The following is a 57,511-nucleotide window of genomic DNA, read 5'->3' as shown; positions in this document are numbered from 1 at the left end:
GGTGCTGATCAATGTGCCGGACGTGGACAAGTCGCGGGTGAAGACGTCGGCGGAGCTGGCCGCGGCGGTCACCGAGGCGGAGCGGGAGCTGGGCGACACCGGCCGGGTGCTGCTGCGCCCGTCGGGCACCGAGCCGCTGGTCCGGGTCATGGTCGAGGCCGCCGACATCGAGCAGGCCCGCTCCGTGGCCGGCCGCCTGGCCGACGCGGTGAAGTCGGCCCTGGGCTAGGGGTTTCCAAGCGAAACTCCCTACCCCGTCCGTGCCGTGCGTTCGCGTTGCCTCGCCCAGAGCCGTTTCTGGGCGAGCAGGGTGAGCGTGCCGGCCAGGACGATGCCCAGCAGGTTGAGCAGGAGCTGGTCGGCCGAGCCGACGGTCTGGGCGGTGTCGCCGTAGGCGAGGGCGACGGCCGCGTTGGCGGCGGCCGGGACCGTGGTGACGGAGATGGCCACGCCCACCAGCGCGCCCGACTTGGCGGAGGTCAGGGAGAGGGTGCCGGCGATGCCGGCGAGGACGGCCACGATGAAGGAGAAGGCGTCCGGGGCGTACACGAACGCCGTGTCGGGGCGCTCGCCGTTCAGCTGCCACCGGTGGAACAGGCCGAGGGCGTCCATGAGGACGGTGAAGCCGGCCGTCACCGCCATCGCGGCCGCGAAGCCCGCCAGCAGGGCGGTCAGCGAGCGCAGCGCGAGCCGGGGACGGCGCTGCACCAGGGCCGTGGACAGGCCGGCCAGCGGGCCGAACTCGGGGCCGACCGCCATCGCGCCGACGATCAGCACGGCGTTGTCGAGGACCACACCGCAGGCCGCGATCATCGTGGCGAGCGTGATGAAGGCCAGGTAGGTCACCGACAGCGTCGACTCCTCGTGGGTGGCGTCGGCCAGGCCCTCCCACAGCACCGCGTCCGCGCCCTCGCCCGGGGCCTCCTCCTCGGCCTTGTCGGCGCGGCGGGAGAGGGAGAGGTCGATGGTCTCCACCGCGATGGAGCCGGTCTCCTCGAGTCCGAGGCGGCGCAGCGAGGTGAGGAGTCCGTCGCCCGCCTCCCGGGCCACGTCGCACATCACGACGTCTCCGGCCGGGTCGCGGGCGGCGCCCGGCAGTACGACGAGATGGGTGGCGCCGACCGTCGTCTCGACCAGCCGCACCACCTCGTCGGTCCTGCCGGGCGGGGTGATCAGGCGCAGATGCAGCATGGCGCCCATCCAACCGGACGGGTCACAGCTTGCGCAGCCTCAGCCGCTGCACCTTGTGGTCCGGGCCCTTGCGCAGCACCAGGGTGGCGCGGCCGCGGGTGGGGGCGATGTTCTCCACCAGGTTGGGCTTGTTGATGGTCCGCCAGAGCGTGCGGGCGTAGTCGAGGGCCTCCTCCTCCGACACCTGGGTGTACTTGCGGAAGTACGAGTCGGGGTTCTGGAAGGCCGTCTGGCGCAGTTTCTTGAAGCGGCTGAGGTACCAGTGCTCGATGTCCTCGGCGCTCGCGTCGACGTACACGCTGAAGTCGAAGTAGTCGGCGAGGCCGACCCGGGTGCGGCCGTCCTTGCCGGGCAGGGCGGGCTGGAGGACGTTCAGGCCCTCGACGATCAGGATGTCGGGGCGGCGCACGGTGAGCTTCTCGCCGGGGACGATGTCGTAGATGAGGTGGGAGTAGACGGGCGCGGTGACCTCGTCCTTGCCCGCCTTGATGTCGGCGACGAAACGGGTGAGGGCGCGGCGGTCGTAGGACTCGGGGAAACCCTTGCGCGACATCAGGCCGCGGGCCTCCAGCTCCCGGGTGGGCAGCAGGAAGCCGTCGGTGGTGACGAGTTCCACGCGCGGGTGTTCCGGCCAGCGGGAGAGCAGGGCCTGCAGCAGCCGGGCCACGGTGGACTTGCCGACGGCCACCGAGCCGGCGACGCCTATGACGAACGGGGTGCCGGACTGGGAGCCCTTCTCCCCGAGGAACGTGTTCAGGGCCCCTCTGAGCCCGTCCGTGGCGCCGACGTAGAGGTTGAGGAGCCGGGAGAGCGGGAGGTAGACGTCCCGCACCTCGTCCAGGTCGATCACGTCGCCCAGGCCGCGCAGCTTCTCCACCTCCTCGGCGGTGAGCGGCAGCGGCGTCTTGTCGCGCAGCGCGCTCCACTCGGCGCGGGTGAGGTCGACGTAGGGAGTCGCCTCCGGCCTGTGCCGGTGGGCGCTCCGGGGCATCGAGGAGACCGGTGAGATCACATCTCATTGTTAACGGAGTTTGAACGGCACGGCGGGTGGGCTCCGTCACCCCCGACGAGACAGGGCGGGCGGTACGGAGCGTGACGTCGGGCGAGGCCGGCCCCGTGCGGAGCGTGCCGTCCGGGGGTGGCCGGCCGGTGCCGGTGGCCGTTCGGGCACGGGGTGGGCTTCGTACGACGGTGGGAATTTCCGATTTCGGGCAGACGGCGGCCAGTTCGGGCCGTCCTCGCGCCGTAGGCTGCCGCCCATGTGCGGAATCGTTGGATACGTAGGGTCACAGTCGGCGCTCGAGGTCGTGATGGCCGGGCTGAAGCGGCTGGAGTACCGGGGTTATGACTCGGCGGGCGTCGCCGTACTGGCGGACGGCGGGCTGGCCGCGGCGAAGAAGGCCGGGAAACTGGTCAACCTGGACAAGGAACTGGTCGAACGGCCGCTGCCGGCCGGCTCGACGGGCATCGGCCACACCCGCTGGGCCACGCACGGCGCGCCGACCGACGCCAATGCCCATCCGCATCTCGACAACGCGGGCCGGGTCGCCGTCGTCCACAACGGCATCATCGAGAACTTCGCGGTGCTGCGGGCCGAACTCGCCGAGCGCGGCCACGAACTGGCGTCCGAGACGGACACCGAGGTCGTCGCGCATCTGCTGGCCGAGGAGTTCTCCTCCTGCGCGGACCTCGCGGAGGCCATGCGGCTGGTGTGCCGGCGGCTGGAGGGCGCGTTCACGCTGGTCGCGGTGCACGCCGACGAGCCGGACGTGGTCGTCGGAGCGCGCCGGAACTCGCCGCTGGTGGTCGGCGTCGGCGAGGGCGAGGCGTTCCTGGCCTCGGACGTCGCCGCGTTCATCGCCCACACGCGCTCCGCGATCGAGCTGGGCCAGGACCAGGTGGTGGAACTGCGCCGCGACGGCGTGACGGTGACCGGCTTCGACGGGCAGCCGGCCGAGGTCCGCTCCTACAACGTCGACTGGGACGCGGCCGCCGCCGAGAAGGGCGGCTACGACTACTTCATGCTCAAGGAGATCGCCGAGCAGCCCCGGGCGGTCGCCGACACCCTGCTGGGCCGTATCGACCCGTCGGGCTCGCTGACCCTGGACGAGGTCCGCATCTCGCCCTCGGAGCTGCGGGAGATCGACAAGGTCGTCATCGTCGCGTGCGGTACGGCCTTCCACGCCGGCCTGATCGCCAAGTACGCCATCGAGCACTGGACGCGCATCCCGTGCGAGGTGGAGCTGGCCAGCGAGTTCCGGTACCGGGACCCGATCCTGGACGGCCGCTCCCTGGTCATCGCCATCTCCCAGTCCGGCGAGACCATGGACACCCTGATGGCGCTCCGGCACGCCCGCGAGCAGGGCTCCAAGGTGCTGGCGATCTGCAACACCAACGGCTCCACGATCCCGCGCGAGTCGGACGCGGTGCTCTACACGCACGCCGGCCCGGAGGTCGCCGTCGCCTCGACCAAGGCGTTCCTGACCCAGCTGGTCGCCTGCTACCTGGTGGCGCTGTACCTGGGCCAGGTGCGCGGCACCAAGTGGGGCGACGAGATCCAGGCCGTGATCAGGGACCTGTCCCGGATCTCGGTCGAGGTGGAGCGGGTCCTGGAGACCATGGAGCCGGTGCGGGCGCTGGCCCGGACGCTGGCGTCGAAGAACACCGTGCTGTTCCTGGGCCGGCACGTGGGCTATCCGGTGGCGCTGGAAGGCGCGCTCAAGCTCAAGGAACTCGCCTACATGCACGCCGAGGGCTTCGCGGCGGGCGAGCTGAAGCACGGCCCGATCGCGCTGATCGAGGAGGACCTGCCGGTGGTGGTCGTGGTGCCGTCCCCGCGCGGCCGCTCGGTGCTGCACGACAAGATCGTCTCCAACATCCAGGAGATCCGCGCCCGCGGGGCGCGCACGATCGTGATCGCGGAGGAGGGCGACGACGCGGTGGTCCCCTACGCCGACCACCTGATCCGCATCCCGGCCACGCCGACGCTGCTGCAGCCGCTGGTGGCGACGGTGCCGCTGCAGGTCTTCGCGTGCGAGCTGGCCACTGCCAGGGGGAACGAGGTGGACCAGCCGCGGAACCTGGCGAAGTCGGTGACGGTGGAGTAGGCGGGGCGCCTTCAGTGCACCGAGAAGCCGCCGTCCACGAAGAGGGACTGGCCCGTGACGTAGGCGGAGGCGCGGCTCGCGAGGAAGACGGCCGCGCCCTCGAAGTCCTCGGCGAGGCCGTTGCGGCCGGTCATCGTGCGGGCGGCGAGGGCGGCCACCTTCCCGGGATCGGACGACAGCCGGGCGTTGAGCGGCGTCATCACGAAGCCCGGCACGAGGGTGTTGACGGTGACGCCGTACGGCGACCAGGCCTCGGCCTGGGAGCGGGCCAGCGACTCCAGCGCGCCCTTGGAGACGCCGTACGCACCGCTCTGCACGAAGGCGCGGTGGGCCTGCTGGGAGGAGATGTGGATGATCCGGCCGAAGCCGCGCCCGGCCATGCCGGGCCCGAACCGCTGCCCCAGCAGGAAGGGCGCCCGGAGGTTCACGGCCATGGTGGCGTCCCAGACGTCCTCGCCCAGCTCGCTCATCGGCGGACGCAGGTTGATCCCGGCGGAGTTGACGAGGATGTCGGGCTCGCCGAAGACACCGGCCGCCTCCTCGGCCGCCGCGTGCACGCTGTCGCGGGTGCCCAGGTCGGCCGCGACCCAGCCGGCCCGGCAGCCGTCGGCCGCCAACTCCTCGGCGGTCCGCTCCAGTTGTTCCTTGGTGCGGGCCACGACCACCACACTCGCGCCCGCCCGGGCGAGCGCCCCGGCGATGGCCCGGCCGATGCCGGAGGTGCCCCCGGTGACCACGGCGACACGGCCGTCGAGCGAGAACAGGTCGGAGAGGTAGGCCTGGGACGTCATGCGCGGAGCGTAGACGGCGTCCGCGCGGCCCGGCGGGGTATTCCAGCAGGCGGGACGCGGTCCTGACCGTAGGCTGCGGGTCATGAGCATCATCGGAGTGGGGATCGACGTCGCCGAGATCGACCGGTTCCGCGCGTCGCTGGAGCGGACCCCGGGGCTGGCCGAAAGGCTCTTCCTGGAGCGGGAGTTGCTGCTGCCCGGCGGTGGGCGGCGCGGGATCGCCTCGCTCGCGGCGCGGTTCGCCGCCAAGGAGGCGCTGGCGAAGGCGCTCGGCGCACCGCCCGGCCTGCACTGGACCGACGTCGAGGTGTACGTCGAGGACAGCGGGCAGCCCCGGCTGCGGGTGACCGGCACCGTGGCCGCCCGCGCCGCCGAGCTGGGCGTGCGGTCCTGGCATGTGTCCCTCAGCCATGACGCGGGCGTCGCCTCGGCCGTGGTGGTCGCCGAGGGCTGAATGGCCCCGGGTGTGGGAGAGGGCGGTTCCGGGGCAGACTCGGTGCCATGCGGAGTGCGTACGGCGTGGAGACGGTGCGGGCGGCCGAACGGGCCCTGATGGCGCGGCTGCCGGAGGGCGCGCTGATGCAGCGGGCGGCGGCCGGGCTGGCCGCGGCGTGCGCCGGGCTGCTCGGGCGGGTGTACGGCAGCCGGGTGGTGCTGCTGGTCGGCAGCGGCGACAACGGCGGCGACGCGCTGTACGCGGGGGCGCGGCTGGCCCGGCGCGGGGCGGGGGTCACGGCGGTGCTCCTCGTGCCCGAGCGGGCGCACGCCGGGGGACTCGCGGCGCTGCGCGCGGCCGGGGGATCGGCCGCCGGGACGGCCGGCGCCGAGGAGCTGATCGAGCGGGCCGATCTCGTGGTGGACGGGATCGTGGGGATCGGCGGCAAGGGCGGGCTGCGGCCCGACGCCGAGGCCCTCGCGGGGGTCGTCGAGCGGTCCCGGGCCGCCGTGGTGGCCGTGGACCTGCCCAGCGGGGTGGACGCCGACACCGGCGAGGTGCGCGGGGCCGCGCTGCGGGCCGACCTCACCGTCACCTTCGGCACCCACAAGCCGGGGCTGCTGATCGATCCGGGGCGGGAGTACGCCGGGGTGGTGCGGCTCGTCGGCATCGGTCTCGAGCTGCCCGCCGAGCCCGAGCTTCAGGCCCTGCAACACGCCGATGTGGCGCGGCTGTTGCCGGCGCCGGCCGCGGAGAGCGACAAGTACCGGCGCGGGGTCGTCGGGATCGCCGCCGGGTCCGCGCGCTATCCGGGCGCCGCCGTGCTCGCCGTCTCCGGGGCGCTGCGCGGCGGTGCGGGGGCCGTGCGGTACGTCGGGCCCGCCGGGGACGCGGTGATCGCCCGCTTCCCCGAGACGCTGGTGTCCGACCGGGGCCCGGCCAAGGCGGGGCGCGTCCAGGCCTGGGTGGTCGGACCGGGGGCCGGGGACGACGCGGCGACCGTGGCCGAGGTGCTCGCGGCGGACGTGCCCGTGCTGCTCGACGCGGATGGGCTGCGGCTGGCCGAGCGGGACACGGTGCGCGGCCGTACGGCGCCCACGCTCATGACCCCGCACGCCGGGGAGGCGGCCGCGCTGCTGGGCGTGCGCCGCGAGGAGGTCGAGGAGGCCCGGCTGGTCGCGGTGCGGGAGCTGGCGGCGGCGTACCGGGCGACGGTGCTGCTGAAGGGCTCCACCACGCTCGTCGCCGACGCCTGGGGCGGCCCCGTACGGGTGAACCCCACCGGGACGCCCTGGCTGGCCACGGCCGGCAGCGGTGACGTGCTGTCAGGACTCGGCGGCTCCCTGCTGGCGGCGGGCCTGCCGGCGCTGGACGCGGGCAGCACGGCGGCGTACCTCCACGGCCTGGCCGGCCGGTTCGCCTCGGACGGCGCGCCGGTGGGGGCGCACGACGTGGCGGACCGCATCCCGCAGGCGTGGCGGGACGTACGGCACTGACCCGGGCCGAACGGGGCAACAGCGCCGGAAGAGGGCACAGCGGTGTCCCCCCTGGGCGCCGTCTCCGCGCCCGTGAGGGCCGGCACGGCGTCGCACGGCCGGTGTCCGGGTCTGCGGCCGGAGCCCGCACGGCCCTGATGAGACACTGGGGCGCGATGAGTGAGACTGCGACTGTGCCGACCGCCCCGTTGCGTGCCCGCGCCGAGATCGACCTGGGCGCGCTGCGGGCCAATGTGCGCGCCCTGCGCGCCCGGACGCCCGGTGCGGCCCTGATGGCCGTCGTCAAGTCCGACGGCTACGGCCACGGCGCCGTGCCGTGCGCCCGCGCGGCCCTCGAGGCGGGCGCGACCTGGCTCGGCACGGCCACGCCCGAGGAGGCCCTCGCACTGCGCGCGGCAGGGCTGCAGGGCCGCATCCTGTGCTGGCTGTGGGTGCCGGGCGGCCCCTGGCGGCAGGCGATCGAGGCCGGCGTCGACGTGTCGGTCAGCGGGATGTGGGCGCTGCGGGAGGCCGTCGAGGCGGCCCGCGCGGCCGGTCGTACCGCGCGTGTGCAGCTCAAGGCCGACACCGGGCTGGGCCGCAACGGCTGCCAGCCGGGGGCGGACTGGGAGGAGCTGGTCGCCGAGTCCCTGCGCGCCGAGGCCGAGGGGCTGGTGAAGGTCACCGGGCTGTGGTCGCACTTCGCCTGCGCCGACGAGCCGGGGCATCCCTCCGTCGCCGCCCAGCTCGACGTCTTCCGCCGGATGCTGGCGTACGCCGAGGAGCAGGGCGTGCGCCCCGAGGTGCGGCACATCGCCAACTCGCCGGCCGCGCTCACCCTGCCCGAGAGCCACTTCGACCTGGTGCGCACCGGCATCGCGACGTACGGCATCTCGCCCAGCCCTCAGCTGGGCACTCCGGCCGACTTCGGACTGCGCCCGGTGATGACGCTGTCCGCCTCGCTGGCCCTGGTCAAGCACGTCCCCGGCGGACACGGCATCAGCTACGGCCACCACTACGTCACGCCCGGCGAGACCACCCTCGGCCTGGTCCCCGTCGGCTACGCGGACGGCATCCCCCGGCACGCCTCCGGCACCGGCCCGGTGCTGGTCGCCGGCAAGTGGCGCACGGTCGCCGGGCGGGTGGCCATGGACCAGTTCGTGGTGGACCTCGGCGGCGACGAGCCCCCGGTGGGCAGCGAGGCCGTGCTGTTCGGGCCCGGCGACCGCGGTGAACCCACCGCCGAGGACTGGGCGCAGGCCTGCGGCACGATCGCCTACGAAATCGTCACACGGATCGGCACGCGGGTTCCCCGCGTCTATGTGAACGGGCAAGAACTCGGGTAACCGAGTACTCGGGCAACCGTTCGCCGAGCGCGAGTCGTATCACGTGTAACACCGGTCATACCTGTTGCGGCGGCGTCAGCGGCACCATCGGTCGCACCGATGACCGAACTGGAGTACGTCGAAGAGGAGCGGTACGTGAGCGAGAGCAGCGCCGAGGCCGTGGCCGAAGTCGTCGCCTCGGCGGCCGCCGCCTCCGCCGCGGGGGCGGCCGGGAGCTGGCGCAGGGCGACCGGTCTCGCCGGCACCGCGATAGGCGTGCTCGCCGCGGGCGCCGCGGCCGGTGTCGCCCTGGAGCGGATGACGGTGGGCCGCGGCATGCGCAGGAAGGCCCGGCTGGCGCTGGACTCCGCGGGTCCCTACGGCACCCTGCGCGGCACCCCCGGCCATGCGACCGCCGACGACGGCACCGAGCTGTACTACGAGGTCGACGACGCCGGTCCCGATCAGGGGCCGAACGTCTCCCCCCGCCGGCGCCGCCTCTTCGGCCGCAAGGCCCCGGCGCCCGTGACCGTCGTCTTCTGCCACGGCTACTGCCTCAGCCAGGACTCCTGGCACTTCCAGCGCGCGGCCCTGCGCGGCGTCGTCCGCACGGTGCACTGGGACCAGCGCAGCCACGGCCGCTCCGGGCGGGGCGTGGCGCAGATCCGGGACCGGGTGCCGGTCAGCATCGACCAGCTCGGCCGCGATCTGAAGGCCGTCCTCGACGCCGCCGTGCCCGAGGGGCCGATCGTGCTGGTCGGCCACTCGATGGGCGGCATGACCATCATGGCGCTGGCCGACCAGTACCCCGAGCTGATCCGGGACCGGGTCGTCGCCACGGCCTTCGTCGGCACCTCCTCCGGGCGGCTCGGCGAGGTCAACTTCGGGCTGCCGCTGGCCGGAGTCAACGCGGTGCGCCGGATCCTGCCCGGGGTGCTGAAGGCGCTCGGGCAGCAGGCGGAGCTGGTGGAGAAGGGGCGCCGGGCCACCGCCGACCTGTTCGCCGGGGTCATCAAGCGCTACTCCTTCGCCGGGCGGGACGTCGACCCGGCCGTCGAGCGGTTCGCGGAGCGGATGATCGAGTCCACGCCGATCGACGTGGTCGCCGAGTTCTACCCGGCCTTCACCGACCACGACAAGACCGAGGCGCTCGCCTGCTTCCGGGACATACCGGTGCTGGTGCTGGCCGGCGTGCAGGACCTGGTCACGCCCAGCGAACACAGCGAGGCGATAGCCGACCTGCTCCCGGACGCGGAGCTGGTCCTCGTCCCGGACGCCGGGCACCTGGTGATGCTGGAGCACCCGGAAGTGGTCACCGACCGCCTCGCCGACCTGCTCACCCGCGCGGGTGCGGTGCCCGCAGGGGCTACGGTTGTGGGCTATGGAAGCACCAGCAGCACCGCAGAACCCCGCTGAGACCCGGCTGACGATCACTTCGCCCGAGCAGATGCGGGAGCTGGGCCGCAGGCTGGCCAAGCTGCTGCGCGCGGGCGACCTGGTGATGCTCAGCGGTGAGCTCGGCGCGGGCAAGACCACGCTGACCCGCGGGCTCGGCGAGGGGCTCGGCGTGCGCGGCGCGGTCACCTCGCCGACCTTCGTGATCGCCCGGGTGCACCCCTCCCTCGGCGACGGGCCGCCCCTGGTCCACGTGGACGCCTACCGGCTCGGCGGCGGCCTGGAGGAGATGGAGGACCTGGACCTCGACGTCAGCCTGCCCGACTCGGTGATCGTGGTGGAGTGGGGCGAGGGCAAGGTCGAGGAGCTGACCGAGGACCGGCTCCAGGTCGTCATCCACCGCGCGGTCGGAGCCACTGCGGACGAGGTACGGCACGTCACCCTCACGGGTGTGGGGGAGCGCTGGGCGGACGCGGGCCTGGAGGCGCTCACGGCCTGAGCGCCGGGATTCCGACAAGGCGTCGGCAAGGTGTTGCGCGGCACGCGGCGGGCGTGGTCACATGGTGGCGGCCAGTGGTGAGGTGTACCTGATCGCGCCCGGCTCCGCACCTCAGGAGGCGTCCATGCCCGAGCCCCGTACCCCTGAGGTGTCGATGCGCGACCTGCTGGCGGCGTGCGCGGCGGCGGACGCGGTGTCCCGGCCGCCGCGGCATCCGGACGAGGCGCGCACCGACGACGCGTCCCCGGCCGACGCGACGAACCCGCGACCGGACGACGACCCCGCACCGCACCCCCGTGCCGCCTAGGCCCTGTCGTCAAACTCCCTCCCCCAGCCTTCGGCCGGGGGACCCCGCAGGCCCGCGACGCCATGCACGCACTCTCGCCGTACCGGGCCTAGCGGATCACCACCACTCTCATCCCGGCCGTCGCGAAGGCCCACATCGCGTCCCCGTCCGCCCGCGTCTCCCGGATGCCCCCGGTCCGCACGGCGGAGCCGGCCGCCCTGCGCGAAGCGGTCGCCGCGCTGAACCCGATCACCACTCCGCCCACGCTGGTGAACCGCACGACATGCTCGACCGGCACCCCGTCCGTGCCGATGACCGCGCTGGAGCGGGACGTGACCCAGTACACGCCCGGCGGCGGATCGACCGTGCCGGGGGTGACCCGGAAGCTGCGCTGCACCAGATCCCCGCGCCGGACCAGCCAGACCCGGTCGTCGTCCAGCGAGTACACCACCCGGTCACCCGTACCGGTCCCGCCCGGCGCCGCACCAGGGCCGTGCCGCTCCCGGGCGGCGGCGCTCGCCGAGGCGGACGCGCCGGGTCCGGGCCTGCCCAGGCCCGGCGGCACATGCGTCTGGGCCTGGTAGGCGAGGAAACCGACCGCTCCCAGGGCCGCAGCGGTGAGGGCGGCCACGATCCCGGAGCTGGTCCCTGCCACGTGCGCCCACCTCTGCCCTGCGCTCTGCGCGTGCGATATGTCGTACTTCGTGCCGACCGTAGCAGTCGGTGACCGAACGACCGGGACGGCGATGCCCGGGGCGCGAGCGCCGTAGGCTGTTCGCGTGCTCTTGCTCGCTCTGGATACCGCAACACCCGCCGTCACCGTCGCGCTGCACGACGGCACGGACGTCGTCGCCTCGTCGAGCCAGGTGGACGCGCGCCGGCACGGAGAGCTGCTGCTGCCGGCCGTGGACCGCGTGCTCGCCGAGGCCGGGCTCCGGCTGGACGCCGTCACCGGCATCGTCGTCGGCATCGGCCCCGGCCCCTACACCGGGCTGCGCGTCGGCCTGATGACCGCCGACACCTTCGGCCTGGCGCTCGGCGTGCCCGTGCACGGCCTGTGCACGCTGGACGGCCTGGCCTACGCCGCCGACATCGAGAAGGGCCCCTTCGTGGTGGCCACCGACGCCCGGCGCAAGGAGGTCTACTGGGCGACGTACGCCGACTCCCGGACCCGGCTGACCGGCCCGGCCGTGGACCGGCCCGCGGACATCGCCGAGCGGGTCGCGGGCCTGCCCGCGGTCGGCGCGGGCGCGCTGCTCTACCCGGACACGTTCCCGAGCGCGCACGAGCCCGAGCACGTCTCCGCCGCCGCCCTCGCCTCGCTCGCCGCCGAGAGGCTGGCCGCCGGCGAGGAGCTGCCCGCACCCCGGCCGCTGTACCTGCGCCGGCCGGACGCCCAGGTCCCCAAGAACTACAAGGTGGTCACCCCGAAGTGACCGTACGACTGCGCGAGATGCGCTGGTGGGACATCGACCCGGTCCTCGAGCTGGAGAAGGACCTGTTCCCCGAGGACGCCTGGTCCCGGGGCATGTTCTGGTCCGAGCTGGCCCACGCCCGGGGCGCCGAGGCGACCCGGCGCTATGTCGTGGCCGAGACCGGCGGCCGGATCGTCGGCTACGCCGGGCTGGTCGCCGCCGGCGAGCAGGGCGACGTCCAGACCATCGCCGTGGCCCGCGACCACCAGGGCACCGGACTCGGCGCCCGGCTGCTGGCCGAGCTGCTGCGCGCGGCGACCGCGTTCGAGTGCCACGAGGTGATGCTCGAGTGCCGGGTGGACAACGTCCGCGCCCAGAAGCTGTACGAGCGCTTCGGCTTCGAACCGATCGGCTTCCGGCGCGGCTACTACCAGCCGGGCAATGTGGACGCCCTGGTCATGCGCCTGACCGACCCCGCCTCATCTGTACAAGGAACCGAGATCAATGGCTGACGAACCGCTCGTCCTCGGCATCGAGACCTCCTGCGACGAGACCGGCGTCGGCATCGTCCGCGGCACCACCCTGCTGGCGGACGCCGTCGCCTCCAGCGTCGACGAGCACGCCCGCTTCGGCGGTGTCGTCCCGGAGGTGGCCTCCCGCGCGCACCTGGAGGCGATGGTCCCCACCATCGACCGCGCGCTGCAGGAGGCCGGCGTCTCGGCGAGGGACCTCGACGGCATCGCGGTCACCGCGGGCCCCGGCCTCGCGGGCGCCCTGCTCGTCGGCGTCTCGGCGGCCAAGGCGTACGCCTACGCCCTGGGCAAGCCCCTGTACGGCGTCAACCACCTGGCCTCGCACATCTGCGTCGACCAGCTGGAGCACGGCCCGCTGCCGGAGCCGACGATGGCCCTGCTGGTCTCCGGCGGCCACTCCTCCCTGCTGCTGTCCGAGGACATCACCTCCGACGTACGGCCGATGGGCTCGACCATCGACGACGCGGCCGGCGAGGCCTTCGACAAGATCGCCCGCGTGCTGAACCTGGGCTTTCCGGGCGGGCCGGTCATCGACCGGTACGCGCGCGAGGGCGACCCGGAGGCGATCGCCTTCCCGCGCGGCCTGACCGGCCCCCGCGACCCCGCCTACGACTTCTCCTTCTCCGGTCTGAAGACGGCCGTGGCCCGCTGGATCGAGGCCAGGCGCGCGGCCGGCGAGGAGGTGCCGGTCCGGGACGTGGCCGCCTCCTTCCAGGAGGCCGTGGTCGACGTGCTGACCCGCAAGGCGGTGCGCGCCTGCAAGGACGAGGGCGTGGAGCACCTGATGATCGGCGGCGGCGTCGCCGCCAACTCCCGGCTGCGCGCGCTCGCCGAGGAGCGCTGCGAGAAGGCCGGCATCCGGCTGCGCGTCCCGCGCCCCAAGCTGTGCACGGACAACGGCGCGATGGTGGCCGCGCTCGGCGCCGAGATGGTCGCCCGGAACCGGGCCGCCTCCGGCTGGGACCTGTCGGCCGACTCCTCCCTGCCGGTCACCGACCCGCACGTGCCCGCCGACCACGACCATCTGCACGAAGCCGGCAAGGAGAACCTGTACTCGTGACCGTCGCGCTGATGTGGGAGGCCCGGGCCGCCGAGGGCCGGGGCGCCGAACTGCTCGCCTGGGTGCGCGAACAGCCCCTGAACCCCGAGCCGTTGCGCCGCGAGACCTTCCGCGCCCCGCAGGACCGGGTGCTGGTCATCACGTGGTGGGACGCGCCGTACGACGCCGGGATCCCCGAACTGCCCGAACCCGCCCCGGACTTGGTGACCCGGCCGGTGCACAGGTGGCGGTTCGAGGCGGTGGCCGACGGCGAGGGCTGACGTCCGAGGTTGAGGTCTGCGGCCCGACTGGGCTATGATCATCACACAGCGAACGGCCGGAACCCGGACCTCGGGAAACGGAATCGGACGCAGTGCGTTGGTGGTCCAAGGAAAGACGCCCCGCTTCCTGCGGGGAGATGCAGGTGCAAGGCCTGCCCGGCGCTCCACACGAAAACCCCGTCCCGGGATCTTCCGGGGCGGGGTTTTCGCGTCACCGTCGTCACGTCACGGCCGTGATGTCACCGGCGTCATGTCGCTGTCGTCGCGTCACCGGCGCGCCTCCTCCTGCGCCCGGACCGCCCCCGCCTCGGGCCCGGCGAACTCCGGGGCGGTCGCCCGCCGTTCCTTCAGGTGCGCGTACCCCATCAGGCCGAACAGCACCGTGAGCAGCACCGCCGAGGAACCGGCCGTACCCAGATCCAGGCCGCCCTTGGCGGCCGGCTTGGTCAGCAGGTCGCCTGCCGTGGCGCCGAACGGGCGGGTCAGCACGAACGCGATCCAGAACAGCAGGACGTTCGGCACCGCCGGCACCTTCATCAGGGCGACCAGGACGAGCAGGACGCCGGTCACCAGCGACGCGCCGCCCAGGTAGCCGAGGCCCGAGCTGTCGGACAGGAAGTCGCCCATCGAGGTGCCGAGGGTGTTGGAGACCAGGATCGCCGACCAGAACAGGGCCTCGCCCCGGAAGGTGACGATCTCGGTGATCTGGAAGGTCATCCCGCTCAGCTTCCAGCCGAGGAAGATCAGCAGCAGGATCGAGACCAGGATCGCGGCGCCCTCCGGATAGCCGAGGCCCAGCCCCTGCGGGCCCCAGCCCAGCCTCGTCGCGCCGTTCGAAAGGTACTCGGCGCCGGCGTCCCGGTTCATGAAGTCGGACATGGTGGTGCCGGCCATCGAGGTCGACAGGATCACGGTCCAGTAGAAGAACGGGTTGTAGCGCGCGGAACGCAACTGGACCACCAGGGTCACCACGAACACCAGGAACAGGGCCACGGTGGTCAGGAAGTAACCGAGCTCGAGCGTCTGGGAGAACAGGTCGCCGGCCGTCTCGCCCAGAGTGGTCGCCGCGATCTTCATGACCCAGAACGCGACCGTGACCTCGGGCAGTTTCTTCATCACGGGCTTCGTCGTCGAGAACGTCGTCAAGGGTGCTCCTGTGTGGGGGACGGCAGGGGCACGACCCTCCCAGGGGCCACCGGGACGCGGCCTGAGCGCGCGCCGCACCGGGGTTGCTTTTTGCCGTTTCTTCGCTGAGTGCCGCGGAAGCCGCAGAAATCCACCGAATATTTCGAAGAGATTGCCGAATGTTCCCGGATCGGTGTGGGCGGCCGGCACCTACGCCGTGAGGGCGGGTGGGGATACGATCGCGGGCATGAAGCCTTCGAAGTCCGCAGAGACGCAGACCGCGACCCTCGCCGAGATCGCCCGTGCGGCCGGGGTGTCGGCTCCGACTGTTTCGAAGGTGCTCAACGGCCGTGCCGACGTCGCCCCCGCGACCCGCACCCGGGTCGAGGAGCTGCTGCGCGTCCACGGCTACCGGCGCCGGCGCGCCGAGGCCTCCCGGTCCCCGCTGATCGATCTGATCTTCCACGAGCTGGAGAGCGCCTGGGCGCTGGAGGTCATCCGGGGCGTGGAGAACGTGGCCAGGGACGCCGGGCTGAGCGTGGTGCTGTCCGAGTCGGCCGGCCGGCTCTCCCCGGGCCGCACCTGGGCCGACCAGGTGGCCGCCCGCCGCCCGCACGGCGTGGTGCTGGTGCTGTCCGAACTCGACGAGTCCCAGCGGGCGCTGCTGACCAGCCGCTCCATCCCGTTCGTGGTGATGGACCCGGCCGGCGACCCGGGCCCGGACGTGCCCTCCATCGGCGCCACCAACTGGCAGGGCGGCCTCGCCGCCACCCGCCACCTGGTGGAGCTCGGCCACACCCGGATCGGCGCGATCAGCGGCCCGTCGAGGATGATGTGCGCCCGCGCCCGCGTCGACGGCTACCGCGCCGCACTCGAGACGGCCGGCCTGCCCGTGGACCCCTCCCTCATCGTGGCCGGCGACTTCCACCACGACGCCGGCTACCGCCTGGGCCTGACGCTGCTGCGCCGCCCGGACCGGCCGACGGCCGTGTTCGCGGGCAACGACCTGCAGGCGCTCGGGCTGTACGAGGCCGCCCGTGAGCTGGGTCTGCGCATCCCGGAGGACCTCAGCGTGGTGGGCTTCGACGACCTGCCCGTGGCCCGCTGGGTCGGCCCGCCGCTGACGACCGTGCGGCAGCCGCTGACCGAGATGGCCGAGGCCGCCGCCCGGCTGGTGCTGGAGCTGGGCCGCGAGCAGGAGGAGCGCGCCGCGACCCGCATGGAGCTGGCGACCAGTCTGGTGGTGCGGTCCAGCACGGCGGCGCCCGCGGCCGCGTGACGCCGGTGGCCGGAAGTTGACGTATTGACGGGTGGGGTGGACGCCCCCACACTCCTCCGAAGTCAGTCGGTTACCGAACCGAAACTTTCGGAGGCATCCGCCATGAGATCGCTCAGACTCGGTTTACCCCTCGCGTCCCTGCTGACCGGTGTCGCGCTGCTGTTCACGGCGCCCGCCGCGCACGCCGCCGACACCCCGCTGCGCGACCTCGCCGCCGCCCACGGCAAGGTCGTCGGCACCGCCGTCACCGGCTCCAAGCTCACCGGCGCCTACGGCGACATCACCGGTACCCAGTTCAGCTCGCTGACCCCCGGCAACGCCATGAAGTGGGAGTCCGTCGAGCCCAGCCGGGGCACCTTCAACTGGACCGAGGCCGACCAGATCGTGGCCTTCGCCCAGGCCCACCACCAGCAGGTGCGCGGCCACACCCTGGTCTGGCACAGCCAGAACCCGAGCTGGCTGACGAACGGCAGCTGGACCTCCGCCCAGCTCGGCAGCCTGCTGCAGAACCACATCAGCACCGAGGTCGGCCGCTACAAGGGCAAGATCACCGCCTGGGACGTGGTCAACGAGCCCTTCAACGAGGACGGCAGCTTCCGCTCCTCGATCTGGTACAACGGCCTCGGCTCCGGCTACGTCGCCAGCGCCCTGACCTGGGCGCACGCCGCCGACCCCGGCGCCAAGCTGTACATCAACGACTACAACGTCGAGGGCGTGAACGCGAAGTCGGACGCCCTGTACAACCTGGTCAGGTCCCTCAAGGCGCAGGGCGTCCCGATCGACGGCGTCGGCCTGCAGGCCCATCTGATCCTCGGCCAGGTGCCGAGCACCCTGCAGCAGAACATCCAGCGCTTCGCCGACCTCGGCGTGGACGTGGCGATCACCGAGCTGGACGTCCGCATGCAGCTGCCCGCCGACGCGACCAAACTCGCCCAGCAGAAGGCCGACTTCAAGTCGGTCGTGGCCGCCTGCGCCGCCGTGACCCGCTGTGTGAACGTCACCGTCTGGGGCTTCACCGACGCCGACTCCTGGGTGCCGGGCACCTTCACCGGCTACGGCGCGGCGACCCCGTACGACGAGAACTACCAGCCGAAACCGGCGTACTACGGCATCGCCGAGGCGCTCGGCGGCAGTGGCAGCGGCGGCGGCACCACCCCGCCGCCGAGCGGCGCCTGCACCGCCGCCTACGCGGTGAGCAGCCAGTGGGACACCGGCTTCACCGGCCAGGTCACCCTCTCCTGCTCCGGCGCCTCGCTGTCGTCGTGGAAGGTGAACTGGACGTTCGGCGCCGGCCAGCGGATCACCCAGGCCTGGAACGCCACCTGCACCCAGTCCGGCACGGCGGTGTCCTGCACCAACGCCTCGTACAACGGGGCGGTGCCGGACGGCGGTTCGGTGACCTTCGGCTTCAACGGGTCCTGGAGCGGCAGCAACCCGGTGCCCACAGTGACACTGGGATGAGAATCTCCCAAGAAATCCGGCGTACACAACTTCTGCTAACAGTCCGCTAATAATTCGGACTTACGTTCCTGCTGTGACGCGACAAGAGGAGCAAGGCGACGCCGGCAGACAGGCGGGCCGACGGTCGAGAGCGCTGAAGGCCGTCGGCCTCACCCTGGCGGGCGCCCTGGTACTGGGCGCGGCGCTGGCGGGTTATGCGTACTGGCATCTGAACCACAACATCAGAAGCGTCGACATCAACACCGCACTGGGCGACGACCGCCCGGCCAAGGCGATGGTCACGCCCTCGGCCGCCGCCTCCCCGCTGCCGACCGGCTCCCTCAACATCCTGGTCCTCGGCTCGGACTCGCGCAGCGGCAAGGCCAACAGGGAGCTGGGCGGCGGCGACAGCTCCGGCGCCCGCTCGGACACGGCGATGGTCGTGCACCTCGACGCGGGCCGGACGAAGGCCACCGTGGTCAGCATCCCGCGCGACACCCTCGTCACCCGCCCGTCCTGCCCGCTCGCCTCCGGCGGCTCGACGGCGGTGGCGTACGGCGCGATGTTCAACAGCGCCTACGCGGTGGGCGGTCCGGTGTGCGCGGTGAAGACCGTCGAGTCGATCACTCACCTCCGCATGGACCACTACCTCGAGATCGACTTCTCCGGCTTCGCGAACCTGGTCGACGCGCTCGGCGGGGTCGACGTCACCACCCCGCAGGACATCGACGACGACCAGAGCCATCTGCACCTGAAGGCGGGCCCCCACCACCTCGACGGCAAGCAGGCCCTTGCGCTCGCCCGCACCCGGCACGGCATAGGCGACGGCAGCGACCTCGGCCGCATAGGGCTGCAGCAGATGCTGGTGAAGGACCTGCTGGAGCAGATGAGCAGCACCCGGCTGCTCACCGACCCGGCCCGGCTGTACCGGGTCGCCGACGCGGTCACCTCCGGGCTCACCACCGACACCGGCCTGGACTCGCTGAGCGAGCTGATGCGGCTCGGGCAGAGCCTGGAGGGTTTGCGCGCCGACCGGGTGCGGACGGTGATGATGCCGGTCGTCACCGCCCCGTCCGACCACAACCGGGTGATCGCCGAGGAGCCGGCGGCGCGCGAGCTGTGGGCGTCCCTGCGCTGACGGCACAAGGTCCTCGGCGGGAAGGCGGTCGGGGCGCCGTACGCGAAGGCGGGATGCGGCTCCGAGCCGAAGTGATCCCGGACGGCGGAAAAAAATCCGGTGAGCGTGTCGATCCGGGGGCCCGCCCGTTCGACGCATGGGTGAGCGGCGGGGACAGGCCCCGCCGCCCGGCCGAAGGAGTCACGATGCCCCGCTACCTGTCGATCGTGCGCGTCGACGAGACCACCGCGCCGCCCGAGGGCCCGAGCCCCGAGCTGATGGAGCGCATGGGCGCGCTCATCGAGGAGATCACCAAGGCCGGCGTCATGCTCGACACCGCCGGGCTCACCCCGCACAGCCAGGGCAAGCGGGTGCGCTGGGAGGGCGGCGACCTCACCGTCACGGACGGGCCGTTCACCGAGTCCAAGGAGGTCATCGGCGGCTACGCCCTCATGCAGTGCAAGGACATGGACGAGGCCCTGGAGTGGACCAAGCGGTTCCTCAGGACCCACGAGGAGTACTGGACCGTGACCTGCGAGGTGCGCGAGATCGCCGAGGGCTGAGATGCCTGGCGCTGTGCCGTACGGGGGTGTTGCATGGTGGGCTGTGGAACCACAGCCCCCAGCAGCACGGCACAGCGCACCCCGGGTCCCGGAGACACGGGAGGCCGCGACGGCCCCGGAGTCCGCCCGGGCGGCGGCACCCGCCGGGACCGCCTCCCGGTCCGCCGCCGCCCATGCCATCGAGACCGTGTTCCGGCTGGAGTCGCCCCGGGTCATCGCCGGAGCCGCCCGGATCGTGCGGGACGTCGGGATCGCCGAGGAGCTGGCCCAGGACGCGCTGGTCGCCGCCCTGGAGCGGTGGCCGCGCGACGGGGTGCCCGACAACCCCGGCGCCTGGCTCATGGCCACCGCCCGGCACCGCGCCGTCGACCTGGTCCGGCGCCGCGAGACCTACGCCCGCAAGCTCGCCGAGATCGGCCGGGACCTGGAGACGGCGGCGCCGCCGGAGGTCCCCGCCGATCCGGACGACATCGACGACGACCTGCTCCGGCTGGTGTTCACCGCCTGCCACCCGGTGCTGTCGCGCGAGGCCCGTACCGCGCTCACCCTGCGGCTGCTCGGCGGCCTGACCACGGCCGAGATCGCCCGCGCCCACCTGGTCCCGGAGCCCACGATCGCCCAGCGCATCGTGCGCGCCAAACGCACCCTGGCGAAGAAGAACGTCGCCTTCGAGGTGCCCTGCGGCCCCGACCGCGAGGCCCGCCTCGGCTCGGTCCTGGACGTCATCTACCTGATCTTCAACGAGGGGTACGCGGCGACCGCCGGCGACGACCTGCTCCGCCCCGGCCTGTGCGAGGACGCGCTGCGGCTGGCCCGCGTGCTGTCCGCGCTGATGCCGAAGGAGCCGGAGGTGCACGCGCTGACCGCGCTGCTCGAGTTCCAGGCCTCCCGCGCGGCCGCCCGCACCGGCCCCCACGGCGAGCCGGTGCTGCTGAAGGACCAGAACCGGCGCCGCTGGAACCGCCTGCTCATCGCCCGCGGCGTCCGGGCACTGGAGCGCGCCGGCGCCACCGCGACCGGCGCCCCCGGCCCCTACGCCCTCCAGGCGGCCATCGCCGCCTGCCACGCCCGCGCCCACACGTACGAGGAGACCGACTGGCGCACCATCGCCACCCTGTACGGCCTGCTGGCCGCCCGCGCCCCCTCGCCCGTGGTGGAGCTGAACCGCGCGGTCGCCGTGTCCATGGCCGACGGCCCCGCCGAGGGCCTGAAACTGGTGGACGCCCTCGCCGCCGAACCCGCCCTGCGCGGCTATCACCTGCTGCCCAGCGTCCGCGGCGACCTCCTCGCCCGCCTGGGCCGCACGGCCGAGGCCCGCACGGAGTTCACCCGCGCCGCCGCCCTCGCCCGCAACGGCCCGGAACGCGACCTGCTGCTGCGCCGGGCGGCCGAGCCCACGCCCGGGGCCTAGACCGGCCGCCCCACGAGCATCGCCGGTGCCCCCGCCACCCGGGTCAGGAACACGGTCGCCGCGTTCGGGCCCTGCGGCTTGACCTTCCGGCGCAGTTCCTCCGGCTCGACGGCCGAACCGCGCTTCTTCACGGTCAGCGTGCCGACCTCCCGCTCCCGCAGCAGCGCCTTCAGCTTCTTGATGTTGAAGGGGAGGTGGTCGGTGATCTCGTAGGCGGAGGCGTACGGCGTCGGGCGCAGTTCGTCGGCGGTGACGTAGGCGATGGTGGGGTCGATGAGACCGCCGTCCAGTTGTTCGGCCGCCTCGGCGACCAGATGGGCGCGGATGACGGCGCCGTCGGGCTCGTACAGATAGCGGCCCACCGGCCGCACCCCGGGATCGGGCAGCCCCTTGCCGCGCAGGGTGCGCGGGCCGGGCAGCAGGGTGGCGCGCACCGCGCCCGGCTCGGTGCCGAACCACAGCACCGCCTCCTTCACGTCGCCGCCGTCCGAGACCCACTCGGCCTCGGCGTCGGCGGGCACCGCCTCGTGCGGGATGCCGGGCGCGACCTTCAGCGCGGCGCGGGGCGCGGTACGGGCGGCCTCGACCGCCCAGGACAGGGGAGGGGAGTAGGCCTCGGGGTCGAAGACGCGGCCCCGCCCGCCGCGCCGCGCCGGGTCGACGAACACGGCGTCGTACCCGCCCGTCTCCACCTGCGTGACGTCCGCCTCCCGCACCTCGATCAGCTCGCCGAGCCCCAGCGCCTCGGCGTTCGCCCGCGCCGTCGCGGCCGTCAGCGGGTCCCGGTCCACGGCGAGCACCCGGATCCCCGCCCGGGCGAACGCGATCGCGTCCCCGCCGATCCCGCAGCACAGGTCGGCCACCGAGGTCACACCGAGGCCGGCCAGCCGCTCGGCGCGGTACGCCGCCACGCTCGCCCGCGTCGACTGCTCGACCCCGTTCGGCGTGAAGAACATCCGCCCCGCGTCCGCCGCCCCGAACTTCGCCGCCGCCCGCTGCCGCAGCCGGGCCTGGCCGAGCGCCGCCGACACCAGCGCGGCCGGGTGGTCGCGGCGCAGCCGGGTGGCGACGGCGAGTTCGTCGGCCGGGGCGGTGTCGCGGACCTCGTCGAGGAGGGCACGGCCTTCGGGGGTGAGGAGGAGAGCGAGGTCGTTCACCCGGTCATTGTCGGCCAGTCGGTGGACGGCCCGCCGCCGGCGGCGGTGTTGCCGCGGGTTCCGGGGCGGCGCCTGCGAGGATCCGGCATCATGCGAGTCGTCGTACAAAACGATAAGAACCGGACGCGTCTCGCGCGTCTGGTCCTGGTCTGCGGAGCCGTCGCGCTGGCGGGTTCCGCGCTCCTGTCGGGCTGTACCGGCTCCGGCGCGCCCCGCGCCGAGCCCCGTCCCGCGCCTGGTGAGGGCGGCCCCGCGCACACCCCGGGCCCCCGACCCCACCCGGGCGCCCAGAGCGCCCGCCGGGCCGCCGAGGACGCCCGCCGGGCCGAGCACGCCCGGCTGGTCGCCGCCGCCCGGCGCTGGGGGCTCGACGAGGTCCCGCTGACCCCGCCCCCGCCGCCCGCGCACAAGCCGCTGATCACCGCGCGGGCCGGGTTCGAGGTGAGTCACCAGGAGGACTGGGACCTGCCCCCGGTCTTCACCAGCGTGCCCACCCGGCAGAAGATCGTCTTCCTCACGATCGACGACGGCGCGGAGAAGGACCCGGACTTCCTGCGGATGATGGAGGACCTGAGGATCCCGTACACCGCGTTCCTCAGCAACTACCTGATCAAGGACGACTACGGGTACTTCCGCAGGATGCAGTCCTACGGCCACACCCTGAACAACCACACCCTGCACCACCCCTACCTGCCGGGTCTGTCCTACGAGCAGCAGAGGACCGAGATCTGCGCCATGCAGGACATCATGGAGCGGCGGTTCGGCAGGCGCCCGACGCTCTTCCGGCCGCCGTACGGCAACTACAACCAGGACACCCTGCGCGCCGCCAAGTCCTGCGGCATCACGTACGCGCCGATCTGGAACGAGGAGGTCTTCGTCGACCACTGGGAGTACCGCGAGGAGGACCAGCGGATCCACCGCGGCGACATCGTCCTCACCCACTTCCGCGGCCGCTCCGACTGGAACGGCACGATGACCGACGACATGCGCCGCTTCCTGAACAAGGTCACGCGCGAGGGCTACGCCGTGGCCCGCCTGGAGGACTACCTGTGAGGCCGGGGGCACGACACGGGAGAACCCGTTCCGGACGGTGCCGCACCGCCCGGCGCGCCCTCGCGCTCCTCGCCTCGGCCCTCCTCCTGGCCGGCTGCGCCCAGTCCGTCGACCCCATCGAGCGGCTCGGCAGGAAGGCCGCCGAGGGGGTACGGCCGCACGGCGCCGCCCCGGACGAGAACTACCGCCGCTGGGGCCTGGCCGAGCCCCTCGCCCGCCCGCCGCGACCCGACGCCCGCGCCCTGCCCCTGCCCCCGGGTACGGCCGGCCGGCCCCTGCCCCGCGTCGTCGACCACATCCCCACCCGCGACCGGGTCGTCTTCCTCACCTACGACGACGGCGCCGACCGGGACCCCCGCTTCGTCGACATGGTCCGGGAACTGGGGCTGCCGGTCAGCATGTTCCTCACCGACAGCATCGCCGGCCCCGGCTACGGCCACTTCGCCCGCCTGCGCCGGCTGGGCGCCGGCATCGAGAACCACACCGTCGACCACCGCGCGCTGGCCGGGCTGCCGTACGCCGGGCAGCGGGCCGAGATCTGCGGCCAGCAGGACCGGCTCGCCGCCCGCCTCGGCGTACGCCCCCGTCTCTTCCGTCCGCCCTACGGCTCGTACGACGCCACCACCCTGCACGCCGCGTCCGGCTGCGGCATCTCGGCGGTCGTCCTGTGGCGCGCCGCGATGACCCCGGCCGACCTCGTCTACTTCCACGGCGAGCACCGGCTGCGCCCCGGCGACATCATCCTGGTCGGCCCCGACGAGACGACGGGCCCGAGCCTGCGCGAGCGCACGGCCCGGCTGCTGCGCCGGGTGCAGCAGCGGGGGCTGACGGTGGGACGGCTGGAGGACTACCTGAACTGATCGGCAGGGGGCGCATCGGCGGCCCGTACCGGGCGGACGGGCGCACCGGCGGCCCGAACCGATGGGACGGGCGCATCGGCGGCTCGAACCCGCTCCGCACGCGGCGCGCCGGCGCACAAAGGAGCCGGGGGAGCACGCGATTCGGCCGACGCGCCGCACGGCATTGGCACTCCGCTTGACCGAGTGCTAATCGCGGTCATAGTCTCGGCTCTGGCACTCCCCCAGGGAGAGTGCCAACAACGCGACGGGCAGGTCCGGCACCCGCGACGACGGATCGACCTGGTCGCCACCTCAGACAGTTAACCCCGTGAGATCTCCGAAGGGGGAGGTCGGATCGTGACGACCACCAGCTCCAAGGTTGCCATCAAGCCGCTCGAGGACCGCATCGTGGTCCAGCCGCTGGATGCGGAGCAGACCACCGCCTCTGGCCTGGTCATCCCGGACACCGCGAAGGAGAAGCCCCAGGAGGGCGCCGTCCTCGCCGTGGGCCCGGGCCGCTTCGAGAACGGCGAGCGCCTTCCGCTCGACGTCAAGGTCGGCGACGTCGTCCTTTACAGCAAGTACGGCGGCACCGAGGTGAAGTACAACGGCGAGGAGTACCTCGTCCTCTCGGCCCGCGACGTGCTCGCGGTCATCGAGAAGTGATCACCTCGAGCACCTTCTGCTCTTGAGCTGCGCCCCTGGCCCCCGCGACCGATAACGAAGCCGGGCGCCCGGGGCGCAGTTGTCTCACCACCCACAGATTTCCGAGAGGGCTCCCGCTGTCATGGCGAAGATCCTGAAGTTCGACGAGGACGCCCGTCGCGCCCTCGAGCGCGGCGTCAACAAGCTGGCCGACACGGTGAAGGTGACGATCGGCCCGAAGGGCCGCAACGTCGTCATCGACAAGAAGTTCGGCGCCCCCACCATCACCAACGACGGTGTCACGATCGCCCGCGAGGTCGAGATCGAGGACCCGTACGAGAACCTCGGCGCGCAGCTGGTGAAGGAGGTGGCGACCAAGACCAACGACATCGCGGGTGACGGCACCACCACCGCCACCGTGCTCGCCCAGGCGCTGGTCCGCGAGGGCCTGAAGAACGTCGCCGCCGGCGCCTCCCCGGCCGCTCTGAAGAAGGGCATCGACGCCGCGGTCAAGGCCGTCTCCGACGAGCTGCTCGCCTCGGCCCGCCCGATCGACGAGAAGTCCGACATCGCCGCCGTCGCCGCGCTGTCCGCCCAGGACCAGCAGGTCGGCGAGCTGATCGCCGAGGCGATGGACAAGGTCGGCAAGGACGGCGTCATCACCGTCGAGGAGTCCAACACCTTCGGTCTGGAGCTCGACTTCACCGAGGGCATGGCCTTCGACAAGGGCTACCTGTCGCCGTACTTCGTGACGGACCAGGAGCGCATGGAGGCCGTCCTCGACGACCCGTACATCCTGATCCACCAGGGCAAGATCTCCGCCATCGCGGACCTGCTGCCGCTGCTGGAGAAGGTCATCCAGGCCGGCTCCTCCAAGCCGCTGCTGATCATCGCCGAGGACGTCGAGGGCGAGGCCCTGTCGACCCTGGTCGTCAACAAGATCCGCGGCACCTTCAACGCCGTCGCGGTGAAGGCCCCCGGCTTCGGCGACCGCCGCAAGGCGATGCTGCAGGACATGGCCGTCCTCACCGGCGCCACCGTCATCTCCGAGGAGGTCGGCCTCAAGCTCGACCAGGTCGGCCTGGACGTGCTGGGCTCCGCCCGCCGCGTGACGGTCACCAAGGACGACACCACGATCGTCGACGGCGCCGGCAAGTCCGAGGACGTGCAGGGCCGCGTCGCGCAGATCAAGGCCGAGATCGAGAACACCGACTCCGACTGGGACCGCGAGAAGCTCCAGGAGCGCCTCGCGAAGCTGGCCGGCGGCGTGTGCGTGATCAAGGTCGGCGCCGCCACCGAGGTGGAGCTGAAGGAGAAGAAGCACCGCCTGGAGGACGCCATCTCCGCGACCCGCGCCGCGGTCGAGGAGGGCATCGTCTCCGGTGGTGGCTCCGCCCTGGTGCACGCCTCCAAGGTCCTCGACGGCAACCTCGGCAAGGCCGGCGACGAGGCCACCGGTGTCTCGGTCGTCCGCAACGCCGTGGTCGAGCCGCTGCGCTGGATCGGCGAGAACGCCGGCCAGGAGGGCTACGTCATCGTCTCCAAGGTCAAGGACCTGGAGAAGGGCCAGGGTTACAACGCCGCCACCGGCGAGTACGGCGACCTGATCAAGGCCGGCGTCATCGACCCGGTCAAGGTCACCCGCTCCGCCCTGGAGAACGCCGCCTCCATCGCCTCCCTGCTGCTCACGACCGAGACCCTGGTCGTCGAGAAGAAGGAAGAGGAGGAGCCGGCCGCCGCGGGCCACGGCCACGGCCACGCCCACTGAGCGACACGCTCCTGAGCCAAGGCCCGGCGCCCCGGAGGGGGAGCCGGGCCTCGGCCCTGCCCGGGCCCACGGGACGAGGCCCGGCTACCGCTCCAACTCGTCCAGCGCGCCCAGCTGTTGCATCAGCCCCAGCTGGTCGTCCTGCCACCACATCTCGGCGATCTTGCCGTCGGCGGTGAACCGGAACAGCGTCATCCCGGTCATGGTGACCTTCCTGCCGGTGGGCGGGATGCCGAGGAAGTCGCCCTTGTGCGTGGCGTTCCAGGTCCACCGCGCGCACACCCGGTCGCCCTGGGCGAGCAGGTCCTCGACCGTGAACGTGAAGTCGAAGCCGCCGCGCCACATCCGGAACTCGCTGCGGGCGTTGTCCAGCCCGATGACGTCCTGCGGGCCGACCGGATCGTGGCTGTGCACGTCCTCGTCCAGCAGGTCGTTGAGCGGCGGCAGTTCGCCGGGGGTCGCGAGCGCCGCGTAGAACCGGCGCACCATGTCCTCGGCGGGCGTCTCCTCCCGTACGACGTCCAGATCGATGAACGTCGGCGTCTCGTCGCACAGGGCGGCCATCTGATGGAAGATCTTGTCGGTCTCCGGGAGGCGGGAGTTCCGCAGCGCCTCCTCGTAGGACGGGAACTCCACCACTTCCACGATGTGCGACGAGTCCGACCGGTCCTTGCCGACCAGCGCGTGCGTCGCCGTCCGCTTCCCCCTGGTCTGCGCGACCCAGTCGTCGATGAGCCGGTTCATCTCGTCCAGCCGGCTCGTCCGGCACTCGATGAGCTGCACGAAGGTCATGACGCCGCCTCCCGGCCCCCTGGTCCGGTCTCGTCAGCTCATTCTCGCACCGGTACGCCGGCCGCACCCGTCGGCCGCCGCGGCTACTGCGGTCCGTACTTCCGCCCCGTCTTCGACGTGATCCCGCCGAGCAGTCCGCGCGGGGTCACCTTCACCAGGCCCATCAGCGCCTTGTAGCGCGGGTCGGGGATCGACAGGGTCTTGCCGCGGGCCAGATCGGCCAGGGCCGCCGCGACCAGCTTGTCGGCGTCCAGCCACATCCAGCCGGGGATGTTGTCCGTGCCCATCCCGGCCCGCTGGTGGAACTCGGTGCGCACGAAGCCGGGGCACAGCGCCATCAGCCGGACACCGCTGCCGGCCAGGTCCTTGGCCGCGCCCTGGGTGAACTGCACGACCCACGCCTTGGACGCGCCGTACGTGCCGCGCGGCACGAACGCGGCCACGGAGGCGACGTTGACGACCCCGCCCCGGCCGCGCTCGCGCATCGCCCCGGCCGCCGCCGAGGTCAGCCGGAGCACCGCCTCGCAGTGCACCTTGAGCATCCTCAGCTCGTCGGCCATGGATACGTCGAGATAGCGGCCCTTGTTGCCGAAGCCGGCGTTGTTGACCAGCAGGTCGACCGGGTTCTTCCGGTCGCCGAGGCGGTCGGCGACCGTGTCGATGCCCTTGTCCTCGGCGAGGTCGGCGGTCAGCACCTCCACCTCGATGCCGTGCCGGTCGTGCAGTTCGGTCGCCTGCTCGCGCAGCCGTTTGGTGTCCCGCGCGACCAGGACGAGGTCGTGCCCGTCAGCCGCCAGCCGCCGCGCGAACGCGGCACCGATTCCCGCGGTCGATCCCGTAATCAGAGCCGTTGTCATGACCCAAGGTTAGTGACCCGGAGCGACCGCGTCCGCCGGCCTCGGCCAGGGGAGGCGGCACGTGCGGCAGAGTGGGCGCGGTCCCGCCCACGGGTGCGCGGGCGGCCGCCACGCGGCCGCGCCCGCTCCCGGGCTGACGCCCCGTCAGCCACCCTGCCGTGACACGTACTTGCGCGCAGCCGCCAGGGACTCCGGATGCAGCGCCTCGCTCGCGGCGAGCAGCCGTGGCAGCAACTCCCGTTCGGTGGTGACCGCGCGGAACTCCAGCGCCGCCGTCACTCCGTGGCCCGGCCGGTGCACGATCTCGATCGGGTCGCCCGCCCGTATCTCGCCCGGCTCGATCACCCGGAGGTAGGCACCGGTTGCGCCCTTCCGTGTGAACCTCTTGACCCAGCCGCGCTCGCCCGTGTGGCCCTGGAACGTGCGGCACGGGATACGGCCCGAGGTCACCTCGAGGACCACCTGGGAACCGATCCGCCAGCGCTCTCCGATCAGGGCGCCGGAGACCTCCAGACCGTCCGTCGTCAGGTTCTCCCCGAAGCAGCCGTTGGCCAGCGACCGGCCCAGTTCGCGCTCCCAGTCGTCGAGGTCCTCGCGCGCGTAGGCGTACACCGCCTGGTCGTCCCCGCCGTGATGCCGCAGCTCGCACACCGCGTCCCCGGCCAGCCCGCTCCCGCCGACCCCCTTGGGCCCCGGGGCCGCCACCCGCACCGGCCCGTCGGCCGGCCTCTTGTCGATGCCCGTCACGCCCTGCGGCTGGTCCGTGTACGGCACCGGCCGGGGGCTGCCCAGATTGACCGAGAGAAGCTTCATGACCGCGACGGTACGGGACGCACCCCAAAGCGTCGAGCGAATATCGTGCGCTTACCCCAAGCAGCCCTTATGCTCGAAGGGTGATCGAGGCCCGTCATCTCCGCGTCCTGCGCGCCGTCGCCACCACCGGTTCCTTCTCGGCGGCGGGGCGCGAGCTGGGCTGCACCCAGCCCGCCGTCAGCCAGCAGATGAAGGCCCTGGAAACCTCGGTCGGCACCCCGCTGCTGGTCCGCAGCGGCCGCGAGATGCGGCTCACCCAGGCCGGCGAGGCCCTGGTCAGGCACGCCTCCGGCATCCTCGCCGGGCTCACCGCCGCCGAGGAGGAGATCGCCGCCATCGCGGGCCTGAGAGCCGGCCGGGTCCGGCTGGTGTCGTTCCCCAGCGGCAGCTCCACCCTGGTCCCCACCGCACTGGCCGCCCTGCGCGCCGCCCACCCCGGCACCCGCGTCTCCCTGGAGGAGGCCGAGCCGCCGAGGTCCGTGGAGCTGCTGCGCGACGGCGACTGCGACCTGGCCCTGGCCTTCCGCTACGAGGGCGCGGCGGTCGTCGAGGACTGGGACGACCTGGTCGTACGGCCGCTGCTGATGGACCGCCTGGTGGCCCTGGTGCCGGAGCGGCACCGGCTCGCCCGGGCGGAGAGCGTCGCGATCGGGGAGCTGGCGGGGGAGCCCTGGATCGCGGGCTGCCCGCGCTGCCGCGGCCAGCTGGTCGAGGTGTGCGAGGGGGCGGGCTTCACCCCGCGCATCGACTTCGCCACGGACGACTATCCCGCGGTGGCCGGCCTGGTCGGCGCGGGCCTGGGCGTCGCCGTACTGCCCCAGCTGGCCGTGGAGTCGGTACGGCCGAGGGGCGTGCGCACGGTACGGCTGGAACCGGCGGTACGGCGCGAGATCGTCGCCCTCACCCTGCCCGACCTGGCCCGGGTGCCGGCCGTCGCCGCCACGCTGGAGCAGCTGGCGCGGGCGGCGGGTCGTCCGTCGTAGCGGGATCCGGGGGCGCGGGGCCGGCGCGGGGATCCCAACGCGGGCGTCGGTGATCCGGGGGCGGGTCGGGGATCCAAGGGGGTCGTGGAGCCGGAGGCGGGTCGGTGATCCAAGGGGGTCGTGGAGCCGGAGGCGGGTCGGGGATCCAAGGAGGTCGTCGAGCCGGAGGCGGGTCGTGGGTCCGGAGGCGGGTCGGGGACCGCAAGCCAGGCTCGGGGATCCGGAGGCGGGTCGGGGATCGCAAGGCGGGCTTGGGGATCCGGAAGCGGATCGGGGCGTGCGGAGGCGGGCCCGGGAGCCGAAGCGGGGTCAGGGCATCGGCAGGCGGGTCCGGGAGCCGAAGCGGGGTCGGGGCATCGGCAGGCGGGCCCGGGATCCGGAGGCGGGGTCGGGGCGTCCGGAGGCGGGCCGGCGGATCCGGCGGCAGAGTCGAGGGCACGCACGTGGCGACGTGACGTGCCCTGGTGGAGGCAAGCGCACCCGGTGATCCTCGGGTGCAGAATCGTTCCTTCAGTGATTCCGGGCGGCGTCCGTACCGGTGACCGAAGCGGTCACCAGACGGTTGCGTGCACGCCCCATCAACTCCTCGCGCTCGTCCTCGGTCAGGCCGCCCCAGACGCCGTACGGCTCGCGCACCGCCAGCGCATGCGCCGCGCACTCCGCGCGGACAGGGCATCTCATACAGACCTCCTTGGCCGAGTTCTCGCGAGCGCTCCGAGCCGCCCCGCGCTCGCCCTCGGGGTGGAAGAAGAGCGAGCTGTCCACGCCGCGGCAGGCAGCCAGCAGCTGCCAGTCCCACAGGTCCGCGTTCGGTCCGGGAAGGCGGGAGAAATCTGCCATTACGTGACCCCTTGTAGCCGTTCTGAGCGGATACGGTGCCATCGACCGTACATCTCCGGTCTAAGGAGATGAAAATATGACTCATTGCGAATCTAGCCTCGGACACCGCGAAACGGGAAGAAATGGATCCAAACGGGGCATAGTTGTGATGAAAAGTTGAGGGTCTGCCGTCCATGTCTGCGCCGTGTCGGAACCCTCACGTAGAGTGCCGAAGACGGCATGTAGCCCCGTAACTCTTTCGGGTGACCGTCGTTGAGAGTGCGGAGGCGGTTGAAAACACAAGCGCTCGGGCAGGCGTCCGAGACGGTCGACCGCACAGGTGAGATTCCGTACCAGCCTGGAGGCTCAAGGTGACGCGCATCAGCTGCGGAGGGCGGCCATGACATCCGTCCTCGTCTGCGACGACTCCCCGCTTGCCCGAGAAGCGCTCCGTCGCGCGGTCGCGACCGTGCCCGGCGTCGAGCGCGTGACGACGGCGGCCAACGGCGAGGAAGTCCTCCGCCGCTGGGGCGCCGACCGCTCCGACCTCATCCTGATGGACGTGCGCATGCCCGGCCTGGGCGGCGTCGAGACCGTGCGCCGGCTGCTGTCCGCCGACCCCGGCGCGCGCATCATCATGCTCACCGTCGCCGAGGACCTCGACGGCGTGGCCCTCGCGGTCGCCGCCGGCGCCCGGGGCTATCTGCACAAGGACGCCTCGCGCGCCGAGCTGCGGGCCACGGTGACGCAGGCCCTCGCCGACCCCACCTGGCGGCTGGCCCCGCGCCGGCTGCGCTCGGCCGAGATGGGCGCCGCGCCCACGCTCACCGCGCGTGAGATCCAGGTGCTGGAGGGCATGAGCCACGGCCGTTCCAACGCCGAGATCGGCCGCGAGCTGTTCCTCTCCGAGGACACCGTCAAGACGCACGCGCGCCGCCTGTTCAAGAAGCTCGGCGCCTCGGACCGGGCCCACGCGGTGGCGCTCGGCTTCCGCTGGGGACTGGTCCGGTAGGCGGTGCCCAGCCCTGCGGGGCAGGCGGGACCGCCCGGCACCGGGCGCGCGTCCGCCTCCCCGGCAGCAGCGGGTCCACCTTCCGGCCTGCCCGCCGACCCGAGCACGAGGGCGTTACGGCACCGTGCCGGGCGCCCGGAGCGTGGCGGCGTGCGCGCCGGGCCCTTGCCGGATGCGGGGCGGACGCACACGCTCCGCGGTTCCGGTGGGCGTATCGGTGGATCCGGGTCGTATCCCGCTGCGCGCCGACGTGCTCGGCAGCGGTGCGCCGGTCCCGGTGGCGCCCCGGGCCGGCGGCGTCCTCGGTGCCGGTGGCGTGCCGATGTGTCCCGGGCGGGCAGCGGACGGCCCGTCCTGCGGCCCCGCGCCCCCGACGGCCGGCCCCGGGTCTGCGCGGCTCGGGCGGAAGCGTGGCCTGCACGGGCGGAGCACGGCCCGGCCAGGAGGGCGGGCCGCCACGCGTTCGGGGCACGCGCGCGCCGCACCTTCTCATGTCCCCATGCTCCGTCGGCGCACGGGCGCGCCCCGCGCATCCTGTTCGCGTGCGGCGGCGCACCGACGGCCCCGACGGCGGTGCTCTCGGCCCCGGCGGGCGGCGGTGAAATGCCGTACCGGGTGTCGCGGTTGCGCTCGGACGCGGCCGTGCGGCGGCCGCGAGGGACGGGCCCGGAGGTGGACCCGATCACATCCGGGGCACCGCACGGCACAGCGCCCGCCGGGCGCGGCGCCGGACGCGCGCGCCGTGAACACCCGTGGTGGGCGCGGCTCGGTGACGGCCGGGACGCGCGGGGCGGGGCCGTGCCCGCCCCCGGCGTGAGAGGGCGCGGGATCCCTCGGCGGGCGCCGCACAAGGGGGCCCGCCGGACGGGCGCTGCTCGTTTCCGCGCGGATGCCGCATCCTTGAGATGTGGAGTCTCTCGGGGACGAGTCGGTCGAGCGGAAGGGGAGGGCGCAGGAAATGAGTGCCGGCGCACCTGCTCATAACGCTTCGGTGCACAACCACGAGCACAATGCGACGGACCGGACGGCCACAAGGCACCATGGACCGATGCGCGACGACGAGGCGGGCACGGCCCACGGGGCGATCGGTGCACTCGTCCATCGCGCCGTCCACGGGGACGAGCAGGCCACGCACGATCTGCTCGCCCACGTCCACCCGCTGGCGCTGCGCTATTGCCGCACCCGGCTGTCCCGGCTGCCGGGCGACGCGCGTCACTTCGTCGAGGACCTCGCCCAGGAGGTCTGCGTCGCCGTCCTGCTCGCGCTGCCCCGCTACCGCGACACCGGCCGCCCCTTCGAGGCGTTCGTCTTCGCCATCGCCTCCCACAAGGTGGCCGACCTGCAGCGCGCCGCCATGCGCCACCCGGGTTCCACGGCCGTCCCCTCCGACGAGATGCCGGAGCGCCCGGACGACTCCCTCGGACCCGAGGAGCGCGCCCTGCTCAGCAGCGACGCCGAGTGGGCCAAGAAGCTGCTGGCCAACCTCCCCGAGAACCAGCGCGAGCTGCTCCTGCTGCGCATCGCCGTGGGCTTGACCGCGGAGGAGACGGGGCAGATGTTGGGAATGTCACCCGGCGCGGTCCGGGTCGCCCAGCACCGGGCGCTGAGCCGCCTGCGCGCGCTCGCCGAGCAGTGACGCCCCGTGCGTGGGGCCTGAGCTGCTCCCCTTGTTGAACAGGTGTGCGGTCCGTTTCCGTACGAACATACGAAGCCTGAAGTCACCCCGTACCGTGGAATGTGCTGACGATGCTTCCCGTTAGCATGGACATCCGCACCGATCAAGGCCATTTGGGGAAGGTGTCATGACTGCCAACGTCGACGGAGTGCCCGAGAAATTCGCGACACTCGGGCTGACCTACGACGACGTGCTGCTGTTGCCGGGCGCATCCGAGGTGCTCCCGAACGCGGTCGACACCTCGTCCCGCATCTCGCGCAACGTCCGCGTCAACATCCCGCTGCTGTCGGCGGCGATGGACAAGGTGACCGAGTCCCGGATGGCGATCGCGATGGCCCGCCTCGGCGGTGTCGGCGTGCTGCACCGCAACCTGTCCATCGAGGACCAGGTCAACCAGGTCGACCTGGTGAAGCGGTCCGAGTCCGGCATGGTCACCGACCCCATCACGGTGCACCCGGAGGCGACGCTCGCCGAGGCGGACGCGCTGTGCGCGAAGTTCCGCATCAGCGGCGTCCCGGTCACCGACCCGGCCGGCAAGCTGCTCGGCATCGTGACCAACCGCGACATGGCCTTCGAGAGCGACCGCACCCGCCGCGTGCACGAGGTCATGACCCCGATGCCGCTGGTCACCGGCAAGGTCGGCATCTCCGGCCCGGACGCCATGGAACTGCTGCGCAAGCACAAGATCGAGAAGCTGCCGCTGGTCGACGACGAGGGTGTCCTGAAGGGCCTGATCACGGTCAAGGACTTCGTCAAGGCCGAGCAGTACCCCAATGCCGCGAAGGACGCCGAGGGCCGGCTGCTCGTCGGCGCCGCGGTCGGCGCCAGCCCCGAGGCGCTGGAGCGCGCCCAGGCGCTCGCCGAGGCCGGTGTGGACTTCCTGGTCGTGGACACCTCGCACGGCCACAACAGCAACGCGCTGAGCTGGATGTCCAAGATCAAGTCCAGCGTGTCCGTCGACGTGATCGGCGGCAACGTCGCCACCCGCGACGGCGCCCAGGCGCTGATCGACGCCGGTGTGGACGGCATCAAGGTGGGCGTGGGCCCGGGCTCCATCTGCACCACCCGCGTGGTCGCCGGCATCGGCGTCCCCCAGGTCACCGCCATCTACGAGGCCTCCCTCGCGGCCCGTCCCGCCGGCATCCCGCTGATCGGCGACGGCGGCCTGCAGTACTCCGGCGACATCGGCAAGGCGCTGGCCGCCGGCGCCGACACGGTGATGCTGGGCAGCCTCCTCGCCGGCTGCGAGGAGTCCCCGGGCGAGCTGCTGTTCATCAACGGCAAGCAGTTCAAGTCGTACCGCGGCATGGGCTCGCTCGGCGCCATGCAGTCCCGCGGCCAGGCGAGGTCGTACTCCAAGGACCGCTACTTCCAGGCCGAGGTCGCCTCCGACGACAAACTCGTCCCCGAGGGCGTCGAGGGCCAGGTGCCCTACCGCGGCCCGCTGGCCAACGTGCTGCACCAGCTCGTCGGCGGCCTGCGCCAGACCATGGGCTACGTGGGCGCCGCCACCATCGCGGAGATGGAGTCCAAGGGCCGCTTCGTGCGGATCACCTCGGCGGGCCTGAAGGAGAGCCACCCGCACGACATCCAGATGACGGTCGAGGCGCCGAACTACAGCAGCAAGAGCTGAGACGGCGTCCCCACGCGCGCGTGACGGGCATCGACGGCGGCTTCCGGAGCATCCGGGGCCGCCGTTGCCGTACCCGTCGGCGATACTGGGAGGCGCTGCAACGCATCAGGGAAAGGCCACAGACGTGACTGAGATCGAGATCGGGCGCGGCAAGCGCGGCCGCCGGGCGTACGCCTTCGACGACATCGCCGTCGTCCCCAGCCGCCGTACGCGGGACCCGAAGGAGGTCTCGATCGCCTGGCAGATCGACGCCTACCGCTTCGAGCTGCCCTTCCTGGCCGCCCCCATGGACTCGGTCGTCTCCCCGGCCACCGCGATCCGCATCGGTGAGCTGGGCGGCCTCGGCGTGCTCAACCTCGAGGGCCTGTGGACGCGGTACGAGGACCCGCAGCCGCTGCTGGACGAGATCGCCGAGCTGCCCGCCGAGCACGCCACCCGCCGTCTGCAGGAGATCTACGCGGCGCCCATCAAGGAGGAGCTGATCGGCGCGCGCATCAAGGAGGTGCGCGACTCCGGTGTGGTCACCGCCGCCGCGCTCTCCCCGCAGCGCACCGCCCAGTTCTCCAAGGCGGTCGTGGACGCGGGCGTGGACATCTTCGTCATTCGCGGTACGACGGTCTCCGCGGAGCACGTCTCGTCCTCGCACGAGCCGCTGAACCTGAAGCAGTTCATCTACGAGCTGGACGTCCCGGTGATCGTCGGCGGCTGCGCCACCTACACGGCGGCCCTGCACCTGATGCGCACGGGCGCCGCGGGCGTGCTCGTGGGCTTCGGCGGCGGCGCCGCCCACACCACGCGCAACGTCCTCGGCATCCAGGTCCCGATGGCCACGGCCGTCGCCGACGTGGCGGCCGCCCGCCGTGACTACATGGACGAGTCCGGCGGCCGGTACGTGCACGTGATCGCGGACGGCGGCGTCGGCTGGTCCGGCGACCTGCCCAAGGCGATCGCCTGCGGCGCGGACGCGGTGATGATGGGCTCCCCGCTGGCCCGCGCCACGGACGGCCCCGGCAAGGGCCACCACTGGGGCATGGAGGCGGTCAACGAGGAGCTGCCCCGCGGCAAGAAGGTCGACCTGGGCACGGTCGGCACGATCGAGGAGATCCTCACCGGCCCGTCCCACACCCCCGACGGCTCGATGAACTTCTTCGGCGCCCTGCGCCGCGCCATGGCCACCACCGGCTACAGCGAGCTGAAGGAGTTCCAGCGGGTCGAGGTGACGGTCGCGGACAGCCAGCACCGCCGCTGACGCGGACGACGCACAGGGGCCCGGCCACCGAGGAGGTGGCCGGGCCCCTGTCGCGTGCGGGAAGGCGTTACGCGGCGGCCTTCTTGGCGCCGGAGAACGCGGCGAACGCGGCGATGGCGAAGAACAGGAAGGTCAGCGGATCGGCGTCTTCCTTCCACACCTTCTGGACCACGTCGATGTGCTGGAAGAACAGCTCGCTGAAGCTCACGTGCAGCTGGTCGGCGCCGATCACGGCCTCACCCACCAGCTGGCCGACGTACACCGAGCCGAGCGCCAGGATCGCGCTGACGACGGGCAGGGCCGGGTTGCGGCCGCCCGCCTTGCCGGCCGCGAGACCGACGACGAAACCGACGCCGACGGCCGCGTAGCCGATCTCGTGCTTGGTGGCACCGATGACGAGGCCGTAGAGCGCGGCGGTGACCACGGCGGCGACGACCGCGGCGACGATGCCGAGAACGGCGTTGTTCCGGGCCGCGGCGGCCGGCGCCGGCGGGGCGTAGGCGCCGGGCTGCGGCGGGTACGGCGCGCCGGCCGGGGCCTGCTCGGCGTACGGGTTGCCGTCGACCGGACCCGGCTGCGGCGGCTGCGCCGGCGGAACTGACTGGCTCATGACAGAAAACCCCCCGATATGGATCCGGTACGGATCACAACTGACCAAGGAAACGACGAAACCCCGGCACGCGCGTGTGCCGCGAGTCCGGGGGAGACTAACAGCCGGGGACGACAACGCCCTCGGCCGTTTTCCCTTCGTGACCGGGCGGGGCCCGGCGGCACCGCCCGGGCTCAGAGCCGGTGTGCCGCCCCCGTGGGCGTGGCCCCGCGGGTGTCCAGCAGCAGCTGGGCCTTCACCGACAGCCCCTGCAGGTCGTACGTCCGGTGCTGCTGGAGCAGGATCGTCAGGTCGGCCACGGCGGCGGCCTCGTAGAACGAGTCCGCGCGCGGGACCGGACGGTCCAGGACGGTCCAGGAGGCCACGTACGGGTCGTGGTAGCTCACCGAGGCGCCCAGCTCCATCAGCCGGACCGCGATCTCCTGGGCCGGAGTGCCCTGCAGGTCGGCGAGGTCGGGCTTGTAGGTGACGCCGAGCAGCAGCACGCGCGCGCCGCGGGCGGACTTGCCGTGCTCGTTGAGCAGGGTGGCGGCGCGCTGCACGACGTAGCGGGGCATCCGGCTGTTGACCTGCTGGGCCAGTTCCACCATGCGCAGGGTGCGGGTGGCGTGGCCGGTCAGGTCCTGCGCGACGCCGTGCCCGCCGACGCCGGGTCCGGGGCGGAACGCCTGGAAGCCGAAGGGCTTGGTCTCGGCGCACCGGATGACGTCCCACAGGTCGACGCCCAGCTCGTGGCAGAGCACGGCCATCTCGTTGACGAGCGCGATGTTGACGTGCCGGAAGTTGGTCTCCAGCAGCTGCACGGTCTCCGCCTCGCGCAGTCCACGCGCGCGTACCACCTTGTCGGTGAGCCGGGCGTAGAAGGCGGCGGCCGACTCGGTGCACGCGGGCGTGAGGCCGCCGATGACCTTGGGCGTGCCGGCGGGGGTGTGGTCGCGGTTGCCGGGGTCGACCCGGCTGGGCGAGTAGGCGAGGTGGAAGTCGCGCCCGGCGCGCAGCCCCGAGCCCTTCTCCAGCAGGGGGCGCAGGAAGTCCTCCGTGGTGCCGGGGAGCACCGGCGACTCAAGGATGACCGTCGTGTGCGGGCGCAGCCGCTCGGCGAGGGCACGGGCGGCCGCCTCCACCTGGCCGAGGTCGAGTCCGCCGTCGGCGCCGCGGGGGGTCGGCGCGCAGATCACCGCGGTGCGCACCCGCCCGAGCTGGGCCGGGTCGGTGCCGGGCCGGAATCCGCCCGAGTGCATCCGGCGCAGCTCGGCGGGGCTGAGCGAGCCCGCCTCGGGTCCGGTGGCGTAGCCGATGGTGGAGATGCCTGCGGCGACTGCGGCCTGGGCGAGCGGCAAGCCGTAGGGGCCGAGTCCGATGACGGCGAGGTCTGCGGGCATGGCGTGGGCCGTCCTTCCCGATAGCCGAAGCGGGACAGTTGCGCAACCGCTGTGGGCGAGATGAGCGAGTGCGATGCCAGGCTAGATACCCATATGACTGTTATGTGTGATTGTGTTCGTGTGTCTTCCGAAGGGTTCTGCGCGAGTTGCGTGCGCGTTGTCCACAGGTTCGGCTGCCGTGGTGGCTGAAGTCGGGCGATCCGGTCAGAATTTGGGCATGAGGCAGAGAGTGAGCCGAAGAGGCAGAGAGTGAGCCGAAGGGGCGCGCCGGTGCCGGGAGGCCGAACGCGCGGAGGCGCGCAGCGCTGAGCACGTTCGGCCTCCCGGCACCGGCTGAGGCGCCCCGGAGGCGAACCGCCTGGTGAACGGGAATGATCCGGGCTTCGCCCACCGGGTGCGGCCGACGCGAGCGAGTCTGCGACAGCGGGAGGCAGCGTGAGGACAGCGACTCTGGGCCCGGCACAGCGCGCCGAGGCACTGGCGGCGATGGCGGAGCGGGAGCTGGACGTGCTGGTGATCGGCGCGGGAGTGGTCGGCGCCGGCACCGCGCTGGACGCCGTCACCCGCGGCCTGTCCACCGGCCTGGTGGAGGCCCGCGACTGGGCGTCGGGCACCTCCAGCCGGTCCAGCAAGCTCATCCACGGCGGTCTGCGCTATCTGGAGATGCTGGACTTCGCGCTCGTCCGCGAGGCCCTGAAGGAGCGCGGCCTGCTCCTGGAGCGGCTCGCCCCGCACCTGGTCAAGCCGGTGCCGTTCCTGTACCCGCTGCAGCACAAGGGCTGGGAGCGGCTGTACGCGGGCTCGGGCGTGGCCCTGTACGACGCGATGTCCATGGCGCGCGGACACGGCCGGGGCCTGCCCCTGCACCGCCACCTCGCCCACCGCCAGGCCCTGCGGGTCGCCCCCTGCCTGAAGAAGGACGCCCTGGTCGGCGCCCTGCAGTACTACGACGCCCAGATGGACGACGCCCGTTTCACCGCCACCCTGGTGCGCACGGCGGCGTCGTACGGCGCGAAGGCGGCCAACCGCGCGCGCGTGACCGGGTTCCTGCGCGAGGGCGAGCGGGTGGTCGGCGCCCGGGTGCGGGACGTGGAGGGCGGCGGGGAGTACGAGATCCGAGCCAAGCAGGTCGTCAACGCCACCGGTGTGTGGACCGACGACACCCAGGCCATGGTGGGGGAGCGCGGCCAGTTCCACGTCCGCGCGTCCAAGGGCATCCACCTGGTCGTGCCCAAGGACCGCATCCACTCCACGACGGGCCTGATCCTGCGCACCGAGAAGTCCGTCCTCTTCGTCATCCCCTGGGGCCGGCACTGGATCATCGGCACCACCGACACCGACTGGAGCCTGGACAAGGCCCACCCGGCCGCCTCCAGCGCCGACATCGACTACCTGCTGGAGCACGTCAACTCGGTGCTCGCGGTGCCCCTCGGCCGCGACGACGTGCAGGGCGTGTACGCCGGGCTGCGCCCGCTGCTCGCCGGCGAGTCCGACGCCACCAGCAAGCTGTCCCGCGAGCACACGGTCGCCCACCCGGTGCCGGGACTCGTGGTCGTGGCGGGCGGCAAGTACACCACCTACCGGGTGATGGCCAAGGACGCGGTCGACGAGGCGGTGCACGGCCTGGACATGCGGGTCGCCGACTGCGTGACGGAGGAGACCCCGCTGCTGGGCGCGGAGGGCTACCACGCGCTGTGGAACGCGCGCGCCCGGACAGCCGCCCGCGCCGGACTGCACGTGGCCCGCGTGGAACACCTGCTGAACCGGTACGGCTCCCTGGCCGAGGAGGTCCTGGACCTCATCGCCGCCGACCCCGCCCTCGGCGAACCGCTGCAGGCCGCCGACGACTATCTGCGCGCCGAAGTGGTGTACGCCGCCTCGCACGAGGGCGCCCGGCACCTGGACGACGTCCTGACCCGCCGCACCCGCATATCCATCGAGACCTTCGACCGGGGCACCCGCAGCGCCCGCGAGGCGGCCGAGCTGATGGCGCCGGTCCTCGGCTGGGACAAGGACCAGACGGAGCGCGAGATCCAGCACTACGAGAAACGGGTCGAGGCCGAGCGCGAGTCCCAGCGCCAGCCCGACGACCTCACGGCGGACGCGGCCCGGCTCGGAGCCCCGGACATCGTGCCGCTGTAGCCGCACCGGGCCGGGGCGGGACCCTTGCGGCCCGCCCCGGCGGCGGCGCCTGATACGGCGTCAACCTGCCGATTCCTCCGCTCTTGCAGCCCCTCGTCCCGATAGGCGGAACGGTCGCTTCCGGAGGGTTTCCGGTGCGCGCGGCCGGGGCGGCGATCAGGGGCACCCTGGGCGCTCGGCACTCGGCGGGTGAGAGACAATGGAGCCTCTGTCAGGGCGGGTTGTATGAGGGGACGCATGTCGGAGGCGGAGCGGGCGGGCACATCTCGTCAGGGGACTCGTCAGGACAAGAGCGAGCGCCGTCTTCTCGCCGGGCGGTACCGGCTGGGAGACGTGCTCGGCCGGGGCGGGATGGGCACGGTCTGGCGCGCCGAGGACGAGACCCTGGGCCGGACGGTCGCCGTCAAGGAGCTGCGGTTCCCGTCGAACATCGACGAGGAGGAGAAGCGGCGCCTGATCACGCGCACCCTGCGCGAGGCCAAGGCGATCGCCCGGATCCGCAACAACAGCGCGGTGACGGTGTTCGACGTGGTCGACGAGGACGACCGGCCGTGGATCGTCATGGAGTTGGTGGAGGGCAAGTCCCTCGCCGAGGTCATCCGCGAGGACGGCCTGCTGGAGCCCAAGCGCGCCGCCGAGGTGGGGCTCGCCATCCTCGACGTGCTGCGCTCGGCGCACCGCCAGGGCATCCTGCACCGGGACGTGAAGCCGTCCAACGTGCTCATCGCCGAGGACGGCCGGGTCGTGCTCACCGACTTCGGCATCGCGCAGGTCGAGGGCGACCCCTCCATCACCTCCACCGGCATGCTCGTCGGCGCCCCCTCCTACATCTCCCCCGAGCGCGCCCGCGGCCACAAGCCGGGCCCCGCGGCCGACCTGTGGTCGCTGGGCGGCCTGCTGTACGCGGCGGTGGAGGGCGTCCCCCCGTACGACAAGGGCTCGGCGATCGCCACGCTCACCGCCGTGATGACCGAGCCCCTGGAGGAGCCCAAGAACGCGGGCCCGCTCAAGGACGTCATCTACGGCCTGCTCACCAAGGATCCGGCCAAGCGGCTCGACGACGCCGGGGCCCGGGCGATGCTCAACGCGGTGATCCACGCGCCCGAGCCGGAGCCGCTGGACGCGACGCGGGTGGTTCCGCTGCCGGCGCATCCCGGGCCGGCCGAGGACGGGCGGGGCGGGGCCAAGCGGGGCGAGGACCCCGCGGAGAAGCTGCGCGGCGCGCTGCGCGCGGTCCGCAAGGCGGCCGGCGGGGCCGGAGCGGCGGCGTCGGCCCGGACGAAGAGCGGCGCGGACACGGCGGCGGCGCGTGCCGGTGCCGCGGCGGGTCCGGGCGGCCCCGGCGCCGGGGCACGACCGGGCACCCCGGGCGGGACGCGGCCGGTCTCCTCCGGCAGCCCCGGCGCCGGAGCCGCCGGACGGCAGGCCGGCCCGGCCTCCGGCGCCGCCGCCGTGCCGAACTCCAGCGCGAACAAGCCCAGTTCGGGCTGGCCGGTGGTGCCGCCGCCGGACCTCGACCTGCCGCCGCGCCCGGTGCCCAGAGCGCCGCTGACCGACGTGGTGCCCCGGCGCACCCTGGTGATCATCGCCGTGGTGATCGTCCTCGCCGTGCTCGCCACCGTCCTGGCCTTCGCCTTCGGCGGCGACGACAAGACCGGCAAGCGCGGCGGGGCCAAGGCGGCGGCGAGCATCAGCGCGTCCACCGAGCGGGACACGAGCGACAAGGCGACGGGCGGCACGGCCCGCACGGGCGCGGCGAGCCCGTCGTCGGGCGGTGCCGGTTCCGGGTCGGGCACCGCCGTCGACGCGAGCGCGTCCACCGGCGCCACCGCCCCGACCGGCGCCACCGGCTCCGAGGACGGCGCCGGCGCGCCGGTGGCGTCGACCCACAAGGGCGGCCAGGGGTACTCGATCGGGTTGCCCGAGGGATGGTCGTACCGGTCCACCGGCCGCGCGGGAGACCGCTACGCCGGTCCGGACGGGCAGACGTTGCTCATCGGATGGACGAGTGCTCCCAAGTCCGACCCGGTGGCGGACTGGGAGAACCAGGAGCACTACATGGTCCGCTCCCAGTACCACCGCATCCGCATCGCGAAGGTGGCCTACCGCGACTGGAACACGGCCGACTGGGAGTTCACCTACGTCGACGGCGGCACCAAGTACCGCGCAATCGACCGCGGCTTCGTGGTGGGCGGCCACCTCGGTTACGGACTGATGTACACCGCGCAGGCGGCGGACTGGGACAGCGCGCTGCGCAGGGACACCTGGAAGACGCTCACCGGCTCCTTCAAGCCCAAGTCCTAGACGTCCGACGCGGGTTTGAGGCGTGAGAATCCGTCATCCACTCCGTGCGGGTTGCCTCCGGCACGTATCGTGAATGGTTGCGGACCGTACGCAGCCGGAAGCGTGTGCGAAACGGGCCGCGAGGCGAACGGATGTGACCGACCGGGTGGCCGGGGGAGGCAACGTGGAGGACTACGCGGGCCGGGTGCTCGCCGACCGCTACCGCCTGCCGTTGCCGCCCTCCGACGAGTACGAACTCACCGAGACCCGCGCCTTCGACACCTACAGCGGCCAGGAAGTGCTGGTCCGTCAGGTGCCGTTGCCGGAGGTCGTCGAGGCGGAGGTGCTGGACGCCGAGGGGCTGCCCGAGGGCTTCACCGCGCGTGAGCGCGGAGCCGGGACCGGCACCAGGGCCGGGACCGGGGCCGGGGTGCGGCGGACGGCGGAGGCCCGCACGGCCACCCGGCGCCCCGCCGACCCGGCCGTGCGGCGCGCCGTCGAGGCCGCGCAGGCGGCGGCCCGCATCCCCGACCATCCGCGCCTGGACCAGGTCTTCGACGTGTTCGCCGAGGGCGGGTCGCTGTGGATCGTCAGCGAGCTGGTGGCCGCCCGTCCGCTGGCCGCGCTGCTCGCCGAGCAGCCGCTGTCGCCGTACCGGGCGGCGGAGGTCGCCGCCGACGTGCTCATGGCGCTGAGGGTCCTGCACGCCCACGGCTGGGTGCACCGCAACATCACCCCGCGCACGGTGCTGGTCTGCGACGACGGCCGGGTGATGCTGACCGGCCTCGCCGTCGGCGCCGCGGAGGAGGCGCTGTGCGGGTACGACCCGGTGCCGGACCAGGACGGTACGGCGGACGGCACGGCCGACGCGGGCGCGGTGGCCGGGGGACCGGGGCCGGGGCCGGGGCCGCAGGGCGCCCGCTCCGGCTCGGGCGCGGAGCCGGCGCCGTTCGGCGGGGGCCGGGCGGAGGTCCCTGGCCTGGAGGGCCGGCCCGGCGGTGTGACCGGCGGGTCGACCGGAGGGTCCTCCGGGGTTCCGACGGGAGTGCCTTCCCAAGCCGCCGCCGGAGTCCAGGCCCACGTCCCTTCCGCGGACGTCGATCCCGAGGCCGCGCGGCGGGCCGCGATCCAGGCGAGGGCCGCCGGCGGGCTGCCGGCGCCGGGGGCCGACGGCGTGTCCGGCGGCAGTGGTGTGCCCGGCCCGGCAGGGCAGGGGCAGCCGGCGAACGGCGCGGACATCCGTGCGGCCCGCGCCGGGGCCATCGCCGCGTACCGCGCGGGCGCGCGTGCCGCCGCGCGGGTGCAGGAGGCCCGGCAGAACGGGCGCGCCGCCCTGCCCGGCGCCCGGCCGGCCATCGAGGGCGACACCGGCGCCGAGGGCACGGCACGGTCGCCGTACCCCGGACGGACGGACCACCCCGGTGGGCCGGACACCGCCACCCCGCCCGGACGGATCGCCGACCCCTACGGCGTGCGGGGCGCCCCCTGGCACGGCGCCTCGCCGCGTCCCGGCGCAGCCGACGCCTCCCGGCGTCCTGGCACCGACGAGACCTCTCCGCGCCCCGGTGCCGATGCCTTCCCGCGTCCCGGTGCCGGCCTCTCGCCGTACCCCGGCGCCGACGCCTCCCCGGCTCTCCCTGGAGATCTCCAGCTCCCTCCCGGTGCCCTCCAGCGCCCCGGCCTCCCCGCCGCGCGGCAGGAGGCCGGTCCCGGTCACGCGCCCATCCCCGGCCGGTCCCCGGTGCCGGACGCCGCCGCCATCGCTTCCACGCACACCCACTGGAACGGTGCCGGAGCCCCTCCGGGCGGCGCCCGGCGTGGTGGTGGGACCGCGCTGGCGGCCGAGCGGGCGCGGCAGGTGCGGATGACCGTGGTGGGGCCGGTGACCGAGCGGTGGGCGCCGGAGCAGGCCGGACCGGTGCACGAGAACTGGCAGTTGGCGGCGCCCGTCGGGCCCGCGACCGACCTGTGGGCGCTCGGCGCGCTGCTGTTCCGGGCGGTGCAGGGACACGCGCCGTACCCGGAGGAGTCGACGGCCGAGCTGGTGCAGCTGGTGTGCGCCGAGCCGCCCGCGTTCGCCGAGGAGTGCGGCCCGCTCAGGCCGGTCGTGGAGTCGCTGCTGCGGCAGGACCCCACCGAGCGCCCGGACTTCGAGGAGCTGAGCGGCTGGCTGCGCTCGCTGGTGCGCTCCGCGCCCGAGCCGGACGCCGGCGCCCACGTCGTACCGGTGCCGCCCGCCGACCCGAGCCGGCTGCCGGTCGTCCGGCGCCGCGGCGAGCTGGTGCGGATGCGGCGGCGGCGCGCGCGGCTGCCCGAGGCCCACCCGTCGCACGGCCGGCACAAGCGGGCCCCGGAGCGCGCCCAGCGGGAGGTCCGCTCGCCGCGGAGCCTCGGCCGGACCCTGCTCGTGCTGATCCTGCTGTTGCTGGCCGGCGCGATCGCGTACGCGCTGCTGTTCATGCCGAAGCAGGGCGAGAGCGGGGCCGCGGGCAGCGACCGCACCGGCAGCGCGGGGGAGGCAGGCCCCGCGCCCTCGGCCACGCACAAGCCCTCCCCGCAGCAGGACGGCACCCCCTCCGCCTCCGCCCCCGCCACCGAACCGCAGACCGGCGGCGCCCCGTCCGCCGCCGACGGGTTCACCCTGCGCAAGGACCCCGAGGACTTCACGGTCGCCGTCGCCAAGGGCTGGGCGCGCACCCCGAAGAACGGCAGCGGCGAAGTCGTCTACACGCACGGGAACTTCGAGCTGGTCGTGGTCCCCGGACGGGACGGCGCGTCCGCCTACGGCAGCGACCCGATGGCCTATCAGCGCGACAAGGAGCGCGAACTCCAGCCGTACCGCGACTCCAGCTGGGCCACGGCCACCGGACTGCGCACCATCGAGGTGGGCGGACGCACCATGGCCGAGGGGCAGTTCACCTGGACCGACGGCCAGGGCCGCGACCTGTTCGTGCGGAACATGGCGATCCTGCTGAACGGCCGCTACCACGTCATCCAGGTGCGCGGCCCGGAGGCTCAGCGGGACCAGGTGACCCGGCTGTACGAGCAGGCGACGGCGACGTACCGCTACACCGGTTGAGCTCCCCGTATACCGGCCGAGCCGTCCTGTCCGATTCGGGCGGCGACAAGCGTCACAGTGCTGTCACCTTGGTACCCCGCTGGTTCCCAGCGGGTGGGCCGGTCCTTAGTCTGACCCTGTCAAAAGCATTGCGGGGCAACGTGAATCAGATGCAGGGCCTGCTGATAGCGGGCCGCTACCGGCTCGCCGACTCCATCGGCAGCGGCGGCATGGGCCGGGTGTGGCGCGCCCACGACGAGGTGCTGCACCGGACGGTCGCCGTCAAGGAGCTGACCGCCGCGCTGTACGTCTCCGACAGCGACCGGGCCGTGCTGCTCGCCCGTACCCGGGCGGAGGCCCGTGCCGCGGCGCGCATCAACCACTCCGCCGTCGTCACGGTGCACGACGTCCTCGAGCACGACGGCCGCCCGTGGATCGTCATGGAGCTGGTCGAGGGCAACTCGCTGGCCGACGCCGTCAAGGAGCGGGGCCGCATCGAGCCGCGCGAGGCGGCGCGCATCGGGCTGTGGGTGCTGCGGGCGCTGCGCGCCGCGCACGCCGCCGGCGTGCTGCACCGGGACGTCAAACCCGGCAACGTGCTGCTCGGCCGGGACGGCCGGGTGCTGCTCACTGACTTCGGCATCGCCCAGATCGAGGGCGACTCCACCATCACCCGCACCGGAGAGGTCGTCGGCTCGGTCGACTACCTGGCCCCCGAGCGGGTGCGCGGCCACGACCCCGGCCCGGCCTCGGACCTGTGGGCGCTCGGCGCCACGCTCTACACGGCGGTCGAGGGCCGGTCGCCGTTCCGCCGCACCTCACCGCTGAGCACCATGCAGGCGGTCGTCGAGGAGGAGGCCGACGAGCCGCGCCACGCCGGTGCGCTCGGCCCCGTCATAGCCGCCCTGCTGCGCAAGGAGCCGGAGCGCAGGCCGAGCGTGGAGGAGACGGAGCAGATGCTCGCGGAGGCGGCGGAGGGCCGCCGCCCGCACACGGCCCAGGCGTTCATCCCGACCCAGGGCTCGGGCCTGCACGCGGCGGGCGCGGGCCACCCGGCCGCCCCGGGCTACGGCACCGCCCCCGGTGCCGTGTTCCACGACTCCACCGGCCCCACCGCCCAGGCGCCCGGATACCAGCCCGCCGCGACCGGCTCCGGCCACGGTCCGGGAGCGCCGGCGCAGCCGGGCCGCTCCACGTCCGGGCCGACGGCCGTGGCACCCGCGCCGCAGCGCCCGGCGCCGGTACGGCGCCGGCGCCGGCTGCGCACCCTCGCCCTCGTCGTCGCGTTCGCGGCCGTGCTCGGCGGTGGCGCGGCGGTGGCGTTCCAGGAGTGGGACGGCTTCCAGCAGCACACCGGGCCGGGCGGCGACGCGGGTCCGGCCACCGCCTCGCCCGTGGCGAGCGGCAGCGCCACGCCGGGCGGCGACGGGACCGTGCCCGCCGACTGGCGGGTGTATCACGACCCGCTCGGCTTCAGCATCTCCCTGCCCAAGGGCTGGAAGCGGTCGGTGGTCGAGTCCAAGGACAACCTCAGGCCCAGCCTCAAGCAGATCGACTACAGCCCCGACGGCGGCTACCACTTCGTCCGCATCGCCGTCGACACCGCGTCCGACTTCGCCGACGCCTACCACCACCAGCTGAACCTGGAACAGCAGTTGCAGCGGCTGGTCGACTACAAGCGCGTGGCCCTGAAGCGGAACACCTACCGCGACCGCAGCGGCTCGCTGTGGGAGTACACCTGGTACGCGCTGCAGAAGGACCCGCCGCACGTCGCCGGCCCGCGCCACGCGATCGAGGAGACGTACTTCGCGGGCTCCGGCACCGAGTACGCCATCTACATGTCCACGCCGGCCAAGGACTGGGCGAAGACCAGCAGGCAGTTCAGGTGGGTGCTGCAGAGCTGGCAGGAGCCGGCCGGCGGCTGACGCGACGTCACCGGGCTCCCGGGTACCGCCGTACGACGCGGATACGGCCGAAAACCGCTGGTCGTTCGGCCCGGCTTGGCCGATCGGCGCCCCGGAGCGCGCGCGTCCGGTGAGGCATGATGGGCGCATGGGGACCGAGGGCGCCGACTTCCGGATGATCGCGGGCCGTTACCGTCTGGAGGCACGCATCGGGCGCGGCGGCATGGGCGTCGTGTGGCGGGCCGTCGACCAGATGCTGGGCCGGCGTGTCGCGGTCAAGGAACTCCTCCCGGACGACTCCCTCGCCGAGGACGACGCGCGGCGCCGCCGGGACCGCACCTTTCGCGAGGCACGGGCCGTGGCCCAGCTGCGGCATCCGCACATCATCGTCGTGCACGACGTGGTGGAGCAGGACGAACGGCCGTACCTCGTCATGGAGTTGATCGAGGGCGTCTCGCTCGCCGACCGGATCGCCCGGGACGGCCCCGTCGACGCCGCCGAGGCCGCGCGGATCGGCATCGCCCTGCTCAGCGCGGTGCGCACCGCACACGAGGCGGGGGTGCTGCACCGGGACATCAAACCCGCGAACGTTCTCATCGAGTCCGACACCGGACGCGTCGTGCTCACCGACTTCGGCATCGCGCAGGTCGCGGGCGCCACCACGCTCACCGAGACCGGCTCCTTCGTCGGCTCGCCCGAATACACCGCGCCGGAGCGGATGTCGGGGCTGCGCACCGGCCCGGAGTCCGACCTGTGGTCGGTCGGCGCGCTGCTGTGCACCGTGCTCAGCGGTGAGTCGCCGTTCCGGCGCGACTCGCTAGGCGGCATTCTGCACGCCGTGGTCGCCGCCGAGATCCGGCCACCCGCCGAGGCCGAGCCGCTGCTGCCGGTCGTACGGGGGCTGCTGGAACGCGACCCCGACCGGCGGCTCGGCGCGGCGGAGGCCGAGCGGATGCTGCGCACGTACCTGGAGACGGGCCGGACCCCGCCGGCGGGGCCGTCACCCGGCGCCACCACCGCCTCCGGGCTGATGCACCGGATCGGCGGTGGCCTCACCCCGAGGTCCGCGGCGGCGAGCCGGGCGCAGAACGCCGGTGCGCCGTACTCGCCGACCCAGCAGGACGTTCCGCACGGTACGGCGCAGCCGCCGGCCGGTGCCGCCCCGCCGGCGCAGCCCGCCCCGGCCCGGACGCCGTCCACGCGCGGGGTGCTGATCGCGGCCCTGCTGGTCGCCGCGCTCGCCGGGGCCGGTGTGTCGGCGGCGGCCCTGCTGGTGCACCGGGACGGCGGCGGGCGCGGCGGCACCCCCGGCGGCACGCCGGCCTCCCCGACGGCGGCCACGGCGACCGGGACCGGGACGCGCGCCACCGCGCCCACGTCACCCACCGCCTCCGGCCCGGCGTCCACCACCACACACCCCACCGCCACCGGCTCCGGCCGCGCCGGCCCGCCGACCGCGCCCTCCGGTTACCGCACGGCCCGCGACCCGGCCGGCTTCTCCCTGGCCGTACCGGACGACTTCACCCGCAGCCCGCAGGGCGAGCGCGTCTTCTACCTCTCACCGGGCAGCACCTTCCGGCTCGGCATCAAGGTCGCCGATCCTCAGCCCGGCGGCCCGCAGGCCGTGATGGAGCGCTCGGCCGCGGGCGGCCCCTCCACCAACTCCGGCTACCACGACGGCCGGGTCACCCGCACCACGCACGACGGACACCCCGCCGCCCTCTGGGAGTTCACCTGGAACGGCTTCAGCGCCGCCGAGGGCCCGCGCCACACCTACGACCTGTGCTGGGAGGAGGCCGGGCGGCTGTACGACGTGTGGGTGTCGGCGCCGGTCGGCAAGGTGCGCGAGGCGAAGGAGTACTTCGACGTGGCGGTCGACACCTTCCGCGCCGGTTCCTGAACACCGCGCGGTCCCAGATGTACGACGACGAGAAGTTCCGCGGCGACGGCGAGTACGGCAGCGACATGCCAGGCGGCGCGAAGACCCGCCCGGACGACACCGCCACCCACCACGGCAGGGGGCCGCGTCGGCTATCCGAACACGCGACGTCACGGCCCGCGGCCGGCAGGTGGCCGGGGCGGCGATCGCGAACCCGGACATCGACAGGCTGTGACCCGCGGCGGCCGGACTTGTCGGGCCGGCCGTGTCCCCCTTCGACAAGGGCATGGTGCCCACGGTACTCATGTGACATGAGTGGAGACGGCGAACACCCGCCCGACGCACGACTGATCGGGGGCCGCTACCGGCTGGCCGGACGCCTCGGCTCCGGTCCCACCGGAACGGTCTGGCGGGCCCACGACGTACAGCACGAGGGCGTCCACGTCGCCCTCAAGGAGCCGTCGCTGCCCGGCGATCCGGCCGACGACGAGGACAGCCGCCGCATCGCGCACCGCCTCTACCGCGAGGCCCGCGCCGCCGCCCGGGTGCGCCACCCCTCCGCCGTCACGGTGTACGACGTCGTCACCGAGGGCCATGTCCCCTGGATCGTCATGGAGTTGGTGGAGGGGGAGTCGCTGCGGGAGGTCCTGCGGCGCGGCCCGCTCCCGGCCCCGGAGGCCGCCCGGATCGGGCTCGCCGTCCTCGGCGCGCTGCGCGCCGCCCATGCCGTCGGGATCGTGCACCGGGACGTCAAACCGGCCAACGTGCTGCTGGAGTCCGGCACCGGGCGGGTGGTCGTCACCGACTTCGGCACCGGCGACGGGCACCCGGACGACGCGCCCGCCGGTTTCGTCGCCCCCGAGCGGGCCGCCGGGCCCGGCGCCGGGCCCGCCTCCGACCTGTGGTCCCTCGGCGCCCTGCTGCGCGCCGCCCTCGCGGACACGGACCCCGGCCCGCTGGGCCCCCTGCTGGACCGGCTGCACGCCGACGAGCCCCAGGCGCGGCCGGGTGCGGAGGAGGTGACGGCGGCACTGCGGGCGTACCTCGAGGGCACGCCCGACGACCCGGCGGACGCCGTACCGCACCCCGCGCACGCGATGCCCACGGGAACCGCCCCGACCACGACGTCCTCTCCGCCCGCCACGGCACCTCTCGCCTCCGGCCACCGATCGGCCCCGGCCCCCAGCCACTCGTCGGCCCCCGCACCCGGCCCCGCCCCCGCACCCGGCCCCGACCACCCGGCGGCCCCCGCCTCCGGTCACCCGGCGGCCCCCGCCCCCGGCCTCCGGGCGGCCCCGGCCACGGGCCCTGACCACTCATTGGCCCCCGAGCCGGGTTCCGACCACCCGTCGGCCCCCGCCCCCGGCCCCGCCCACCCATCGGCCCCCGCCCCCGCCGGCCAGCCCGCGGTGGCCGCTCCCGGCCCCGGGCCGGACGGGTCGCGGGAGGCCGCGCCGGCCTCCGCCCCGTCGCCCGCGCCCCGCCGCCGTAGCCCTCGCACCACCCTCGGGATGCTCCTCGCGAGAAAAGCCGGACTCGACTGATCCTTCTGCCGGTCGCCGCGCCAACGCCCTGATCAGCACATTCGCCGCCAGTGATCACTGGCAGCGTGTGAGCAGTCGGTGAATCCCCGTTACCGACGGGTACACAAAGGCGGTGACGCGGCATACCCTGCGCGTCATGACGGACACGCAGGCCCCGGACAGCACCGGCACCAACCCGCTCGCGCCCGCGCCCGAAGGCGTGCGCACCGCCGCCGACGTGGTCACCCCGGAACTGGTGGCCCAGCTCACCAAGGGCGTCACCGGCTCCGGCCGGACCGCCAACCACACCCCGTTCACCGGCGAGAAGCTGGCCGACCTGCCCGAGTCCACCCCCGACGACGTACAGAAGGCCTTCGAGGCCGCCCGCGCCGCCCAGGCCGTGTGGGAGAAGACCCCGGTACGGCAGCGGGCCGCCGTCCTGCTGCGCTTCCACGACCTGGTGCTCGAGCGGCAGGCCGAGGTGCTCGACCTGATCCAGCTGGAGACCGGCAAGGCCCGGCTGCACGCCCACGAGGAGGTGCAGGCCGTCGCCGTCGCGGCCCGCCACTACGGCCGCAAGGCCCCCGCCTACCTGCGGCCCAAGCGGCACACCGGCGCCGTCCCCACGCTCACGAAGGTCACCGAGATCCGTCACCCGCGCGGCGTCGTGGGTCAGATCGCCCCGTGGAACTACCCGCTGGAGCTGTCCGTCGGTGACGCACTGCCCGCTTTCGTGGCCGGCAACGCGGTCGTGATGAAGCCGGACACCGAGACCTGCCTGACCGCGCTGTGGGCGCGCGACCTGCTGATCGAGGCCGGACTGCCCGAGGGCGTCTTCCAGGTGGTGCTGGGCGACGGCCCGGTCGTCGGCCCCGAGGTCGTCAAGCACGCCGACTACGTCTCCTTCACCGGCTCCACCCGCACAGGACGCGAGGTCGCGCAGGGCGCGGCGGCCCGCCTGGTCGGCGTCTCCCTCGAACTCGGCGGCAAGAACGCCATGCTCGTCCTCGACGACGCCGACATCGAGAAGGCCGCCGCCGGCGCCGTACGCGCCTGCTTCTCCTCCGCCGGACAGCTCTGCATCTCCATCGAGCGGCTCTACGTCCACGAGTCGGTCGCCGACGCCTTCCTGGAGCGCTTCGCCGCCCGCACGAAGGCCATGCGGCTCGGCAACTGCCTCGCCTACGGCGCCGACATGGGCTCGCTGGTCGGCGAGCGCCAGCTGAAGACCGTCCAGCGGCACGTCGAGGAGGCCGTCGCCAAGGGGGCGAAGGTGATCGCGGGCGGGGTGTCCCGGCCGGACATCGGCCCGTACTTCTTCGAGCCCACCATCCTCGACGGCGTCGACAGCTCCATGTCCGTCTGCGAGGAGGAGACCTTCGGGCCGGTCGTCTCCGTCTACCGCTTCAAGAGCGACGACGAGGCGGTCGAGCGCGCCAACGCCACGCCGTACGGCCTCAACGCCTCCGTCTGGACGAACAACGCCCGGCGCGGCCGGGAGATCGCCGCCCGGCTGCGCACCGGCACGGTCAACGTCAACGAGGGCTACGCGCCCGCCTACGGCAGCGTGCAGTCCCCGATGGGCGGCATGAAGGACTCCGGCCTCGGCCGCCGCCACGGCTCCGAGGGCATCCTCAAGTACACGGAGGCTCAGACGGTGGCCCAGCAGCGGCTGCTGCCGATGGCGCCCTCCCTGGGCATGACGGACGAGGGCTACGCCCGGTTCATGAGCACGAGTCTGCGGCTGATGAAGGCGTTCCGCTTCCGCTAGAGGCCCCGGCTCCGCATCCCCCGGAAGTCCGGGTTCCGCATCCGCTGGGAGGCCGGCATCCGCTGGGAGGCCGGCTTCCGCCGGAAGTCCCCTGTCCGCCAACCCCCCTTTGGAAAACCCCCGTTCTCAACGAGGAGAGCACGTGTCGCAGGAGAAGTCTGTCCAGACCCGGGACGAGGACGGGTACGACTACGACGTCATCGTGGTCGGTTCGGGGTTCGGCGGTTCGGTGTCCGCCCTGCGCCTGACCGAGAAGGGATACCGGGTCGGCGTGCTCGAAGCGGGCCGCCGTTTCACCCGCGACTCCCTGCCGAAGAACTCGTGGGACCTGAAGAACTACCTGTGGGCCCCGAAGCTCGGCATGTTCGGCATCCAGCGCATCCATCTGCTGGGCAACGTGATGGTGCTGGCCGGCGCGGGCGTCGGCGGCGGCTCGCTCAACTACGCCAACACCCTCTACGTCCCGCCGAAGGCCTTCTTCGACGACCCCCAGTGGCGGGACATCACCGACTGGCAGGAGGAGCTGAAGCCGTACTACGACCAGGCCCAGCGCATGCTCGGCGTACGGATCAACCCGACGATGACGCCCTCCGACGTGCACCTGAAGGCGGCGGCCGAGCGGATGGGCGTCGGCGACACCTTCCATCTCGCCCCGGTCGGCGTCTTCTTCGGCGACGGCAAGGACGCGGACGGCAAGACGAAGGCCCGGCCCGGCGAGCAGGTGAACGACCCGTACTTCGGCGGCGCGGGCCCGGCCCGCAACGCCTGTATCGAGTGCGGCGAGTGCATGACCGGCTGCCGGCACGGCGCGAAGAACACCCTGAACGAGAACTACCTCCACCTCGCCGAGAAGGCGGGCGCGGTGGTCCACCCCATGACGACGGTGGTGTCCGTCACGGACGACTCGCGGGGCGGGTACGCCGTGGCGACCCTGCCGACGGACCGGAGGAAGAAGGGCGAGGGCCGGCTCTTCACCGCGCGCCGGGTGGTCCTCGCGGCGGGCACCTACGGCACGCAGACCCTGCTGCACCGGATGAAGGCGGGCGGCCAGCTGCCGTACCTCTCCCCGCGGCTCGGCGACCTGACCCGCACCAACTCCGAGGCGCTGGTCGGCGCGCAGACCGACAACCGCCGCTACCGCAAGGCGACCGGCGAGCCGAGGGCCGACTTCACGCGCGGCGTCGCGATCACGTCGTCCATCCACCCCGACGAGAACACCCACATCGAGCCGGTCCGCTACGGCAAGGGCTCGAACTCCATGGGCGGTCTGTCGATCCTCCAGGTGCCCTACGCCGAGGGCTCCTCCCGCGCGCTGGCCTGGCTGGCGAACGCGGCCCGGCACCCGCTGCTGGTCCTGCGCTCCCTGTCCAACCGGCGCTGGTCCGAGCGGACCATCATCGGCCTGGTCATGCAGTCGCTGGACAACTCCCTGACGACGTACCTGAAGCCGGACGGCGTCGGCAAGGGCCTGCTGACCGCCCGCCAGGGCCACGGCGCCCCCAACCCCAAGCAGATCAAGGCCGCGACCGAGGCCGCCTCCGCGCTCGCCGCCGAGATCAACGGCTTCGCCGGCAGCAACATCGGCGAGCTGATGGGCACCCCGCTCACCGCGCACTTCCTCGGCGGCTGCCCCATCGGCGACTCCCCGGAGACCGGCGTGATCGACCCGTACCACCGGCTGTACGGCCACCCCGGCATCTCCGTCGTGGACGGCGCCGCCGTCTCGGCGAACCTGGGCGTGAACCCGTCGCTGACGATCACCGCGCAGGCGGAGCGCGCGATGTCCTTCTGGCCGAACAAGGGGGAGGAGGACCCGCGGCCCGCGCAGGGCGCGGCGTACGAGCGGCTGAAGCCGGTGGAGCCGCAGGCCCCGGCGGTTCCGGCGGAGGCGTTCGGCGCGCTCCGGCTGCCGTTCCTGGGGATGCCGGCCGTACCGCCGAAGAGCGAAGAAGCGAAGAAGTGACGAGTGTGCAGAAGAGGCAGAGGGACCTGCCTCCCCCTCCGAAGGCAGGTCCCTCTTGCCGGTCTGTCGATCCGGTCCGGTCTCACTCGAGATCCGGCCGAATTGTTGATTCGGCAGGTTTGATCAGCGAGGGCCGCGAAGGGTTGCCCCAGCACACGGAATATTCGTGTGGCGTGAGTCACAGGCACGCGAGGCGGCCGTCACCGCACCGGAGGGCCGCGGCATGACGAAGGGCCCCGCGGGACGGAGAGACCGCGGGGCCCTTCTGATGGTCAGCACCGGCGTCAGGGCAGCGCCGGTGCCTCGGGGGCGGCGCCGGGGGGATGCGCCGCTGGTTCATTGGTCCCGCCCCCGGGGAGGCGGGCGGACGGTGCAGCAGTGCCGTGGCCGTCGCGGGGACCCGGCGGTGCCCCGGTACTGGTGCGTCTGTGCGGTTTTCCGCCGGCCGGCCCCGGGCGTCCCCGGAGCCGGCCGTTCTCTGGGTGACCGGGCTGCTGTCCCCTGCCGTCCGGTCACTCCCCTGGAGCGAGGTCCCACGGCGTACGGCACGACCCGTACGCCTCATCGCTCCAGCGAGCCACGCGTGGATCTGTCGGGCCCGCCCCTGGCTGGCACGGACACCCCGCTCAACGAAGCGCCGCGGCGGCCGGTCACGCGCCGTACGGGTGAGGCGGCGCTCGAACTCGGGTGCGACCCGGAGCCTGGATGCGGGTCGGATACAGCTGCGATCCGGCTCAGATGCGGCCCCGGCACAGCTCCAGCAGGGTCATGGCGAGGGTCGTGCCCGGCTTGCCCAGGGCCTCCCGGTAGCGGCCGAGGATCTCCATCTCGCGGGAGAGGTTCACCCGGCGTCCGCCGGCGGCGATGCGGGTCTGCTGGACGACGGCGGAGACGGCCATCCGCTCCTGGATGAGACCGATGATCCGGTCGTCGAGCACGTCGATGCGCTCACGGGCGCCGGCGATGGTCTGCTCCGGAGTAGCGGTCTCTTCCGGGGTCGTGGTGGTCATGTCGGGGCTCCTGGTGAAGGTGGCGGTGACGCCCCGGAACGGCAGGACCCGGAAACGACAGGCGCCCCGGGCCTTGTCGGCCCGGGGCGCCTGGGAAGTCGCTTGGCTGTTCGCTCAAGCAGCACGACCATGGCAGCCGGCGGGCCGGTTGCCATAGGTAAAGACGAAGGTCGTGTGCTGAAGCATGGGCAAAGTATGCCACGGCGACGCCCGGGCCTGTGCCGTCGTCCGGCGTCCGGGCCGGTGCGCGAGTCCGAAGGCCGGGCCTGTGCCCAAGCCCGACGTGCGGGCCCTCGGCGCCGAGGTCCGGCGTCCGGGCCGGTGGCGTAGTCCCGGCGTCATGGCCCGGCACCGGGGTCCGGCGTCCCGGCCGGTGTCGTATATCCCGGCGTCCTGGTGCGCGTCGAAGTCCAGGGAAAGGCTTCCCCGGCCGCCCCGCTAAACTCGTTAGCACAGACCCCCGCCCGACCACCAGAAGGCACCCCGTGTCATCAGCGACTCCCACTGCCGCCACCCCGGACACCGTCCTGGTCGTCGACTTCGGCGCGCAGTACGCCCAGCTCATCGCCCGTCGCGTCCGCGAGGCGCGGGTCTACAGCGAGATCGTGCCGAGCACCATGCTGGTGAAGGAGATGCTCGCCAAGAAGCCCGCGGCGATCATCCTCTCCGGCGGCCCCTCGTCCGTGTACGAGGAGGGCGCTCCCCGCCTCGACCGCGAGATCTTCGAGGCCGGCGTCCCCGTCTTCGGCATGTGCTACGGCTTCCAGCTGATGGCCCAGGCCCTCGGCGGCACGGTCGACAACACCGGCGCCCGCGAGTACGGCCGTACCGACCTGCACGTCTCCAAGACGTCCTCCACCCTCTTCGAGGGCACCCCGGCCGAGCAGCACGTGTGGATGTCGCACGGCGACGCCTGCTCCGCCGCCCCCGAGGGCTTCACCGTCACCGCGTCCACGGACGTCGTCCCGGTCGCCGCCTTCGAGAACGACGAGAAGAAGCTGTACGGCGTCCAGTACCACCCCGAGGTCATGCACTCCACGCACGGCCAGCAGGTGCTGGAGCACTTCCTGTACCGCGGCGCGGGCCTGAAGCCGACCTGGACCACGGGCAACGTGATCGAGGAGCAGGTCGAGGCCATCCGCGCGCAGGTCGGCGACAAGCGCGCCATCTGCGGCCTGTCCGGCGGCGTCGACTCCGCCGTGGCCGCCGCGCTCGTCGCGCGCGCCATCGGCGACCAGCTGACCTGCGTGTACGTCGACCACGGCCTGATGCGCAAGGGCGAGACCGAGCAGGTCGAGAAGGACTTCGTGGCCGCGACCGGCGTCAAGCTGGTCGTCGTGGACGCCGAGGAGCGCTTCCTGACCGCCCTCAAGGGCGTCTCGGACCCCGAGGAGAAGCGCAAGATCATCGGCCGTGAGTTCATCCGCGTCTTCGAGCAGGCGCAGGCGGACATCATCGCCGACGAGGGCCCGGCCGTGGAGTTCCTGGTCCAGGGCACCCTCTACCCGGACGTGGTCGAGTCCGGCGGCGGCACCGGCACCGCCAACATCAAGTCGCACCACAACGTCGGCGGCCTGCCCGAGGACCTCGAGTTCAAGCTGATCGAGCCGCTGCGCAAGCTGTTCAAGGACGAGGTCCGGATGGTCGGCCAGGAACTGGGCCTGCCGGAGGAGATCGTCCAGCGCCAGCCGTTCCCGGGCCCGGGCCTCGGTATCCGCATCGTCGGCGAGGTCACCAAGGAGCGCCTGGACCTCCTGCGGGAGGCCGACGCGATCGCCCGCGAGGAGCTGACCGCGGCCGGCCTCGACCGGGACATCTGGCAGTGCCCGGTGGTCCTGCTCGCCGACGTCCGCTCGGTCGGCGTCCAGGGCGACGGCCGCACCTACGGCCACCCGATCGTGCTGCGCCCGGTGTCCTCCGAGGACGCCATGACCGCCGACTGGTCCCGGCTGCCGTACGACGTCCTGGCCCGCATCTCGACCC

Annotated in this window: 48 protein-coding genes (2 of these 48 only partly in view); 35 read left to right on the top strand and 13 right to left on the bottom strand. The window is 73.2% G+C overall.

Annotated elements, in window-relative coordinates; translation table 11 throughout:
• Positions 1-229, top strand: the end of a protein-coding gene (gene glmM / locus OG956_RS13935; RefSeq protein ID WP_330338306.1) for a phosphoglucosamine mutase. 1,130 nt of this gene lie to the left of the window's left edge; 229 of the gene's 1,359 nt are visible here — the last part of the coding sequence; the start codon falls outside the window, past its left edge; it ends in the stop codon at positions 227-229.
• Positions 230-249: 20 nt separating this feature from the next.
• On the opposite strand, the gene OG956_RS13930 is transcribed toward glmM, so the two are convergent.
• Together OG956_RS13930 and coaA are read right to left on the bottom strand one after the other, a co-directional pair.
• On the bottom strand, positions 250-1,191 hold the full coding sequence (locus OG956_RS13930; protein WP_330338305.1) for a DUF389 domain-containing protein: 942 nt from the start codon (positions 1,189-1,191) through the stop codon (positions 250-252).
• 22 nt (positions 1,192-1,213) lie between these two features.
• On the bottom strand, positions 1,214-2,182 hold the full coding sequence (coaA, locus tag OG956_RS13925; protein WP_443065676.1) for a type I pantothenate kinase: 969 nt from the start codon (positions 2,180-2,182) through the stop codon (positions 1,214-1,216).
• 268 nt (positions 2,183-2,450) lie between these two features.
• Here coaA and glmS point away from each other — a divergent pair, with 268 nt between their 5' ends.
• Positions 2,451-4,298, top strand: coding sequence for a glutamine--fructose-6-phosphate transaminase (isomerizing) (gene glmS, locus OG956_RS13920; protein ID WP_330338303.1), 1,848 nt, complete (start codon positions 2,451-2,453; stop codon positions 4,296-4,298).
• A gap of 11 nt (positions 4,299-4,309) precedes the next feature.
• On the opposite strand, the gene OG956_RS13915 is transcribed toward glmS, so the two are convergent.
• Positions 4,310-5,089 carry an SDR family NAD(P)-dependent oxidoreductase gene (locus OG956_RS13915; RefSeq protein ID WP_330338302.1) on the bottom strand — a complete coding sequence of 260 codons (780 nt, stop codon included), beginning with the start codon at positions 5,087-5,089 and terminating at the stop codon, positions 4,310-4,312.
• An 82-nt stretch (positions 5,090-5,171) separates the two neighbouring features.
• Here OG956_RS13915 and OG956_RS13910 point away from each other — a divergent pair, with 82 nt between their 5' ends.
• From OG956_RS13910 to OG956_RS13885, 6 genes are all read left to right on the top strand, one after another.
• A complete protein-coding gene (locus OG956_RS13910; RefSeq protein ID WP_330338301.1) occupies positions 5,172-5,543 on the top strand; it encodes a holo-ACP synthase in 372 nt (123 codons plus the stop codon).
• 47 nt (positions 5,544-5,590) lie between these two features.
• A complete protein-coding gene (locus tag OG956_RS13905; RefSeq protein WP_330338300.1) occupies positions 5,591-7,021 on the top strand; it encodes an NAD(P)H-hydrate dehydratase in 1,431 nt (476 codons plus the stop codon).
• Positions 7,022-7,176: 155 nt separating this feature from the next.
• A complete protein-coding gene (alr, locus tag OG956_RS13900; RefSeq protein ID WP_330338299.1) occupies positions 7,177-8,346 on the top strand; it encodes an alanine racemase in 1,170 nt (389 codons plus the stop codon).
• Between the two features lie 135 nt (positions 8,347-8,481).
• Positions 8,482-9,741 carry an alpha/beta fold hydrolase gene (locus tag OG956_RS13895; RefSeq protein WP_330342835.1) on the top strand — a complete coding sequence of 420 codons (1,260 nt, stop codon included), beginning with the start codon at positions 8,482-8,484 and terminating at the stop codon, positions 9,739-9,741.
• Positions 9,707-10,219: a tRNA (adenosine(37)-N6)-threonylcarbamoyltransferase complex ATPase subunit type 1 TsaE gene (gene tsaE, locus OG956_RS13890; RefSeq protein ID WP_330338298.1), complete on the top strand. Its 513-nt coding sequence runs from the start codon at positions 9,707-9,709 to the stop codon at positions 10,217-10,219. Before OG956_RS13895 ends, tsaE begins: the two co-directional genes overlap by 35 nt.
• 124 nt (positions 10,220-10,343) lie before the next feature.
• A complete protein-coding gene (locus tag OG956_RS13885; protein ID WP_330338297.1) occupies positions 10,344-10,526 on the top strand; it encodes a hypothetical protein in 183 nt (60 codons plus the stop codon).
• An 88-nt stretch (positions 10,527-10,614) separates the two neighbouring features.
• Here the strand turns inward: OG956_RS13885 and OG956_RS13880 are convergent, their stop codons facing one another.
• On the bottom strand, positions 10,615-11,160 hold the full coding sequence (locus tag OG956_RS13880) for a hypothetical protein (RefSeq protein ID WP_330338296.1): 546 nt from the start codon (positions 11,158-11,160) through the stop codon (positions 10,615-10,617).
• A 124-nt stretch (positions 11,161-11,284) separates the two neighbouring features.
• On the opposite strand from OG956_RS13880, the gene tsaB reads away from it, so the two are divergent.
• The 4 genes from tsaB to OG956_RS13860 are packed head-to-tail and all read left to right on the top strand — an operon-like array spanning position 11,285 to position 13,773.
• Entirely contained in the window at positions 11,285-11,941 is a 657-nt protein-coding gene (gene tsaB, locus OG956_RS13875; protein WP_330338295.1) for a tRNA (adenosine(37)-N6)-threonylcarbamoyltransferase complex dimerization subunit type 1 TsaB, read from the top strand.
• Between the two features lie 17 nt (positions 11,942-11,958).
• Complete coding sequence (gene rimI / locus OG956_RS13870) at positions 11,959-12,432, top strand: ribosomal protein S18-alanine N-acetyltransferase (RefSeq protein ID WP_330342834.1); 474 nt, start codon at positions 11,959-11,961, stop codon at positions 12,430-12,432.
• On the top strand, positions 12,425-13,513 hold the full coding sequence (gene tsaD / locus OG956_RS13865; RefSeq protein ID WP_330338294.1) for a tRNA (adenosine(37)-N6)-threonylcarbamoyltransferase complex transferase subunit TsaD: 1,089 nt from the start codon (positions 12,425-12,427) through the stop codon (positions 13,511-13,513). Before rimI ends, tsaD begins: the two co-directional genes overlap by 8 nt.
• Complete coding sequence (locus tag OG956_RS13860) at positions 13,510-13,773, top strand: hypothetical protein (RefSeq protein WP_330338293.1); 264 nt, start codon at positions 13,510-13,512, stop codon at positions 13,771-13,773. Before tsaD ends, OG956_RS13860 begins: the two co-directional genes overlap by 4 nt.
• Before the next feature lie 267 nt (positions 13,774-14,040).
• On the opposite strand, the gene OG956_RS13855 is transcribed toward OG956_RS13860, so the two are convergent.
• Positions 14,041-14,919: a COG4705 family protein gene (locus OG956_RS13855; protein WP_330338292.1), complete on the bottom strand. Its 879-nt coding sequence runs from the start codon at positions 14,917-14,919 to the stop codon at positions 14,041-14,043.
• A gap of 226 nt (positions 14,920-15,145) precedes the next feature.
• On the opposite strand from OG956_RS13855, the gene OG956_RS13850 reads away from it, so the two are divergent.
• The 5 genes from OG956_RS13850 to OG956_RS13830 all read left to right on the top strand — a co-directional run bounded on the left by OG956_RS13850 (position 15,146) and on the right by OG956_RS13830 (position 20,708).
• Positions 15,146-16,177, top strand: coding sequence for a LacI family DNA-binding transcriptional regulator (locus OG956_RS13850; RefSeq protein ID WP_330338291.1), 1,032 nt, complete (start codon positions 15,146-15,148; stop codon positions 16,175-16,177).
• Between the two features lie 102 nt (positions 16,178-16,279).
• Positions 16,280-17,638 carry an endo-1,4-beta-xylanase gene (locus tag OG956_RS13845; protein WP_330338290.1) on the top strand — a complete coding sequence of 453 codons (1,359 nt, stop codon included), beginning with the start codon at positions 16,280-16,282 and terminating at the stop codon, positions 17,636-17,638.
• 73 nt (positions 17,639-17,711) lie between these two features.
• The gene (locus OG956_RS13840) at positions 17,712-18,755 is read left to right on the top strand and encodes an LCP family protein (RefSeq protein ID WP_330338289.1); all 1,044 of its coding nucleotides are present in this window, start codon (positions 17,712-17,714) and stop codon (positions 18,753-18,755) included.
• A 185-nt stretch (positions 18,756-18,940) separates the two neighbouring features.
• Entirely contained in the window at positions 18,941-19,297 is a 357-nt protein-coding gene (locus OG956_RS13835; protein WP_330338288.1) for a YciI family protein, read from the top strand.
• 178 nt (positions 19,298-19,475) lie between these two features.
• Entirely contained in the window at positions 19,476-20,708 is a 1,233-nt protein-coding gene (locus OG956_RS13830) for an RNA polymerase sigma factor (protein ID WP_330342833.1), read from the top strand.
• Here OG956_RS13830 and OG956_RS13825 read toward each other — a convergent pair.
• On the bottom strand, positions 20,705-21,865 hold the full coding sequence (locus tag OG956_RS13825; protein WP_330338287.1) for a THUMP-like domain-containing protein: 1,161 nt from the start codon (positions 21,863-21,865) through the stop codon (positions 20,705-20,707). The genes OG956_RS13830 and OG956_RS13825 overlap by 4 nt on opposite strands.
• Positions 21,866-21,955: 90 nt before the next feature.
• Here OG956_RS13825 and OG956_RS13820 point away from each other — a divergent pair, with 90 nt between their 5' ends.
• The 4 genes from OG956_RS13820 to groL all read left to right on the top strand — a co-directional run bounded on the left by OG956_RS13820 (position 21,956) and on the right by groL (position 26,170).
• On the top strand, positions 21,956-22,918 hold the full coding sequence (locus OG956_RS13820) for a polysaccharide deacetylase family protein (protein ID WP_330338286.1): 963 nt from the start codon (positions 21,956-21,958) through the stop codon (positions 22,916-22,918).
• Complete coding sequence (locus OG956_RS13815; RefSeq protein ID WP_443065559.1) at positions 22,915-23,778, top strand: polysaccharide deacetylase family protein; 864 nt, start codon at positions 22,915-22,917, stop codon at positions 23,776-23,778. Before OG956_RS13820 ends, OG956_RS13815 begins: the two co-directional genes overlap by 4 nt.
• A gap of 336 nt (positions 23,779-24,114) precedes the next feature.
• Positions 24,115-24,423: a co-chaperone GroES gene (groES, locus tag OG956_RS13810; protein WP_067050959.1), complete on the top strand. Its 309-nt coding sequence runs from the start codon at positions 24,115-24,117 to the stop codon at positions 24,421-24,423.
• 121 nt (positions 24,424-24,544) lie between these two features.
• Complete coding sequence (gene groL / locus OG956_RS13805) at positions 24,545-26,170, top strand: chaperonin GroEL (RefSeq protein WP_330338285.1); 1,626 nt, start codon at positions 24,545-24,547, stop codon at positions 26,168-26,170.
• 84 nt (positions 26,171-26,254) lie between these two features.
• On the opposite strand, the gene OG956_RS13800 is transcribed toward groL, so the two are convergent.
• The 3 genes from OG956_RS13800 to OG956_RS13790 all read right to left on the bottom strand — a co-directional run bounded on the left by OG956_RS13800 (position 26,255) and on the right by OG956_RS13790 (position 28,632).
• Positions 26,255-26,962, bottom strand: coding sequence for an ester cyclase (locus tag OG956_RS13800; protein WP_330338284.1), 708 nt, complete (start codon positions 26,960-26,962; stop codon positions 26,255-26,257).
• 83 nt (positions 26,963-27,045) lie between these two features.
• Positions 27,046-27,819, bottom strand: coding sequence for an SDR family NAD(P)-dependent oxidoreductase (locus OG956_RS13795; protein WP_330338283.1), 774 nt, complete (start codon positions 27,817-27,819; stop codon positions 27,046-27,048).
• A gap of 144 nt (positions 27,820-27,963) precedes the next feature.
• Entirely contained in the window at positions 27,964-28,632 is a 669-nt protein-coding gene (locus OG956_RS13790) for an MOSC domain-containing protein (protein WP_330338282.1), read from the bottom strand.
• Positions 28,633-28,712: 80 nt separating this feature from the next.
• Between OG956_RS13790 and OG956_RS13785 the strand changes: the two genes are divergently transcribed.
• On the top strand, positions 28,713-29,615 hold the full coding sequence (locus OG956_RS13785; protein ID WP_330338281.1) for a LysR family transcriptional regulator: 903 nt from the start codon (positions 28,713-28,715) through the stop codon (positions 29,613-29,615).
• A gap of 510 nt (positions 29,616-30,125) precedes the next feature.
• Here the strand turns inward: OG956_RS13785 and OG956_RS13780 are convergent.
• Positions 30,126-30,455: a WhiB family transcriptional regulator gene (locus OG956_RS13780; protein WP_330338280.1), complete on the bottom strand. Its 330-nt coding sequence runs from the start codon at positions 30,453-30,455 to the stop codon at positions 30,126-30,128.
• A gap of 379 nt (positions 30,456-30,834) precedes the next feature.
• Here OG956_RS13780 and OG956_RS13775 point away from each other — a divergent pair, with 379 nt between their 5' ends.
• The 4 genes from OG956_RS13775 (at position 30,835) to OG956_RS13760 (ending at position 36,003) form a co-directional block, all read left to right on the top strand.
• The gene (locus OG956_RS13775; protein ID WP_003948568.1) at positions 30,835-31,446 is read left to right on the top strand and encodes a response regulator transcription factor; all 612 of its coding nucleotides are present in this window, start codon (positions 30,835-30,837) and stop codon (positions 31,444-31,446) included.
• A gap of 1,048 nt (positions 31,447-32,494) precedes the next feature.
• A complete protein-coding gene (locus OG956_RS13770) occupies positions 32,495-33,082 on the top strand; it encodes a sigma-70 family RNA polymerase sigma factor (protein WP_330338279.1) in 588 nt (195 codons plus the stop codon).
• Between the two features lie 166 nt (positions 33,083-33,248).
• Positions 33,249-34,754 carry an IMP dehydrogenase gene (guaB, locus tag OG956_RS13765; RefSeq protein WP_330338278.1) on the top strand — a complete coding sequence of 502 codons (1,506 nt, stop codon included), beginning with the start codon at positions 33,249-33,251 and terminating at the stop codon, positions 34,752-34,754.
• A gap of 124 nt (positions 34,755-34,878) precedes the next feature.
• Positions 34,879-36,003: a GuaB3 family IMP dehydrogenase-related protein gene (locus OG956_RS13760; RefSeq protein ID WP_330338277.1), complete on the top strand. Its 1,125-nt coding sequence runs from the start codon at positions 34,879-34,881 to the stop codon at positions 36,001-36,003.
• Between the two features lie 67 nt (positions 36,004-36,070).
• Here OG956_RS13760 and OG956_RS13755 read toward each other — a convergent pair whose 3' ends face one another.
• Together OG956_RS13755 and OG956_RS13750 are read right to left on the bottom strand one after the other, a co-directional pair.
• Entirely contained in the window at positions 36,071-36,613 is a 543-nt protein-coding gene (locus OG956_RS13755) for a hypothetical protein (protein ID WP_330338276.1), read from the bottom strand.
• Positions 36,614-36,786: 173 nt separating this feature from the next.
• Positions 36,787-37,995: a nucleotide sugar dehydrogenase gene (locus OG956_RS13750; RefSeq protein WP_330338275.1), complete on the bottom strand. Its 1,209-nt coding sequence runs from the start codon at positions 37,993-37,995 to the stop codon at positions 36,787-36,789.
• A gap of 435 nt (positions 37,996-38,430) precedes the next feature.
• Here OG956_RS13750 and OG956_RS13745 point away from each other — a divergent pair, with 435 nt between their 5' ends.
• The 8 genes from OG956_RS13745 to OG956_RS13710 all read left to right on the top strand — a co-directional run bounded on the left by OG956_RS13745 (position 38,431) and on the right by OG956_RS13710 (position 54,518).
• Positions 38,431-40,137: a glycerol-3-phosphate dehydrogenase/oxidase gene (locus OG956_RS13745; protein ID WP_330338274.1), complete on the top strand. Its 1,707-nt coding sequence runs from the start codon at positions 38,431-38,433 to the stop codon at positions 40,135-40,137.
• A gap of 237 nt (positions 40,138-40,374) precedes the next feature.
• On the top strand, positions 40,375-42,441 hold the full coding sequence (locus OG956_RS13740; RefSeq protein ID WP_330338273.1) for a serine/threonine-protein kinase: 2,067 nt from the start codon (positions 40,375-40,377) through the stop codon (positions 42,439-42,441).
• 163 nt (positions 42,442-42,604) lie between these two features.
• Entirely contained in the window at positions 42,605-45,499 is a 2,895-nt protein-coding gene (locus OG956_RS13735) for a protein kinase (RefSeq protein WP_330342831.1), read from the top strand.
• Positions 45,500-45,648: 149 nt separating this feature from the next.
• Positions 45,649-47,403, top strand: a complete 1,755-nt coding sequence (locus OG956_RS13730; RefSeq protein ID WP_330338272.1) for a serine/threonine-protein kinase — start codon at positions 45,649-45,651, stop codon at positions 47,401-47,403.
• A gap of 127 nt (positions 47,404-47,530) precedes the next feature.
• Positions 47,531-49,282, top strand: a complete 1,752-nt coding sequence (locus OG956_RS13725) for a serine/threonine-protein kinase (RefSeq protein WP_330338271.1) — start codon at positions 47,531-47,533, stop codon at positions 49,280-49,282.
• Positions 49,283-49,572: 290 nt separating this feature from the next.
• Positions 49,573-50,805 (top strand): serine/threonine-protein kinase, encoded by a 1,233-nt coding sequence (locus OG956_RS13720; RefSeq protein ID WP_330338270.1) that lies wholly within the window; start codon positions 49,573-49,575, stop codon positions 50,803-50,805.
• 136 nt (positions 50,806-50,941) lie between these two features.
• Positions 50,942-52,555 carry a succinic semialdehyde dehydrogenase gene (locus OG956_RS13715; protein ID WP_330338269.1) on the top strand — a complete coding sequence of 538 codons (1,614 nt, stop codon included), beginning with the start codon at positions 50,942-50,944 and terminating at the stop codon, positions 52,553-52,555.
• Positions 52,556-52,697: 142 nt separating this feature from the next.
• A complete protein-coding gene (locus OG956_RS13710) occupies positions 52,698-54,518 on the top strand; it encodes a GMC family oxidoreductase (protein ID WP_330338268.1) in 1,821 nt (606 codons plus the stop codon).
• 734 nt (positions 54,519-55,252) lie between these two features.
• Here the strand turns inward: OG956_RS13710 and OG956_RS13705 are convergent.
• On the bottom strand, positions 55,253-55,528 hold the full coding sequence (locus tag OG956_RS13705) for a chorismate mutase (RefSeq protein ID WP_330338267.1): 276 nt from the start codon (positions 55,526-55,528) through the stop codon (positions 55,253-55,255).
• Positions 55,529-56,013: 485 nt separating this feature from the next.
• On the opposite strand from OG956_RS13705, the gene guaA reads away from it, so the two are divergent.
• Positions 56,014-57,511, top strand: partial view of a glutamine-hydrolyzing GMP synthase gene (gene guaA / locus OG956_RS13700; protein WP_330338266.1) — the 5' portion only. Its footprint extends 83 nt past the window's final position; the window shows 1,498 of its 1,581 coding nt (coding positions 1-1,498); its start codon is at positions 56,014-56,016; the stop codon falls past the right edge of the window.

The organism is Streptomyces sp. NBC_00557, assembly GCF_036345995.1.
Classification (GTDB): domain Bacteria; phylum Actinomycetota; class Actinomycetes; order Streptomycetales; family Streptomycetaceae; genus Streptomyces.
Note: the sequence above shows the minus strand (reverse complement) of the source record. Positions and strands in the feature narration are given on the sequence as shown.

What these genes read in the sequence shown, in the direction of transcription:
- OG956_RS13715 (WP_330338269.1), top strand. Translation starts at nt 50,942, where the DNA reads ATGACGGACACGCAGGCCCCGGACAGCACCGGCACCAACCCGCTCGCG.
- tsaE (WP_330338298.1), top strand. Translation starts at nt 9,707, where the DNA reads ATGGAAGCACCAGCAGCACCGCAGAACCCCGCTGAGACCCGGCTGACG.
- OG956_RS13915 (WP_330338302.1), bottom strand. Translation starts at nt 5,089, where the DNA reads ATGACGTCCCAGGCCTACCTCTCCGACCTGTTCTCGCTCGACGGCCGT.
- OG956_RS13800 (WP_330338284.1), bottom strand. Translation starts at nt 26,962, where the DNA reads ATGACCTTCGTGCAGCTCATCGAGTGCCGGACGAGCCGGCTGGACGAG.
- OG956_RS13835 (WP_330338288.1), top strand. Translation starts at nt 18,941, where the DNA reads ATGCCCCGCTACCTGTCGATCGTGCGCGTCGACGAGACCACCGCGCCG.
- OG956_RS13780 (WP_330338280.1), bottom strand. Translation starts at nt 30,455, where the DNA reads ATGGCAGATTTCTCCCGCCTTCCCGGACCGAACGCGGACCTGTGGGAC.
- OG956_RS13850 (WP_330338291.1), top strand. Translation starts at nt 15,146, where the DNA reads ATGAAGCCTTCGAAGTCCGCAGAGACGCAGACCGCGACCCTCGCCGAG.
- OG956_RS13910 (WP_330338301.1), top strand. Translation starts at nt 5,172, where the DNA reads ATGAGCATCATCGGAGTGGGGATCGACGTCGCCGAGATCGACCGGTTC.
- OG956_RS13705 (WP_330338267.1), bottom strand. Translation starts at nt 55,528, where the DNA reads ATGACCACCACGACCCCGGAAGAGACCGCTACTCCGGAGCAGACCATC.
- OG956_RS13755 (WP_330338276.1), bottom strand. Translation starts at nt 36,613, where the DNA reads ATGAGCCAGTCAGTTCCGCCGGCGCAGCCGCCGCAGCCGGGTCCGGTC.
- alr (WP_330338299.1), top strand. Translation starts at nt 7,177, where the DNA reads ATGAGTGAGACTGCGACTGTGCCGACCGCCCCGTTGCGTGCCCGCGCC.
- OG956_RS13750 (WP_330338275.1), bottom strand. Translation starts at nt 37,995, where the DNA reads ATGCCCGCAGACCTCGCCGTCATCGGACTCGGCCCCTACGGCTTGCCG.
- OG956_RS13885 (WP_330338297.1), top strand. Translation starts at nt 10,344, where the DNA reads ATGCCCGAGCCCCGTACCCCTGAGGTGTCGATGCGCGACCTGCTGGCG.
- OG956_RS13930 (WP_330338305.1), bottom strand. Translation starts at nt 1,191, where the DNA reads ATGCTGCATCTGCGCCTGATCACCCCGCCCGGCAGGACCGACGAGGTG.
- OG956_RS13740 (WP_330338273.1), top strand. Translation starts at nt 40,375, where the DNA reads ATGTCGGAGGCGGAGCGGGCGGGCACATCTCGTCAGGGGACTCGTCAG.
- rimI (WP_330342834.1), top strand. Translation starts at nt 11,959, where the DNA reads ATGCGCTGGTGGGACATCGACCCGGTCCTCGAGCTGGAGAAGGACCTG.
- guaB (WP_330338278.1), top strand. Translation starts at nt 33,249, where the DNA reads ATGACTGCCAACGTCGACGGAGTGCCCGAGAAATTCGCGACACTCGGG.
- OG956_RS13725 (WP_330338271.1), top strand. Translation starts at nt 47,531, where the DNA reads ATGGGGACCGAGGGCGCCGACTTCCGGATGATCGCGGGCCGTTACCGT.
- OG956_RS13770 (WP_330338279.1), top strand. Translation starts at nt 32,495, where the DNA reads ATGCGCGACGACGAGGCGGGCACGGCCCACGGGGCGATCGGTGCACTC.
- OG956_RS13820 (WP_330338286.1), top strand. Translation starts at nt 21,956, where the DNA reads ATGCGAGTCGTCGTACAAAACGATAAGAACCGGACGCGTCTCGCGCGT.
- OG956_RS13905 (WP_330338300.1), top strand. Translation starts at nt 5,591, where the DNA reads ATGCGGAGTGCGTACGGCGTGGAGACGGTGCGGGCGGCCGAACGGGCC.
- coaA (WP_443065676.1), bottom strand. Translation starts at nt 2,182, where the DNA reads ATGCCCCGGAGCGCCCACCGGCACAGGCCGGAGGCGACTCCCTACGTC.
- OG956_RS13720 (WP_330338270.1), top strand. Translation starts at nt 49,573, where the DNA reads ATGAGTGGAGACGGCGAACACCCGCCCGACGCACGACTGATCGGGGGC.
- groL (WP_330338285.1), top strand. Translation starts at nt 24,545, where the DNA reads ATGGCGAAGATCCTGAAGTTCGACGAGGACGCCCGTCGCGCCCTCGAG.
- OG956_RS13790 (WP_330338282.1), bottom strand. Translation starts at nt 28,632, where the DNA reads ATGAAGCTTCTCTCGGTCAATCTGGGCAGCCCCCGGCCGGTGCCGTAC.
- OG956_RS13795 (WP_330338283.1), bottom strand. Translation starts at nt 27,819, where the DNA reads ATGACAACGGCTCTGATTACGGGATCGACCGCGGGAATCGGTGCCGCG.
- OG956_RS13730 (WP_330338272.1), top strand. Translation starts at nt 45,649, where the DNA reads ATGCAGGGCCTGCTGATAGCGGGCCGCTACCGGCTCGCCGACTCCATC.
- glmS (WP_330338303.1), top strand. Translation starts at nt 2,451, where the DNA reads ATGTGCGGAATCGTTGGATACGTAGGGTCACAGTCGGCGCTCGAGGTC.
- OG956_RS13845 (WP_330338290.1), top strand. Translation starts at nt 16,280, where the DNA reads ATGAGATCGCTCAGACTCGGTTTACCCCTCGCGTCCCTGCTGACCGGT.
- tsaD (WP_330338294.1), top strand. Translation starts at nt 12,425, where the DNA reads ATGGCTGACGAACCGCTCGTCCTCGGCATCGAGACCTCCTGCGACGAG.
- OG956_RS13775 (WP_003948568.1), top strand. Translation starts at nt 30,835, where the DNA reads ATGACATCCGTCCTCGTCTGCGACGACTCCCCGCTTGCCCGAGAAGCG.